Genomic DNA, 56,392 nt, shown 5'->3' with positions numbered 1-56,392 from the left:
GGCAAGGGCGTCCTGACGGTGATGTACGACCGCCGGCGTGGCAGGCTGGTTGGTGCGTTGATTGTCGATGAGGACAGCGAGCTGTACGCGATCACCTCGGGAGGCGGCGTCATCCGCACCGCAGCGGGCCAGGTCCGCAAGGCGGGACGGCAGACCAAGGGCGTGCGCCTGATGAACCTCGGTGAAGAGAACACGCTGCTGGCCATCGCCCGCAACGCCGAGGCGAACGCGGACGAAGTCGTCGAGGAAATCGACGGTGCCACGGAGTCGGACAGCTAGTCGGTAGCGAGCCACTAGACTCAGCCCGATGACGGTCGGGCCGCGTGGCGGGCCGAGTAGGAGACCTAAGGAGTCGGGGTGACCTCACCGAACGAGCCGGGCGCCCCCAAAAAGGGGGATGCCCCCAACGGGGATGGTTCGGTTGAGCGAGCCGGTGTGCGCCGCGCGGCGCCACCGGCACCGGGTGGCCGCGCCCAAGACGGTGGGGACGGGCCACCGTGGCAGCGCGGCGGCACCCGACCCCAGCAGCCGGGGCCTCGGCATAACGAACCGCCCACCGAGAAGCGGCCCTCGGGCCAGGCCGGCGGCGTCGAGGCCCGGCTGAACCGCTTCATCTCCGGCACCGCGGCGCCCGGCGCCGGCGCTCCGGCGCACGCCAAGGAGCCTGAGCCCGCGCCCGCCCGCGCCGAGACCTCTGCGACCGAGGCCTACGCGAGCGAGTTGCCGGACCTGTCCGGTGGAGTGCCGCGCGGCCCGCACCGCAAACCCGCGCCCGAGCGCCCCGCCGAGTCGCCGAGCGCGTCGGGGTCCGGACGGTCGGCCACCGCCGAAAGCCGGGAAGGCCGGGATAACCGGGACAACCGGGTGCAGGTGTCACGGCGAACGCGGGGCCCGGTGCGGGCCAGCATGCAGATCCGCCGCATCGATCCGTGGAGCACCCTGAAGGTGTCGCTGCTGCTCTCGGTGGCGCTGTTCTTCGTCTGGATGATCGCCGTCGCGTTCCTCTACCTGGTGCTCGGCGGCATGGGCGTGTGGTCGAAGTTGAACAGCAACGTCGGTGACCTGCTCAACAACACCAGCGGCAGCAGCGGCGAACTGGTGTCCAGCGGCACGATTTTCGGCGGCGCGGTCCTGATCGGGCTGGTCAACATCGTGTTGCTGACCGCGATGGCCACCATCGCTGCGTTCGTCTACAACCTGACCACCGATCTGATCGGCGGTGTCGAGGTGACGTTGGCGGATCGGGACTAGCAGTGGACGCTGCGTTTTTGGGAGTCGGGCGGGGAGTGCGGTAATCTCGTCGCTCGGCCGTACGCGAGTACGGGCCTATAGCTCAGGCGGTTAGAGCGCTTCGCTGATAACGAAGAGGTCGGAGGTTCGAGTCCTCCTAGGCCCACAACCATGTGCCCGTCAAGACGTTGCGTAAGACTCGCACTGCCGCTGGGACTCATCGCCGTATTGGCAGCGGTGGCGTGGTCCCGACGCGGAGTCGAGGTCTGGCACGTGGCTGTGGATGACCAAGGTCAACCACCCAGTCACGATGAGGGGCCTTAGCTCAGTTGGTAGAGCACCGCCTTTGCAAGGCGGGTGTCAGGGGTTCGATTCCCCTAGGCTCCACAAGTCACAGCCCTTCCCCGGCTCCCCCGTAGGACGAGCCGAGAAAGCGTTCCACCAGGGCCCGCTCGGCGGCGGCGTCTTTGAGCGGCCAGCCCCACAGCGCCAGGAAGACGCGGATCAGCCACTGCGCCGCCAGCGGATCGTCATGCCCGGGCCCCAGCATCTCGGCGGCAAGGGCCGTCACGATCGGTGAGTTGATGACCCAGTCGCTGACCGGGGCGGCGTGGATCGAGCGCATGAGCTGGGCCAGCGGATCGGAGCGCAGCCGTTCGAGCGCCATGATGGTGGCGGTCACGACCCGCTGGGGGCCTCGAAGGTCCTCGATGGCGTCACGGGTGGTGTCCACGATGCGGGCGGCCTGGATGCGGATCACGGCGTCGCGGATCGTCGCCTTGCCGCCGGCATGGCGATAGATCGTCGCCGGTGAGCAATGCACCCGGGCGGCCAGGGCTTCGATCGAGAAATCCTCGTATCCCCGGCGGGCGATGAGGTCGGCCGCCGCGGTATAGATCCGTTCGGCGGCTTCGCTACCGCGGTCGCGGCCCACCAACCAATCACTCCCAGTCATCCGTCCATGCTGCACCGTCTGCGGGCTACGGAAACGCTTTTCTCAGGCCGAGAATTCACTCCGCAGATTTCTCAGCCGAAGTTGCTGCTGGCGACTGGTGGGCGCCGCCAGCGGCGTTCGGCCGCGAGCCGCGAACGTTCCTCAACTTTCCCGCATGCCATTGACCCGCCGGTGAGCTGCATCGAGCCTGAAACGCATGGCCGTGTTGGACAAGGCGATCCGATTCTTCGGCAGCGAGGCGATCCAGGACCCGTACCCGCTGTATGACCGGATGCGCGCCGAGGCGCCGGTGCACCGCATCGGCGACTCCGTCTTCTACGCGGTATGCGGTTGGGACGCGGTTCTTGAGGCCGTCGATCGGGTAGGAGACTTTTCGTCGAACCTCACGGCGACCATGGTGTTTCACGAGGACGGCAGCGTTACACCGTTCGATATGGGACCGCCGGGAGCCTCGATGCATACATTGGCCACCGCGGACGACCCGATTCATGCGATGCACCGGAAGATCCTGCTACCCCATTTGTCGGCCAAACGCGTTCGGATCATTGAAGAATTCGCCGCACAGACCGCGGACCTTCTCTGGGAGGAGAACCTGCGCGATGGTCAGATCGAGTGGATGAGCGCGGTCGCCAACCGGTTGCCGATGATGGTGGTCTGCAAGCTGTTGGGTCTGCCCGACGATGATGTCGACAGGCTCATTCGGCTCGGCTACGCCACCACCACGTTGCTCGACGGGATCGTCACACCCGACCAGCTCACAGCGGCCGGAGTCGCCGCAATGGAACTCTCCGGCTATGTCCTCGAGCACTTCGAAAAGTCAAGCGACAACAGTGAAGACGGTCTGATCGCCGATCTGGCAGCGCGCTGCACATCGGGTGAACTTGAACAGCTGCCAGCGCTCGGCATCATGCTCACCCTCTTCAGTGCTGCGGGAGAATCGACGGCGTCGCTGCTCGGCAGCGCGGCCTGGATCCTTGCCGATCGCCCCGGGATCCAGCAGCAACTTCGCGAAAACCCGCAATTGCTAAGTAGTTTCATCGAAGAGACGCTGCGCTTTGAGTCGCCGTTTCGCGGCCATTACCGCCACGTGTGGCGCGACACCACGCTGGGTGGGGTCGAGGTGCCGGCCGGCGCGCACTTGTTACTGATGTGGGGAGCGGCGAACCGCGACCCGACCCACTTCGTGGATCCGAACGAGTTTCGGCTCGATCGCGCGTCCGCCAAGGGCCACGTGAGTTTCGGTAAGGGCGTGCATTTCTGCGTGGGTGCCGCGCTGGCCCGCTTGGAGGCCCACATCGTGCTGCGGATGCTGCTCGAGCGCACTTCATGGATCGATGCGACCGACGTCGGCGAATGGCTGCCGAGCGTCCTGGTCCGTCGCCGCGAACGGCTTCAGCTGGCTGTGCGGTGATCTAGGGCCGCGGCTGCACCTCGACGCTGGGCGGCCGCGACTGGGGATCCTGGGGCTTCGCCCGCACCGAGCGCCGGATGATGCTGAACGCCGCGGCGCCGCCGGCGAGGACGGCGACGGCGACGCCCGCCAAGACCAAGGGGCGCTTGCCACGACGCTGCGCGCGCCGTGCGTCCTGCAGGGCCTGGGGCAGGCTCGTCACCACTTCCTGTGCGGCGGCCAGCTCCTGGGCAAGGGTCTCCTGGGCCGCGGCGAGGTCCCGGGCCAGCCGCCCCTCTTGATACCGGCGGCGCAGCTGCGCCGCGGTCGACTGCGCGGACTGGACACTCAGGCCGACCACCCCACGGGTGAGGTCTACCGGTCCCTGCGCCGAATAGCTCAGGCCGCGGGCCAATCGCTGCCGCGGCGTCAGCCGGGAATCCGCCTTCGCGCTCATCTGTCGCCTTTCTGTCCCGTGGAACGAGCCGGCCGTGACACCGACCGGGTAACTGAACAGACTGCCAGCATAGGGACGTCGTCGTCGGTCGTGCGTGCGCGCGGCGATTTCGATGACGGTCCGCGTTGGGTGACACCGCGTGCGGCAACGCCCACCCGTAGTGGCAGACTCTCATGCCGTGACCAACAGCCCCTTTCAGACTGCTACCGCGACGCTCCACACCAACCGCGGCGACATCAAGGTCGCCCTCTTCGGAAACCACGCGCCCAAGACCGTCGCCAACTTCGTTGGCCTGGCGCAGGGCACCAAGGAGTACTCGACGCAGAACGCATCGGGAGGCTCTTCGGGCCCCTTCTATGACGGCGCGGTCTTCCACCGGGTGATCCGGGGCTTCATGATTCAGGGTGGCGACCCGACCGGAACCGGTCGCGGCGGCCCGGGTTACAAGTTCGCCGACGAGTTCCACCCCGAACTGCAATTCGACAAGCCCTACCTGCTGGCGATGGCCAACGCGGGCCCCGGCACCAACGGCTCGCAGTTCTTCATCACCGTCGGGCAGACCCCGCACCTGAACCGGCGCCACACGATCTTCGGCGAAGTGACCGATCCGGAGTCGCAAAAGGTCGTCGACGCCATCTCCACGACGAGCACCGACGGCAACGACCGTCCGACCGAGCCGGTCGTCATCGAGTCGATCACCATCTCCTGAACCCGGCACCAGCCGCGGGCCGCTCAGGGCTGCTGGCGGCCCGCGTAGCCGGCTTCGGTGAGCGCGTCGAGCACCTCCACCGGGTCCGTCCCGAGGTCCCATCGGGAGAACAGCACCAGGTCGCCGTCGGCGGTCTCGACCTCGACTAACCGCACCTTGCGCCCGTAGCGGCGGAACTCCATGATGCGGATGATCTTGATGTCGGAATGCTGCAATACCTGCGTTCGGAACCAGCCGCGCAGCATCAGCCCGCCGGTTGTGATTGCCAGCTTGGGACGCGCGTGCCACGACACGCCGGCAAACAAGAGCAGACCCGCCGCGGCAACGCCCGCCAGAATCCGCCCGGGCGGGTCTGTGACCACGGTCACAGCCGCGATAGCCATCAAAACGCCCGCGGCTCCACAACCAGCGATTCCCGCCGTGTGCGGCTGCCATTGTGTTTGCTGCATGCGGTCCTTAACCCCTCCCACCACCGGCTATGCAGTTATCCACATCAGCTATCAACAGTGGGGATAAATCACACGCGTGTGATTGGGTGGCCGGAAAGTTGCTGACGCCGTACCAAATCAACCCGGAAATGAATTCAATACACCGACCGTCCCGCTCAGTGCCAGCGCATCGTGAGCAACAAACCGGTGATCATGAAAGCGAACGCGATCGCGTAGTTCCACGGACCCAGCTGCGCCATCCAGTTCAGGGCGGCCGGGGCCTGGCTCCCGACGGCGGCCAGCTGGAACACCATCAGCCAGACGAGGCCGATCAGCATGAGACCGATGAACAGCGCGACGAACCACACGCTCGACGGCCCGACCTTGACTTTCACCGGCGTGCGGCTGACCGCGCCGACGGTGAAGTCGTTCTTCTTGCGGACCTTGGACTTGGGCATGATTACCTCGCGGATTACCTCAACGACACGGTGAGCGGGACGGGGTGCAACGATAAACAGTGCAGTCGCACCCATAGCTTGGCTACGAGACTAACTCACCTGGGACGGTGACCAGGAAATGGAGACTCGATGATCCAGACGCGCCCGTCGCCATGGCGCTTCGGCGTCCCGGTGGTGTGTCTGCTGGCCGGCCTGTTGCTCGCCGCAACCCACGGAGTCTCCGGCGGCGCCGAAATCCGCCGCAGCGACGCCCCGCGCCTGGTGGACCTGGTCCGTGAGACGCAGTCGTCGGTGAACCGTCTCAGCGCCCAACGCGAGCAACTGACCGCCAAGATCGATGCCGCGCACGGCCGCTCCTCGGACGCCGCACTGTCGGCCATGCTGCGGCGTTCCACGCAACTCGCGGGCGAGGCGGGGATGAGCCCGGTGCACGGGCCGGGCCTGGTGGTCACGCTGGCCGACGCCCAGCGCGACGCCAACGGTCGCTTCCCGCGCGACGCCTCCCCCGACGACTTGGTGGTGCATCAGCAAGACATCGAGGCCGTGCTCAACGCGCTGTGGAGCGCCGGCGCCGAGGCGATCCAGATGCAAGACCAGCGGATCATCGCCACGTCGGTGCCGCGCTGCGTCGGCAACACGCTGCTGCTCAACGGGCGGACCTACAGCCCGCCGTACACGATCACGGCGATCGGCAACGCGGCGGCCATGCAAGCCGCCCTGGCAGCCGCTCCCCTGGTGCTCCTGTACAAGCAATACGTAGTCCGCTTCGGCCTCGGCTACGACGAACAGGTGAAGTCCGACGTGCAGGTCGTCGGTCATACCGAGCCCGACCGGCTGCATTTCGCGCAGCCCAACGGCCCCATCGGCTACTGACGTCCACTGGCCAGTCACACCGGCGGCCGCGGACGGTAACCTGACACGATGCGGATCCTGGTTGTCGACAACTACGACAGCTTCGTGTTCAACCTGGTGCAGTACCTCGGTCAGCTGGGTGTGGACGCCGAAGTCTGGCGCAACGACGACACCCGGCTCGCCGATCAGGCCGCCGTCGCCCGGCAGTTCGACGGGGTGCTGCTCAGTCCGGGGCCGGGCACCCCGGAACGCGCGGGCGCCTCGATTCCGATGGTTCGTGCCTGCGCCGCCGAGCGGACGCCGCTGCTCGGGGTCTGCCTGGGGCACCAGGCCATCGGCGTCGCATTCGGCGCCACCGTCGACCGCGCCCCCGAACTGCTGCACGGTAAGACCAGCAGCGTCCATCACACCAACGCCGGTGTGCTGCAAGGGCTTCCGGATCCGTTCACTGCAACCCGCTACCACTCGCTGACCATCCTGCCCGAGTCGCTGCCGCCGGTGCTGCAGGTTACGGCCCACACCCCGAGCGGCGTGATCATGGGCGTGCGGCACACCGATCTACCGATCCACGGCGTCCAGTTCCACCCGGAGTCGATCCTCACCGAGGGCGGCCACCGCATGCTGGCGAACTGGCTCGCCGATTGCGGGTGGGAGCGCGACGACACGTTGGTGCGCCGGCTCGAGAATGACGTGCACGCCGCGGTGCGACCGTATTTCCCGGCCGATCCGACGGCTACTGACCGAACTTCAGCGTGATGATGCCGTCGCGGTTGACCCCGGCGCCCGCCGGCGGGTTCTGATACACCACCCGATGCGATTGGGAGCTGCCGGCGTCGACGTCGGCGCCCTTGTCCAGGATGCCCGTCCAGCCCAGCGCCCGTAGCCGCGGTTCGGCGTCCGTCCAGAACATGCCGGACAGGTCGGGCATGACGAACTGGTTGCCCTTGGACACCTGCAGCTCGATCACCGAGTCCACCGGAATCATCTGGCCCTTGGGCGGATTGGTGCCGATCACCTCGCCGGCCGGGCGGGTACTGTCCACCTGCACCTGGGTGACCTTGCTGAAGCCGTAGACGGTCAGGTTCTTCTGCGCGATGTCCACGGTCTGGCCGGCGATGTCGGGGACCTGCTTTGTCTCGGGCCCGGAGCCGACGATGAGGGTGACGACATTGGTGATCGCCGACGTCTGGTTGGCCGGCGGGTTGGTCCCGATCACCTTGCCAAGCAATTCCGGGGTCGACGGCGAGTTGGCCTGCTTGAACTTGCTGAAGCCCGCGGCCTTCAGCTTGGCGACCGCGTCGGCGTAGCTCAGCGACGACACGTCGGGCACCTCGCGCTGTTCGGGGCCGGTGGAGACATTGATGGTGATCTCGTCGCCCGCATTGACCGACGCGTTGGCGCCCGGGTCGGTACCGATGACGTGATCGGGCGGGATCGTCGAATCCGGCTTCTGCAATGTGCGGGTCTTGAACCCCCGGTTCTGCAGCGCCGCGATGGCATCGGCGGACACCTGCCCACGCACGTCGGGCACCTGCACGTCCCGGGCGCTGCCCCCAAAGGTGTTGAAAGCAATGACGACGACGATCGTCAGGACGGCCAACGCCGCCACCGCGACAATCCAGCGGCCGACCGAACCGACGCTGCGGTCCTCGCCCGCGTCGGCGAGAACCTGACGCGGCAGCGGGTCGGTACGCGTCGGGCCGCCGCCGGCGGGCCCCGAGGACAGCAGCGAGCTGCGGTCGGCGTCGGTGAGCACCTTGGGAGCTTCGGGCCTCTCGCCGTTGTGCACCCGGATCAGATCGGCCCGCATCTCCGCCGCCGTCTGATAGCGGTTGTCGGGATTCTTGGCCAGCGCCTTGAGCACCACGGCGTCGAGGTCGGCGGAGATGCCGTCGTGCCGCTGCGAGGGGGGGACCGGGTCTTCCCGAACATGTTGGTACGCAACGGCAACGGGCGAGTCCCCGGTGAAAGGCGGTTCACCCGTGAGGATTTCGTAGAGCACGCAGCCCAGGGAGTACACGTCGGAACGCGCGTCGACCGTATCGCCGCGGGCCTGTTCGGGGGACAGGTACTGCGCGGTTCCGATCACCGCGGCGGTCTGGGTGACGCTGTTGCCGCTGTCGGCGATCGCGCGGGCAATGCCGAAGTCCATCACCTTGACCGCGTTGGTGGTGCTGATCATGATGTTGGCCGGCTTGACGTCGCGGTGGATGATGCCGTTCTGGTGGCTGAAGTTCAGCGCCTGGCACGCGTCGGCGATGATCTCGATGGCCCGCCGCGGCGGCAGCGGCCCATCGGTGTGCACGATGTCGCGCAGGGTGACGCCGTCGACGTACTCCATCACGATGTAGGGCAGCGGCCCGGTGGGCGTCTCGGCCTCGCCGGTGTCGTAGACGGCGACGATCGACGGGTGATTCAACGCGGCGGCGTTTTGCGCCTCGCGCCGGAAGCGAAGGTAGAAGCTGGGGTCGCGGGCCAGATCCGCGCGCAGCACCTTGACCGCGACATCGCGATGCAAGCGGACGTCGCGGGCCAGGTGAACCTCGGACATACCCCCGAAGCCGAGGATTTCGCCCAGTTCATAGCGGTCGGACAGGTGCTGCGGCGTGGTCATTGCGGTGTTCCGTGTCGGGCCGGCGCGTGGTGGAAGCCGGAAGTCCCTATTGTCCCGTTATCCGGCCAATTGAGCCGCATGCCGGGCTGTGCCCCCGAACCGCTCGGCGTCTTGCTCACCGGCGGCGCGGACGCGGGCGGGGTTCCGGTATCGGTCACGGTCGGCGGCTGTTGCTGCTGGTCCGCCCGCGAGTTGATGACGATGAGCACCGCGATGATGATCGCGAGCGCGCCGAGCACCCCGGCGGCCCACAGCAGGGCCCGCTGGCCCGACGAGAAGGTCCGCCGGGCCGGCGGCGGGCGATGGCCGCCCGTGGTCGGCCGCGACCGGCGGGGTGCGGCACTGCGGCCCGGCGACACCGCGGCGGCGCGGGTGGTGGGGCTGGACGGAATGGCCGCCGGCGATGCGCGGCCCGGAGGCGGTGACTGGCTGGGCCGCGGCGGCCGACGGCCGGCGCGCACCGCGGCCACGGCGTCGGCGAACGGCCCCCCGCTGCGATAGCGCATCGCGGGGTTCTTCACCAGCGTGATCTCGATCAGTTCGCGCACGTTGGGCGGCAGCTCCGCGGGCAGTGGCGGCGGCGGTTCCTTGATGTGCTTCATCGCCACGGTCAGGGCGCCGTCGCCGGTGAACGGCCGCTTGCCCGAAACAACCTCGTAGCCAACGACTCCCAGCGAGTACACGTCGCTGGACGGGGTGGCGTCGTGACCCAGGGCCTGTTCGGGCGCGATGTACTGGGCGGTCCCCATCACCATCCCGGTCTGGGTCACCGGTGCGGCGTCGACGGCCTTGGCGATACCGAAGTCGGTGATCTTCACCTGGCCGGTGGGGGTGATCAGGATGTTTCCGGGTTTGACGTCGCGGTGCACCAGGCCGGCCGCGTGCGCAACCTGCAGGGCCCGACCGGTCTGCTCGAGCATGTCCAGCGCGTGCCGCAGCGACAGTCGGCCGGTGCGCTTGAGCACCGAGTTCAGCGGCTCACCGTTGACCAGCTCCATCACCAGGTAGGCGGTCCGGCCCTCCCCGTCGAGCTGGCTCTCGCCGTAGTCGTGGACGGCGGCGATGCCGGGGTGGTTGAGCATGGCGGTGGTGCGCGCTTCGGCGCGGAACCGCTCGATGAACTCCGGGTCCTGGGAGAACTCCTGCTTGAGGACCTTGACCGCGACGCGCCGGCCCAGCCGGCTGTCCACCGCCTCCCACACCTGACCCATGCCGCCGGTGGCGATCAGGCGCTGAAGGCGGTATCTGCCAGACAGCGTCACACCAACTCGCGGGCTCATGGTCCTCCCTGTAGCGCAGCCTGGATCACAGCCCGTCCGATCGGCGCGGCGAGTGCACCCCCCGTCGCGGACAGGCGGTCGGCGCCATTCTCCACCAACACCGCCACGGCGACCTTCGGGGTCTGCGCGGGCGCGAACGCGATGTACCACGCGTGCGGCGGGGTGTGCCGCGGATCGCTGCCATGCTCTGCGGTACCAGTCTTCGATGCGATCTGCACGCCGGGAATGGCCCCTTTCTGCTGTGCGACCTTCTCGGCGCCGACCATCAGCTCTGTTAGCTTAGCGGCGACCTGCGGCGACACGGCGCGCCGCTGCTCATAGGGTGCTGTGGTGCTGATGGTGGTCAGGTCGGGCCCCTTGAGGCTGTCGATCAGGTAGGGCTGCATCGTCACCCCATCGTTCGCGATGGTCGCGGCGATCTCGGCGTTTTGCAGGGGTGTCATAGCGACATCCTTCTGCCCGATGCTCGTCATGCCCAGCGCCGCGGCGTCCGGAATGATCCCGATGGTCGACTCCGCAACCTGCAGCGGGATGACGCTGGGCGTGCTGTCCAGCCCGAACGAGTGCGCCATGTTGCGCAGCGCGTCGGATCCGGTGAGTAGCCCGAGCTGGACAAAGGCGGTGTTGCAGGACAGGGCGAACGCCTGCTGCAGCGACACCGTCGGCTCGTTTCCGCACGACTCCCCACCGTAGTTCTCCAGAGTGGCGGTGCTGTTGGGTAGAGGAATCGAACGGGCGGCGGTCAGCTGCTCGGTGTCGGAGGCACCGGCCTGCAGCGCGGCCGCGGTGGTGATCACTTTGAAGGTGGACCCGGGCGGGTAGGTCTCCGAGATGGCCCGGTTGGCCAGCGGATTGTCCGGGTCGTCCCGCAACTTCTGCCAGGCCTGCGCCTGCACCTCGGGATCGTGCGACGACAGCAGGTTGGGGTCGTACGACGGCGACGACACCATCGCCAAGATCCGGCCGGTCGACGGCTCGAGGGCGACCACGGCGCCCTTGCAGGGCGGACCGCCGCAGCCCTGTTGCATCGCGTCCCAGGCGGTCTGCTGGACCCGCGGCTTGATCGTGGTGTCGACGTTTGCGCCGCGTGGATCGCGCCCGGTGAAGAAATCGGCCAGCCTGCGCCCGAACAGCCGCTCGTCGGAGCCGTTCAGCAGCGGATCCTCGGCGCGTTCCAGACCGGTGCTGGAATAGCGCAGCGAGTAGAAACCGGTGACCGGCGCGTACACCGCGGGGTTGGGGTAGACGCGCAGGAAGCGGTAGCGGTTGTCGGTGGCGGCCGAGTAGGCCAACAGCTGGCCGCCGGCCACGATCTGGCCGCGCTGGCGTGAATACTCGTCGAGTAGGACCCGCTGGTTGCGCGGGTCGGCACGCAGCGAATCGGCGGCGAAGACCTGCGTCATCGTGGCGTTGATCAGAAGCAACACGATCAACGCCATCACGGTCACCGAGATCCGGCGCAGGGAGGCGTTCATACTTTCTCGATCACCTCGGTGCCGGCCGCCGCGATCGACGGCTGGTTGCGTGCGCGGGTGCGCAAGGGACGACGGGCGCTGTGCGAGATGCGCACCAGGATTGCCAGCAGCACGTAGTTCGCCAGTAAGGACGAGCCGCCGTAGGACATCCACGGCGTGGTCAACCCGGTCAGCGGAATGAGCTGGGTTACGCCGCCGACGACGATGAACAGCTGAAGCGCCAGCGTCGACGCCAGACCTGCGGCCAACAGCTTGCCGAAGCTGTCGCGGGTGGCGATGGCCGTGCGCAGCCCGCGCACGATGACGATGGTGTAGAGCATCAGAATGCTGGCCAGGCCCACCAGCCCGAGCTCTTCGCCGAACGCGGCGATGATGAAGTCGGTCGAGGCGGCGGGGACGGTGTCCGGCTGGCCGTTACCGAGGCCGGTGCCGAAGATGCCGCCGGTGGCAAAACTGAACAGCGACTGGACGATCTGGTAGCCGCTGCCGTCGGGGTCGGAGAACGGGTCCCACCACATCTGCACCCGCACCCGAACGTGGGCGAAAATGTAATACGCGACAACGCTTCCCGCGACGAACAGGACCAGGCCGATGCCCACCCAACTGAAGCGCTGGGTGGCCAGGTACACCACCACCAGAAACGACGTGTACAGCAATAGCGAAGTGCCGAGGTCCTTTTCGAAGGCCATCACGCCGACGGAGATCACCCACGCCGCCAGCAGGGGCGCGAGGTCGCGGGGGCGGGGCAGCGTCAAACCCATGAAATGCTTACCGACGCTGGTGAACAGGCCGCGCTTGGCGATCAGCACTGCGGAGAAGAAGATGAGCAGCAGAATCTTGGAGAACTCGGCGGGCTGAATTGAGAAGCCGGGCAAGCGAATCCAGATCTTGGCGCCGTTCTGTTCGGACAGCGATGCCGGCAACAGGGCGGGGATCACCAAAAAGATCAGGCCGACCAGTCCGCAGATGTAGCCGTAGCGCGCCAGTTGCCGATGGTCCTTCAAGAACGTGACCACCAGGGAGAAGGTCACCACGCCGATCAGGGTCCACAGCATCTGCTGGGTCGCGCTGGGGTGGTGCCGGCCGCTGAGCTGATTGGTGACCAGATCGAGGCGGTGAATCATCACTAGGCCAAGACCGTTGAGTAACGCCACAATTGGCAACAGCAGCGGGTCGGTGTAGGGCGCGAAGCGCCGGATGGCCATGTGTGCGGACCCGAAGACGACAAGGAACACCAGCCCGTAGCTGATGGCGGTCCAGTGCAGGTCGCGCTCTTGGTTGGCTTCGACTATCAGCAGCGCGGCGACGGTGATCAGTGCGGCGAAGCCCAGCAGCAGCAACTCGGCGTTGCGCCGGGTGGGCAACGGGGGGGTGACCGCGACCGGCGGCTGAAGCTGTGTCGTCATGCCACCGTCCGGCAATCGATGCCTGGTTGAAGTGGCGGCCCGGGAAGCGCGGTGACTGTCTGCGACGTGGTCGTCGGACCTGCCGGCGCAGAGTTCGCGGGGCCGTTGGCGCTCGTGCTCGGTGGGGGGCTGGCGCTCGAAGAGCTGGAGGTCGGCGGTGCTGGTGATGCGGTGGTGCCGGATTCTGGTGTTCCGCTGCGGGGGGCCGGCGATCCGGGCGGCGACGTGGCGCGCGGGGGCGGACAGATCGGCAGCAGATATTCCGCCAGCAGTTGCCGCAGTTGCGATTCGGCCTGGTCCAGGCTGCCGCCCGGCAGCCCGGTTTGCACCTGCACCTGTCCCGGGCGGCGCAGGTCTTGCAGCGTCATCAGCTGGCAGTTGGAGTGGCCGGATTGGCCGTAGCTGACCAGGGACAGCTCGTTGCGGGTGTTGAGGCAGCCCACCAGGTAGGGCTGCTGCAACGGGACGCCCAACAGGGTGCCCTGGATCCCGCGGACGATGGAGATTTTGCCGCTGTATTCCGCGACGTAGTAGTTGCGCTGGATGACCCACCATCCAACGGTGAGGCCGGCGAATACCAACAGCACCGCCAGCCCGACCGCCAGGAACATCTTCCGGCGCGACCAACGCGGCCGATTCGGTGTTTCCGGTTGCGGCGCAACGCGTTTGGCAGACTCGTCGCGCGGCCGGATCGCCGAGGCGCGTCCGGCGGAGGTGTTGGGCAGGGTCATCTGATCCTCGTCGCCCGACACCGCCCCGGCGAGGATCGGCTGGGTCTGCCCGTAGTCGTAGTCGACCACGTCGGCGACCACCACCGTCACGTTGTCCGGGCCGCCGCCGCGCAACGCCAACTCGATGAGGCGGTAGGCGGCCTCGGCGACGTCGGGGATCTGCAGCGCCTCGAGGATGGTCTCGTCGCTGACTGGATCCGATAACCCGTCGGAGCACAACAGATAACGGTCGCCGGCGCGCGCCTCGCGCATGGTCAACGTCGGCTCCACCTCGTGACCGGTCAGCGCCCGCATGATCAACGACCGCTGCGGGTGGCTGTGGGCCTCTTCCCGGGTGATCCGGCCTTCGTCGACCAAGGTCTGGACGAACGTGTCGTCCTTGGTGATCTGGGTGAGCTCACCGTCGCGCAGCAGGTAGCCACGCGAGTCGCCGATGTGCACCAACCCGATGCGGTCGCCGGCGAACAGGATGGCGGTGAGGGTGGTGCCCATCCCCTCCAGCTCTGGTTCGGCTTCGACCTGCGCGGCGATGGCCGCGTTGCCGGAGCGGACCGCATGGTCGAGCTTGGCCAGCAGGTCGCCGCCCGGCTCGTCGTCGTCGAGGTGGGCCAGCGCGGCGATGACCAGCTGGGACGCCACCTCCCCGGCGGCGTGACCACCCATGCCGTCGGCCAGCGCGAGCAGTCGCGCGCCGGCATAGACCGAGTCTTCGTTGTTGGCGCGGACCAGGCCGCGATCACTGCGCGCGGCGTATCGCAGAACCAGTGTCACGGGCGCAACTCGATCGCCGTTTTGCCGATCCGAATCGGCGTTCCGATTGGAACTCGTACCGCAGTCGTCACCTTCGCCCTGTCAAGGTAAGTACCGTTGGTCGATCCTAGATCCTCGACGTACCACTCCGAGCCGCGCTGAGACAGCCGGGCGTGCCGCGTCGAGGCGTAGTCGTCGGTGAGCACCAGCGTGGAGTCGTCGGCCCGTCCGATCAGTACCGGCTGTCCGCTCAGTGTGATGCGTCCGCCTGCCAGCGCCCCTTCGGTGACCACCAGATAACGGGCCGCATGCCGGCGCTGACGAGAAGGTAGCAGCGTGCTGCGCAAAGCCAATCCCCGTCGCACCATGACAGCACCGGTGGGCGCGTAGATGTCTGTCCGAAGGATCCGCAGCACGGACCAGATGAATACCCACAGCAGCATCAAAAATCCGGCGCGCGTCAGCTGCAGTACCAGTCCCTGCATCTGGCGTCCTTTCCGTCCTAACGTCGCATCCCTGGTGCCCGTGACTCCGAGCACATCGGCTACGTCACGATACTTGGACGGCGGTCGACACGGGGCGAAGCACGGCAGCGTTAAGCCCAGTGGCTTAGTGGATCCGGACGATGATCTCCGAATGGCCCAAGCGGATCACGTCGCCATCGGCGAGCTGCCACTCCTGGATCGGTGCGTTGTTCACCGTGGTGCCGTTGGTCGAATTCAGATCCGAGAGCAGCGCGACCTGTCCGTCCCAGCGGATCTCGAGGTGACGGCGTGACACGCCGGTGTCGGGCAACCGGAACTGAGCGTCCTGGCCGCGGCCCACGATGTTGGAGCCCTCGCGAAGCTGATAGGTGCGACCGCTGCCGTCGTCGAGCTGCAGGGTGATCGTGGTCCCGCCGGCGCCGTAGCCGCCCTGGCCGTAGCCGCCGTAACCGCCCGCGGCTTGGCCGTAGTCGGCGGGCTGGCCGTAGTCGGCCTGCTGCCCATAGTCGGCCTGCTGGCCGTATTCCGCCGGCTGGCCGTACTCCGCCTGTTGGCCGTACTCGTACTCGGGGCTGGCCGCCTCGGGGTAGCCGCCGCCCTGACCGCCGTACGTGCCGCCCTGCACGGGTTCGGAGTACTGGGTGTACTCGCTCGAGCCGTAGTCCTGGCGGCCGTATCCGCCGCCCTGCTGGTAGCCCTGGTCGTAGCCACCGCCCTGCTCGGGGTAGGCCGGGCGCTGCTCCGGCGGGGCGTAGCCGCCCTCGTCCTGGCGGGCCGGACCCCGACCGTAATCGCCGTATCCGCCGTAGCCCTGCTGACCGCCGCCCTGCGGACCGCCGGGCGGGCCGTAGCCGCCGCCCTGCCGATACCCCTGGTCGTAGCCTTGGCCGCCGTAGCCGCCGGGGGCGGGCGGACGCTGCTCATAGGACTGCGGGTAACCGCCCTGTCCCTGTTCGGCGTAGCCGCGCTGGTCTGGGTAACCCTGCTGAGGGGGATAGCCGCCCTGACCCTGGTGGTCGGGGTAGCCGCGCTGGTCTGGGTAACCCTGCTGAGGCGGGTAGCCACCATGCCCCTGATCGGGGTAGCCGCCCTGGTCCGGGTAGCCGCCCTGCTCGGGATGCCGGGGCGGCGGGTAGCCCTGCTGGGGTGGATAGCCGCCCCCCTGCTCGGGCGGGTATCCACCCCGCTGGTCGGGTGCGCCCTGCTGGTCCGGGCCACCGCGCGCCTCGTCCTGGGGACGCCCGTAGCGGTCGTCGTAGTACTCGTCGCCGGGCCGCCCCGGCCCCTGAGCCCCGCGGTAGCCAGAATTGTCAGTCATTGCTGCTACTCCTCGTTCTTCGCCGAACGCGTTATTTGATTGTGGCCGGACGGGGTCGTCGACCGTCGGGCGGGGCTGAACATCAGGGTTGACAGCACCACGGGCGCGGTACTGGCCGGTGTGCAGGTTCGTCGACTGCTCGAACCGGACGACCACCTCACCATACGTTTGCCACCCCTGTTCGTGGATGTAGTCAGCCAAGTACCTCGCGAAAGCGCTCGACGTGAGATCCGAATCGGCGCTCACCTTCTCGAAGTCGTGCATACCGAGGGTAATGATGTATTCGTTGGGGGCCAAAAGGCGATTTCCGTGGAGCTTCTGCACCCCATCGCGCGCTTCGCGGCATAACAGGGCTTCGACCTCTTGCGGAACGATCGATCCACCGAATACCCGGGCGAAGGCATTGTCTACCGTCGCCTCGAGTTTGCGCTCGATCCGCGCAACCAGCCCCCGTTGGCTACTCATGTCCTACCGTTCGCGTGCACTTGCCATGAGGTATTGCCGGTGGACGGCAAACGAATCACCCCGGTGCTGGATCACTCCCGCATGGTATCGGGACATCGTGCCGCCGCGGCACTTTCGAAATCGTGAGAACTGCATCGGCCCAGCTCAGCGCATTCCCGGCGAACGGGTGCGCGCGCGGGACGTTGTGCGGGCCCGCTGCGGCGGTTCGGGGATCGGGCCATTAGAGTGATATGGTCCATCGGTTGTTTTTCCGGGCGAGTGGCGGAATGGCAGACGCGCTGGCTTCAGGTGCCAGTGTCCTTCGGGACGTGGGGGTTCAAGTCCCCCTTCGCCCACAGAGCGGTTCGACGAAAAGTCACGGCCTCGCAAGAGGTCGTGACTTTTTTTCGTGCGTGGGGGGTGGATGTGCCGGCGCGACGTAAAGTCGGGCGCCATGGGCGATGGCAGGATTGCCCGATTGCAGGCCGAGGTCAATCGCCTCGCAGCGATGCTGAACGCTCCAGCAATCGAGGTCGGCATCGTGTTGAAGAACGACGACCGCAACATCTACATCGATGACGACGGCCGGTATCACTACGACTACTGGGAGCGCGGTAGGCAAAAATTCGACCGTGTCGGTGACATCGACGAGGCGCTCTATTGGTTCGCCAAAGATGCCGCCTTCGATGTCGGCGGATTCTTCGCCGCCCGGCACAGCGCCCCTCAGCAGGACTCCCGCAGATTGCTGTGGGCAAAGCAGTTTGAGCTGCTGAACCGACTCAACCCACGCTGGGCCAAGCGCTGCGTGCGGGAAACCGCGGCAGAACTCCGGGGTTGGGGACTATATGCAGATGTCGAGCTGTTGCCCGACATCCCGAACGAAACGGTTGATGAAGCCGCTAGATCGTGACCGGTCCGCCTCGGCCCAGTACCGCCGCAACGCGTCCTTACTGCACCGTAGAACCGGGCGATTGGGCGGCCCAGCGGGTTTCCCGCCCGCCGGGGCTCAGAATTGGCGCCGGATGTCGAGGAGGTGGTGCTGCAGTTCGTGCACGGTGTGCACGGCGACCCAGCGCAACGACCGCTCACTGGTCTCGGGATAGTGATAGACGACCGTGCGATCCCAGTCCGCGGCGGAGAGCCGCGTCAGCACAATGCCGAATAGCGCTGCGGCGTCGGTGAGTTGGCGGGCGACCGCGGTGGGGTCCTGCTCGTTGTACCCCTCGTGCTCCGCGCGCTCCTCGCGACCCATGGGCGCGCAGTCGGCGCCGTTGACGCGCCGGGCTGCAAGCACCCGTTCGCGCTGCACGAGCAGCACATCTCGCAGATGACACGCGTACTCCAGCGGAGACCATACGTCCGGCCGCGGACGCCGCCGCACGTCGACGCCGTTATTACACAGAAGCGCAACAACTTCGGCCGCGCGGGCGCGCGTGTCGTCGGCGGCGGTTACGGCGCACCGCAGGTCGTAGGTGAATCCACAGAGGGCGCAGGGGTCTGCCACAACACCATCATTTCAGACCGGCTCCGGGGCATCCGGGCAAAATAGCCACCCCGGCAGGAGCTGCGCGACCGGGCGTAAAAGCGTTGTCGCCGTGAGTAATAGGAAGCGCGCGACCGGGGTCGCAGCTCATTCTGGCGGGGCGCCGGCGACGGCGGTGACACAACCCACACTTTGCGATGAGGGTAGCCTTACCTAAATCAGAGCGGTATGGTCCCCGCATATGACCTTCTCCAATCCCCCTGTGCCCCGCGCCGTCGAAGATCAGTTGGTCAGTATCCGCCATGATGACCACCGCCCCGGGAATCGCGAATCCGTCACGGTCACAAACGATTTGACTGGCGCGGGGCCCCGCGCATGAACGTCCTTGCCGCCGCGATGCGTGAGGCGATGACCCGGTCACCGCACGACTTGGTGGTCCTGGACAAAGAGGCCGACCAATGGACCGCGTACCCGTGGCCCGAAGTCCACGGCATGGCCGAACGCATTGCTACGCGGCTGCTGCAGCAGGATCACGTCGGGGCCGTGGGGCTGGTCGGTGAGCCGACCGTCGAGCTGGTCGCCGCCATTCAGGGCGCGTGGCTGGCGGGCGCGGCGGTATCGATCCTCCCGCGCCCCCGACGTGGCGCCGACCCGGCTGACTGGGCGCACAGCACGATGACTCGGTTCAGCGGAGTCGGGGTCAGCATGGTCCTCAGCCACGGGTCCACGTTGCGCCTTCTCGGCGATGCCGAGTCCGCCTTGACCGTCTGCGACCTCCGCGAGGCCGCCCGCGCCCGAACATCGAACAGCCCTCACGGACAGGCGGATTCGAATCACGCGATCCTCCAGGGGACGGCCGGCTCGACCGGCGATCCGCGCACGGCCGTCTTATCGCCTGCCGCCGTGTTGAACAACATGCGCGGCATCGCCGACCGGCTCCAGCTCGACGGCTCGTCGGATCGCGGCTGTTCGTGGCTGCCGATCTATCACGACATGGGCTTGGCCTTCCTCCTCAGCTGCGCGCTGAGGGGGATGCCGTTATGGCAGGCGCCGACGGGCGCGTTCTCCGCCGCACCGCTGCGCTGGGCGGAATGGCTTTCGGCCAGCGCGGCGACGTTCACCGCCGGACCGAACTTCGGGTATGCCACGCTCGGCCGCTTCTCGGGCCGGGTGTCGGACGTCGACCTGGGACCGCTTCGGATTGCGATCAACGGCGGAGAACCCGTCGACTGCGCGGGATTCGACCAGTTCGCAACGGCCATGGCGCCCTTCGGTTTCCGGGCGTCGGCGGCCACCCCGGCCTACGGGATGGCCGAGTCGACCTGCGCCGTCACGATGCCCGAACCCGCAACGGGATTGCGCATCGACGAGCGCACCGAGTCCGGGACCCGCCAGAAATATGCCCTGCTGGGCCGGCCGATCCCTGGCATGGAGCTACGGATACGCCCAGCCGAGAACACGCCGGACGATCGGATCGGAGAAGTCGAGATCCGTGGAACCTCCATGATGGACGGCTATTTCGGCGACGCCGGCTCCGCCGCGGGTCTCGACACGCAGTGGTTTCGCACGGGAGACATCGGCTATCTGGTGGACGGCGAGCTGACGATCTGTGGTCGTTCCAAGGAGGTCATCACCATCGCCGGCCGCAATATCTTTCCCACCGAAATCGAACAGGTCGCCGGACAAGTCGAGGGCGTGCGGCAAGGCGCGGTGGTGGCGGTCGGGTCCGAGTCCGGGGCCGCCCAGTCCCGGTTGCTCATCGCTGCGGAGTTCCTGGGTTCAGACCATGATGTGACCCGCAGCGCCGTTATCAAGCGGGTCATCTCGGTGTGCGGTGTGACCCCGGCCGACGTCGTTTTGATGCCGCCAGGCTCGCTGCCGCGTACCTCCTCGGGCAAGCTCCGGCGACTCGAGGTGGGCCGGCAGCTTGCCACCTGAGGCCGGCGGTTTCATGACGACCGGCCTCCCAGGGGCTGTGCTCCCGCGGGAGCTCACGGACATCAGCGAGGCGGTCCGCAAGGCTCCTCCCCCGCCGATACCGGAATTGGCGTGGCCCAACACGATTCGCGTTGCCGACCCCGACGGTCCGGACGCGGAAATGGTGGCGGAGTGGATGAACCGGCCGCATCTGGCCACCACCTGGGAGTACGACTGGCCGGTGGCCCGTTGGCGTACCCATCTGCGCGCCCAGGTCGAGGGCGCATACTCGCGGCCGCTCATCCTCAGCATCAAGGGTGTGGATCGCGCATACCTGGAGATCTACCGGGCCGCCAAGGACTCCATCGCCCGGTGTTACCCCAGCCAGCCACATGATCTGGGGCTGCACGGGGCGATCGCGGACGAGGAGATGGTGAACCGCGGCCTGGGCCCTCTGATACTTCGCAGGGTGATCGCCAGCATCATCGTCAATGACCCTGCGTGCCAACGGATTATGTTCGACCCGGACCATCGCAACACGACGGTGCGTCGGCTCTGCGAGTTTCTGGGTTGCGAATTCCTCGGTGAACACGACATGCCGAACCGGCGCATGGCGCTGTACGCGCTGGAGCGGACAACGGCTCATTAGATCTCGGCTTCCACCGTCACGAAAAGAACGTACGGACGGAACGCTTATCGGCACATTCCCTGGTATCGCGCCCCGGCGGCGCGTAGTGAATTGACCTCGGTGTCCGCATTAGTACGCTTATTCACAGCTCAGTACGGGGTGGAAATTCTGTCCGCGATGAGCTGCCTAAAGCAAGCGAGTCATCGACGGTGTCATGGGACTTCCCTATATAGATGAGAAGGCGCTTGTCGCCGAAGCTGGCGGCGACCCCTGGGCGATTAATGCAAGCCTGCAGGCGGGCAGCCCGTTGCACATCTCGAATCTAGCCGCTGCCTTTCATCGCGCGGGCCGATGCACCGCGGAGTCTGACAACGCCTTCCAGCAAGCCCGCAGCCGCTTCGAAGCCGCCTGGAACCACCAGGACGGCGGTCATCCGATCAACGACTCCGAAGAAGTCCAGCGGGTGGTGAAATCTCTTGGAGCGCAGTCGTTGCAGCTACCCAAGATCGGAGCGGACCTAGAGAACATCGCCGCGGCGTTGGCCGACGCACAGAAGGCCGGCGCGGCGCGGATCGCTGCTCTGGACGCGCAGTTGAAGAGCATCTCGGACTCGGTTGTGCAGGCCGTCAACCTGTTGAACAACGACAAAAGCCTCACCGCCGCCGACAAGGACGCAGTGCATGCGTTCATCAACACGTGTGAAGACGACGCCGTCCGGGACACCAAGGCGGCGCTCGCCGCACTGCAGTCAATTCGCAACGGCTACTCCGACGGCCTTAAGAAGTCGCTGGATAGCCTTCACGCCGAAGGGTATGACGGCGCGCCCCTCCACGGCGCCGACGCTGACGGTGTCGCCCCGCCGTCTCCCGCCCAACAAGCCGCGCTGGCGGAGATCCGCCAAGTCACCAAACAGGCGGTGGCGGACCAGCTGGCCAAGGTACGTGCTGCGCGGGACGCTCTCAATAAGGCCGCGGCCGACGCGTACACCCACGGCCCAGGGTCGCCGGAAGCCGAGGCCGCCAATGCCAAGCTGCCCAAGCTCAAGGACGATCTTGCGAAGGCTCTCGACGACCTGCGCAAGATACCCGACTACACCGGCATCGATCCCGCGTCGGTGAGCATCACCCCCGACGGGCATTTCATGTTCACCTACAACGACAAGGGACAGCCCGTACAGGTAATCGGCCAGCTCAAGAACGGATCGGGCGAGTTCTTCGACCAGGCCACCGGCACCTACTACAGCTTCAACGGCGGCAAGTTGACCGGCATGCGCACACCGGATCCCGGGCAAGTGGAAGCCACCCCCGAACCGCTATGGACCGCCATCACCCTGGCGGTCGGGGGGCCGGGGCTGAAGGCCGGCGGGGAGGCGCTTTTACAAGGCGCGAAGGCGCTATTCGGTCGAGAAGCGTTTGAGGGCCTGACGTCCGAAAGTCTGACGGCCAGTGGCATGACCGGGCCAGAATTGCGTGGCGCCCTGGCCGAGGCGGATCTCCCCCCGCACGGTGCACCTGGGGTCGGAGGTGAACCCGTCCCCGGCACGCATCCTCTTGAGCCGCCTCCGGTCGAGCACGCTCCGCCGGCCGCTGACGCACCGGTCGAACATGCGCCAGCTGGGCCTCACGCACCTGTATTGCCCGACAGCCCACCGCCCGTTGCGATTGACCCAGCGCATCCGGAATTCATCCTCGACGACCCCCTGCGCTACATGCCTCCCGAGTTGCGAGCGCTATCTGAACAGCATCTGACCGGCAGTGGCGAAACCGTCCTCGGACCGTATAACAATCCGGTGCAGGGCGGACCTTCGTACATCGACGTCGCTCAACAGCGGGGCGCAAGCTACTTCGACATCGGGGATGCATGGAACTCCGCCACACCAGTTGAGCGACTTGCGGCAAACCAGCATGTCCTCGACATTGCAATCGCGAATCGGGACACCATTAGACTATCGACTCCTATCGATAGGGTTTTGGACAAGACATATACGGCTGCCGAGCTCGACTACCTCAAGGCGCACGGATATCAAGTAACCGACGGCTATACGCTCATACCCCCCAAGATTGGAGGTTAGCGATGAAGACGCTTTTAGAATTCATCGTTCGCTATGCCAGCGTTCTTTATCTGAACCCCAAATATAGGATCACGGATTCGTCTAACCGAGGTCTTGCGGAGATCGACGCATCAATTATGTTCTCGAGTGAAGTGCTCAAATGGAATATCGTTAATGACCGCGGCATTATTTATTTCGTTGCAGTACCAGTATTGCAAGCCGACCCCGACGGGTTCGCGCTTTCACTCATCCGTCAGTACTTAGGGCGGGGCGACGACGCAGGACAGATCCAGCCAGTGGACCAGGCCCATTGGTTGTCGCAAAACCTGAGCGATGTCGAAGAGCTATTCGCGGATAAGCCAACCACGGCGCGCGTCTGCGACGAGCTGGCCGCTCTACGCCGCTCGAACTCGTGGAAACGGTGGGGGTGGCCAAAACCTGACGAAGCCAACTAGTTGCAATCCGCATATGATAATCTGAGTGCTCTCGAAGAGATAGCCGCTTGCCTTTCTTTACGCACCTGCCAGCATTGTGTAAGAGTGTGGTTCGGGGACGGGCCGCAGTAAGTGCCCGCTTCAACCACGTGCAAAGATGGTGCAACCAACCACGATTATCACCTGCCCCTTACGAGCGCACCCACCGGGAGATCTCCGGAGTGACGGGATCGGTGATGTCATTGAATTCGGGATGCTTCTTGAGCACCGTGCCGATCATCGAGCACACCGGAACAATGCGCTTACCCTCGTCGCGCGCCTCGTTGAGCGCCTCCTCGACCAGGATGGTCGCCAGCCCACGTCCGCCGTACGCCGGGTCGATTTCGGTGTGGTAGAAGACGCGCTGATCGCCACGGTCGGCGAAATCGGCCAGCCCGACCGTCTTACCGTCGACGGCGATCGTGTACTTCCCGTCCTCGAGGCGCACCGTGGCTTCGGCGCCGGTCTTATCGGTTGTCATCTGTATTTCCCTTCCTTTGCGGTACTGGCCGTGGCCGGAGCCGAACGGTCGGCAGCGGTGGCGCGGGCAGCCGGGCGACGTTTCCCCGGTAGCCCTGGACGGCGCCGAATCGATCGTCGGCGTCCTCCCACAATCTGCGGTACTCGGCGATGTCCTGGTGGCTTCGCCCGACGAAGTTCCACCACATCACCAGCTCTTCGGTGAAGGGCGCGCCGCCGAGCAGCAGCACTCGTGCCGGGCCCACCCCCGCGTTGTGCATCTGCAGCTGCGCCGGCCCGGGGCTTCGATACGCCAGCTCGGCGATCGTCAGGGCCGTCCCGTCCACGCGCACGGTCCCTAAGTCACAGAGCACCCCGTGCTCGAAGGTCGGGTCGACGTCAACGTCCAGCGTGGTCCCGGGGTCGAGTTCGATCTGGGCGCCCAATAGCGGTGTGAATGTTGGTACCGGCGAACGGCTTCCGGCCAGCTCACCGAGAAAGACGTGCGCCCGCGCGCCCGGCAATGCCACGGGCGGCGGTGTGTAATGGGCGAAGTCTCGCCCGGTGTCGCGGTCGGAGGCGGGCAGCGCGACCCAGAGCTGGACACCGTGCAAGGGGGCGCCGGAATCCACCGACACTTCCGAATGACAAATGCCGGCCCCGGCGGTCATCAGGTTCAGCTCGCCGGGCCGAACGGCCGCGAGTACGCCGGCGCTGTCGCGGTGCTCCACTTCCCCACTGAACAACCAGCTGACGGTTTGTAGTCCCGTGTGCGGGTGCGGCGGCACATCCATCCGCGCGGCCACCGGCCCGTAATGGTCGACGAAACACCACGCGCCGACGAGTGAGCGCTGCCGTTGCGGAAGCGTGCGTTGCACCCGAATCGCCCTCGGGCCGCCCAACGGCACTTCGCGCGGATGCAGCACTTCCACCATCGTGGGGGTGTCCGAGTGTTGTGCAGCGGCACAGGAGAGTTCGGCCGGGGCGACCTCTAGGTTGCTCATCGTCCATCCTCCGTCGCGGGGCCCGCACGCAGCGCCGTCATCCGCGACCGTACCCGGCGTCCCTACTTGCGCGGGGGCCGCAGCACCTTCATGGCGAGCCGCATGACAGGCTCGGGCACCCGATCCTTCATCGACAGCGCGCTATCGGCGGCCCGTGACCGCAACGGGGTGCCGCGCCCGAAGACCCGGTTCAGCGCTCCCCCGGACGGCTCGAGGACCACATGCAGCGGCGGGGTCCCGACGGCGGCGCCCAGCGCGTTGGAGATGACCATCCGCTGGATCTCGCTGGTGCCTTCAAAGATGGTGTACAGCTTGGCATCCCGATACCACTTCTCGACGGGATGGTCGGTGATGTAGCCCCAGCCGCCCATGGTCTGGATGGCACGTTCGGTGGCCTTCACCGCGACTTCGCTGGCGGCCATCTTCGACATCGAACCTTCTCCCCGCTCGAAGGGAACGTTGTTGGCCGCCATCCACGACGCACGCCAGGTCAGCAGCCGCGCGGCGTCGATCTGGGTGGCCAGCTCCGCCAGCGGGAAGGCGATGCCCTGGTTGTCGATGATCGGCCCGCCGAAGGCCTCGCGCTCGGTGGCGTACGTGGTGGCGTATTCGAGTGCCGCACGCGCGATGCCGATGGCCTGGGCGGCGACCATGGGCCGGGTCTGCTCGAAGGTGCCCAGCGTCGCCGAACCGGACCGCTTGCCGCCAGCCACCACCTCCCTGGCCTTGGCAAGCTTGTGTTCTAGCTTCTCTTGTCCGCCAAGCAGATTCGCTCCGGGAACGCGCACACCTTCGAAGAGCAACTCGGCGGTATGGGAGGCCCGGCAACCCAGCTTGTCCAGCTTTCGCACCAGCTTCAGGCCCGGTGTGCCACCGGGCACGACGAACAAGGCCTGACCGCGGTGGCCGAGCTCCTCGTCGACCACGGCGTTGACCACGTGCACGTTGGCGATGCCGCCATTGCCGATCCACATCTTATGGCCGTCGATGATCCAGTCGTCACCGTCGCGACGCGCGTGGGTACGCAGGTTGCGCACATCGCTGCCGCCCTCGGGCTCCGAGATCGCCAGTGCCGCGAGCTTGAGATCGCCTGGGGTGCCGAAACATTCGGGCGCCCACTCCAGCATCTGCTCGGGAGACGCGGCCTGCCCGATCGCCGACAGTGCCAGCGCCGGCATGACAATCGCCAAACCGATCCCGGCACAACCCCAAAACAGCTCCTCCATGAACATCGGTAGGGAGATGCCGGTCGGATCACCGATCAGATCGCGGTAAAACAGCGGGCTGTAAAAGCCGCGCCGAGCCGCCTCCTCGAGCACCGGCCACGGGAACTCCTGGCGCTGGTCATACTCAAGCGCTACCGGACGGATGCATTCTTCGGCGAACTCGTGTGTGCGCCTGGCAAGGTCGTGCTGTGCTGCCGTCGGGGTCAGGTCGAACGTCATGGGTGCGCCTCTGGGTCGACAGACTGGTTCTGCCGACCCCGACTACCCCATTGACCGGCTCAGCAAACTGCTGCCCCGGGTGTCGCCGAATTGTCAGGCGGCCGAACGGGGTTTGATTTGCGCCAACGGCAGGTGCAGCACGACCGCGGGCACCGCGACGGCTTCGTGTTCGTGGCGTGCCAGCAGCGCCGCGTTCTCGGGCAGCTGTCGGGCATTGATCTCGCCGGAGGCGATGCGTCGCAGGACCTCGTGGGCGTGCGCGAGCTGTTCCCGCTTGCGGTACTGGCCGCCCGGTAGCTTCACGCCCGCCCACACGCCGTACTCCTCGCGGTGCGCGATGGCGTGTGCGGCGCACCGACGCTGCTGCGCCAGCGGGCAGCGGCGCAGGCACTGGATTCGCGCCTCGGTGGCCGACCGCTCGTACGCGCGCGCCTTCGCGGCGCCGTCACCACCGTCGTCGTCGGGGTAGCCGAACCAAAGTTCCGGGTTGGCTGCGCAGGGGTGTCCCATGTCGGTCTCCTTGTCGAGCGTGAAACGTAGACAGAAGCGTATACAGATGGTGGCGCGCGGCGCAAGAGAAACGTGACAGAAACGTATAAACCGATAACCACGACCGCCTCTGTGTAATATCCGGCCCATGGCCGGAGCGTGCGGTGACCCGTGAATCCGCTGGTGCGGCTATCCGCGCGTTGCGTGAATCGCGCGATTGGTCACTAGCCGATCTCGCCGCCGCGACCGGGGTCAGCATCATGGGACTGAGCTTTTTGGAGCGCGGCGCCCGCAAGCCGCACAAAAGCACAGTTCAAAAGATCGAGAACGGCCTTGGCCTGCCACCGGGCACCTATTCGCGGCTCCTGGTGGCCGCCGATCCGGAGGCCGAGCTGGCGCGTTTGATGGCCGCCCAGCCGCCCGCCCCGGTGCCCGCGCGGCGCAGCGGGCCGGTCGTGGTCGACCGCCACAGCGACACGGAAGTGCTGGAAGGCTATGCCGAGGCACAGCTCGACGCCCTCAAATCCGTCATCGATCGACTGCCTGCGACAACATCAAACGAATATGAGACGTATATTCTGTCTGTGATCGCGCAATGCGTGAAGGCCGAGATGCTGGCCGCCAGCTCCTGGCGGGTGGCGGTGGGTGCCGGGGCCGACTCGACCGGCCGGTTGATGGAGCATTTGCAGGCCTTGGAGGCGACCCGCGCAGCGCTGTTGAAGCGGATGCCGAACAGCCTGGGCGCCCGCTTCGACCGGGCGTGCACGCAGTCGTCATTGCCGGAGACCGTCATCGCCGCACTCGTCGGCGTCGATGTCGACGAGATGTGGGACATCCGCAACCGGGGAGCGATCCCGCCGGGCGCCCTCCCCCGCGTGCGCGCCTTCACCGACGCCGTCGAGTCGCAACCAGAAGGTGCGAGCCAGGACGACGACGGGGGGACATCATGAATGACGCCGACGTCGAGGCGCTGAGCCGGGCCCATCAACTGTTCGCCGGCCGCGCCGAGCCGTCATCCCTGGATACGGCGACCGGGCATCACCTCAACGTGTTGCAGCGCGCCGCCCGGTTGGGTAACACGATGGCGCACGGCGGTTACCAACTCGCGGTCGACCACAGCCGGCAACGCCTCACGGCGGCAGCCGGCACCGACGCCGCGGCCGGTGACATCATCGCCGGCGCGCACCGCGACCGGGCGCAGGCCCGCGAGCTGACCAGGGCGGTCCTGGACGCGGCCCTCGCCGATGCCGCCACGACGCCGTCGACGCCGCTGGCCCAGCGAGAGGCGCTGCGGCGGCGCGCGACTCGGCTACGGGCGCAGCGGGCCCACGTCGTGTCGGCCCGCCTGCGCGCGCGACGGCGCCATGCGGAACTGCTCGCCTTGCGCTATCGGCTGCGGCGGCTGGGCATCTCGGGGCTGCGGGGCGTGCCGGCCGACCGAGCGGCGGTGGCGGTGCGTGCGGCATTGTCCCGACTGGGCCGACCGTACGTGTGGGGCGCGACCGGACCCGACCAGTTCGACTGTTCGGGCCTGGTCCAGTGGAGCTACGCCCAGGCCGGTATTCACCTGGATCGCACCACCTATCAACAGATCAACGACGGTATCCCGGTGGCCCGCACGCAAGTGCGGCCCGGGGATCTGGTGTTTCCGCACGCCGGTCACGTGCAGCTGGCCATCGGGAACAACCTCGTTGTGGAGGCGCCCTATTCGGGTGCCTCGGTGCGAATCAGCCGACTGGGCAACAACGTTGCGATCCGCCGACCGATATGACAGAACACGAGCGCCCGGTGACGCGGGCACGACGAGAAGGGTGAGCCGATGCCGGAACAACCCGGACCTTCGTTAGAGGCCGTCGAGGCGCGGCGCTCGGCACTGGCGAGTCAGCATGGCGCCGCGTCCGAAGCCGACCGTTTGCTGAACGAGGTGCTTTCCAGCGCTCACGATGCGGCGCGCGAGAGCGTCAGGCGGCTGGACTCCATCGCCGAACAGATCGACCACGCGACCGTGCACCAGGCGGACCTCGCCCTCGATACGCCCATGGGGGCGCGTGAGTTTCAGAAGTTCCTGCTGGCCAAGCAACGCGAGATCGCGTCGGTCGTGGCCGAGGCGCGCGAATTCGGGCAGGCCAAAAAGGCTGTGCTGCAGAGTCTTCGGGACCAGTACGCCGCCGAAAGCGGCTAACCGGAACTAGTCCACACCGCCCAACGCACTGAATTGTCACCGACCATGCCCGTGAGTACCGTCGCCCGACATGGAGGGGTCGCGTGTTTTCCGGCAGCAGCGTTCGAGCGGGCTGCGCCGCCGCCCGCCCGGCTGATGTCCGCGTATGACGACCTGCTCGCCGCGGTCAAATACGTGCGAGACCGCACCGGCGATCCGAACGCATGGCAGACGGGCTTGGCGCCTGCTGAAGTGACCGCCGTGATCACCCCGACCACCCGGCCCGACCAGGTTGAGGCGATCTTGCACAAGATCCGCCAACAGCACCCAGGCGTCTTCGGCGCGGGAGCAACCCCCGAGCCGCCCGTGGGCAGGCCGCCCGCCGAAACCACGCCGCCCCCGGATCGCGAATCGGGCGAGGCGGCCGATGCCATCGCACACGCCGAAGCCGCTCTGGCACAGCAGAACTCGGCCAGCTCCCAACTGGACATGCAGGTGGTCTCGGCCATCCTGAACGCGCACCTGCGGGCGGTGGACGGCAGAGACGCGCTCACCAGGTTGCAACACGAGACCGAAGCGGCCGTACGGACCAGGTCAGACCTGGACACACCGGCGGGAGCGCGCGACTTCCAGCGGTTCCTTATCGGCAAGCTCCGCGATATCCGCGAGGTCGTCCTGAACGCCAGCCTGGACGACACGTCGAAGTCAGCGCTGATGGCCGCCTGGACGTCGCTGTACGACGCCTCCAAGGGCGACCCGAAGCCTGCCGGCGAACAACCGCGGGCGGCGGTGGCCGTTGGCGATGCGCCGGCGGCGGGAGCGCCCGACGATCCCGACGCCGAGTGGGATCCGCTGCTGGACTCCTTATTCGGCGACGATGACGGTCTGCTGCCCGGCGATGTTCCCGGCCTGGATCCAACCGCCGGCGCCGCGATCCCGCCCGCGTCGCAACAGCCGTTCGCACCGGCCATGCCCACCTTTGGTGGCGGGTCCCTGCCGGGGCTGGGCTCGGTGCCCGGATCCATGGCCGGTTGGGACGGGGCCGGCGGCCTTTCCGGCTTACGCGGTGCCGACGGGACCGACCCGGCTCTGGAAGAACCGGCCGACGACGAACTGCCCGACGCCCAAGACCAGGATCCGGGCGCGCAGGACGCCTCGAACGAGGCCGGCGACGGGACCGACGATCAGCCGGGCTCGTCGGATGAGCCGACGGCCGGCCCCACACCGGTGACCCTGCCGGACGGTGAAACGGTCACCGCTGCGAGCCCGCAGTTGGCCGCCGCGATCAAGGCCGCCGTCGCCGGCACCCCGATAGCGGAGGCCTTCCAACAGCAGGGAATGACCATCCCCCCACCGGGAACCGCGGTGCCCAGCCCCATCGATTCCCTGCAGGTGACGCCGGGCGATATCGGGATGTTCACCGATCGTCACGCGCTGGCCCTCAGCCCCGGCAAGGCGCTGCTCGACGGCCAAATTCAACGCATCGCCACCGTGAGCGGGCCGAGCTTCCTAGGCTGGGAGCATCCGCCGGCGGCGACCGCGGCACCAGCGACGCCGGCCAAGCCTGACCCACCGACACCTACCCGGCCGGCGACCTCGTCGACCACCTGACAAAAATGAACTCGTCGGCAGTGCCGGCGGTCGTCAACAGGAGACAGCGGATGGCAGATTCGATTCATGTAGTGCCTGCGCACCTACGTCAGGCTGCCGCGCACCACCAGGACACCTCGGAGTACCTGCGTACCGTCCCGTCGTCGCACCCCGCGATCCAAGAGAGCCTGGATTCGCTCGGGCCGATCTTCAGCGAGCTGCGTGACGCGGGCCGTGAGCTGCTGGAACTTCGACGCCAGTGCTACGAGCAGCAAGCTGCCGACCACGCCGATTTGGCCGACAAGCTGACCGATTCGGCGGCGATGTGGGAACAGCACGAGCAGGAGGCGGCCGGGAAGTTCGGCGACATCGTCGACCGCGGTCGATGACCGACGCGAATCCCGCTTTCGACACTGTTCACCCGAGTGGACACATCCTTGTCCGCTCCTGCCGCGGCGGCTACATGCACAGCGTCGCGCTGAGCGAAGAGGCGATGGAAACCGATGCCGAGACGCTGGCGCAGGGCATTCTGCTGACCGCCGACGTCTCATGCCTCAAAGCGTTGCTGGAAATTCGCGACGAGATCGTCGCCGCCGGGCATACGCCCTCCGCGGAGGTTCCGACCCCGCGTGACCTCGACGCGGCCATCGAAAAGTTGCTGGCGCACAAACTGCGTCGCCGCAACGGCGCGATCTAGCGGGCCGTCATGCGCGCCGCCGGCCTAGCGGAGCCACGGCTTGGCGACGCTGGGATCGGGCGCGATACCGGTCGGCGGCTCTACCGGGTTGGGGCCGAACAACTCTCGTGCGCGAGCCAGCAAGGTGCGGACCTCGTCGAGTTGCTGCTGCAGTGCAGAATCAGCCATGTCCTCACGCTACCCAGGGCCCTGCGAACACACAATTCACTGACCGCACAAGTCGTCGGCTGGGTCCCGGTACGCTTAGCCGGTGGCGGTCTTCGGTCGGATGTCGGCGCGCCAGCGCCTCCGGAGAGCTACCCGGGAATCACTGGCGACGCCGGCTTTCAGCTCTCCTATCGACTGCACCCCTTGGGTGACAGGCGGGCTGTGGCCTGCCGAGTTGTCGACGGTGACGGCCGAAACGGCAACTCTCGCTGAACATCTCAAGGCCGACCTGCAACGAATTGCGCACGCCGCCAACGACGAACTGAAGTTACTCAAGCGGGCGGGCATGACCGACCCGTCGCGCCAGGCGGCCGAGGCGCGGGTCATCGAGGAGGCCCGGGCTCGCGCCGTGCGCCGAGTCGAATCGACGACCCGCTACCTGCATGCCGTGAAGAGCGGAGCCCGACCCCCCGCTCCTCCCCCACCGCGGCCGGAGCCGCCCCGCGCGGACCTGGACAAGACGCAGGTGCTGCCCACAATCCGTGAGGTCAGGGCCGTCCCCGAAGCGCCCGCGCCGGGTCGACTAGATCCGACACCACCAAGGCGTCGTCGTCGCCAGTCCGCGCCCGACCCGGTCGCCGAAAGTGCATCGCCGCAGGCGGCTCGGCGGGAACCCGCCGACGCGTCCCACCTCGACGACACACAAGTCATCCCGGTGATCAGGTCCGAGCCGGTTCTGCCAGCGCCACCGGGGTCTGCACCCGAGCCGCCTTCGGACGAGGCCGACTCCGGCCGCCATCACGCGGTGGTCGAGCCGCCCGCCGTTCGCGGCGAACCGGAGGGGGCCAGCGAGCCGGCCACTTCCGACGACGAGCCCGTCGGGACCACCGACGCAGCCCACCTCGAACAGACGCAGGTCATTCCGGTGATCACGCAGGCGGAGCCGGCGCCCGGGGCGCCGGTGCAGCGTGCACCCGAACGGGCACCCGAGCCGGCCGACTCCGGCCGCCACCACGCGATCGTCGACGAGCCGGTCACCGCCAGCGCGGAGCCCGAGGCGCCGCGGGAGGCCGCCGCCGAAGCCATCCCGGCAACCGCCGATGCCACCCCGGCAACCGCCGATGCCACCCCGGCCGAGGTCGAGCCCGAGACGGCCGCCTTCGGCGCGGCCCGGCCACACATCGAAAAGCCTTCACCACCAAAGGGATTCGACGACCAGCGGCTGAACCGGCTGCTCGAATTCGTGGTGCGGCAGGAGCCACGCCTGAATTGGGCGATCGGAGATCGCGCCGACGGCACGACGGTGTTGGTCACCGATCTCGCTCACGGATGGATACCCTCAGGCATCAGCCTTCCCGCCGGAGTTCGGCTGCTGGAACCCGAGCGCCGCAGCGGCAGGGTCGCCGCGCTGATCGGCGAAACGGTCCGCGTCGTCACTTACACTCCCGGTGATTCATTGCGCCGCTCGGTCGATTTCGCCGCCACCCGATCGTCGGGGGAGCCGCGGGCACTGCCCGTCATCGATGATCTGGCGAGCGTGCTGAGTGCGACTACGCGCGGGCGTGACGACCTGCCCAAGATCGTGCCCCGGTTGGCGGAAGCCGCTGCCGCGGGAACCGTCGTCGTCGACCAGGAGGTCGACGTGCTGCGGGTCCATCTCGATACCGCCCGCTACCAGCTCCTCGTTCAGTATCCGAACGTCAATCCCGCGCTTCTGCTCAAGTGCCTCCTGATGGCCGCCACCGAGGGCATTGCCAGCGGCGACTCGGTGTCGGCGAATTACCACCTCGCGTGGTACCAAAAGCTCGCCGCGTGACCGCCCGGCAGGTCGGCTGCACAGCTGTCCGCGTCTGAATTGACGCTGGTCGGAGGGCTCGACGATACTGTCAGGGTGGCGGGTTCGGGCAGTCGCGCGAATCTCAGCGAGAAGGATCTCGTCGAATCGGTTCTTCGGGAACTGAGCGAGGCGGCCGACAAGTGGGAAGCCCTTGTGGCGCAGGCCGAAGCCGTCACCTACAGCGTCGACCTGGGCGACGTCTATGCGGTCGCGAATTCCGACGGCCGGCTGCTCGAGCTGACTCTGCATCCCGGGGTGATGACCGGGTACGGCCACGGAGAGCTGGCTGAACGCCTGAACCTCGCGATCACCGCACTGCGCGAGGAAGCCGAGGCGGAGAACCAGGCGAGTTACGGCGGTCCCCTGCACTGACGCGTTTCACGCGCTCATCGGCCAGTTCACGCGCTCATCGCCCGGCGCTTGGGTTGATGGGCGCCGGCTCTCTTCGCGCGTTTCACGCGCTCATCGCCCGGCGCCGGGAGGACCCGCGAAGGCCTGAGCTATTCGCAACCAGCGCTGAGCGTCGTCGCCCTCGGCGGTGATGTCGAGCGCGCTCAGCGGGCGTCGTTGGGTGACCAGGTAGCAGAAATCCTCAGCGGACCCGCGGACACTCTGCTCGGCATCGGGCGGCCCCCACGACCAGGTGTCGCCGCCGGGTCCGCGCAGCTCGACCAGGAACGGCTCGGGCGGCGGCGCCAAGTTGTTGACGGCGAAGGCGAAATCGCGGGTGCGGACCCCCAGGTGAGCGATCGACCGCAGGCGTTCAGTCGCCGTCCTCGTCACGCTCAGCGCGTCGGCGACATCGAGGCCGTGCGCCCAGGTCTCCATCAGCCGCGCAGTGGCCATCGATGCCGCACTCATCGGTGGGCCGAACCACGGAAGTTTGCGGCCCGCTTCGACCGTGAGCAGCGCCTCGTGCAGCCGTCCCCGGGTGACCCGCCAGTCGGCGAGCAGTTCGGCGGGCGTCAGGGCCGCCAGTTCTTCGGCGCCTTTGTCGACGAAGCCCGTCGGATCCGCGGCCGCGCCCGCCAACACCTCCGTGAAGCCGGGCTCGTCGGTGACCGCGATCAGCGCGACTCGATCGGTCCACAGCAGGTGGCCGACCTGATGCGCGATGGTCCAGCCGGGCGCTGGAGTCGGATCGGCCCAGCGTTCGGGCGGCAACGGCGCCACCAGCTCGTCGAGCGCGTCGCTTTCGGCACGCAGGTCGTCGACCATGGGCGCGGGGCCGGTCATCGGAGCCGCAGACTGTCGGGTACGGCCGTCGGACAAAGCACGTCTGTACCTTAGCGATCGTTCGCTTGCTCGCCGCGGCGCCCGATGACGCCGTGCACGGCCAGCCCGACCAGGTACAGCACCGAGCCGAACAGCGCGAACGCGGGCGCGTGCCCGTCATCGGGAATCAAGATGCCGGCCACCGTGATCGAAACGATGAACGCGACCCAGAACAGCGCGTCCTGCACGGCGAACACGTGCCCGCGAAGGGCGTCGTCGACGTCTATCTGGATCGCGGTGTCGGCGCAGAGCTTGACCATCTGCCCGGTGACGCCGAGCAAGAAGCCGCACGCGACCATCACCGGAACCAATAGCTCGGCGCCGGCGACCTCGATGATCGCCGACGCCGCCAACGCGCCGTTGGCCGTCGCGTAGCGCCCCCACCGGCGTATCGCCGGCGGCGTCAGGACGTTGGCCAGAAAGGCGCCCAGCCCCGCGGCGCCGAAGAACAGTAAGGCCGTGCCGAATCCCCCGCCCTTGAGGTTTGGCATGTGATGGACCAGCAACAACACCAGCAGCGAGTTGATGCCGACGACCATCCGGTGGGCGGCCAGGCCGGACAGGGTGGCGGCGACCGTAGGGCGCTGTGCCACCGTGCGCGCACCGTGCAGCCAACCGGTGGTCACCGCATAAATGACCGGCCCGTGGATCGCCCGCCAGGTGTCGTCGGGGCCCAGCACCCGGGCACCGAACCGCCACGACAGCAGCAGCGCGATCGACACCGGAACCGCGGTGATGAACACGATCGCCGACGCGCCCTTGTCGCTGGCGCCGAAGATGAAGCGGGGCACCAGCATGAAGTTCGCGCCGAAGAAGGCCGCGATGGCCCCGGACGCGGTGGCGACCGAATTCATGGTCACCACCTGCTCGCGCGGCACCACATGCGGCAACGACGCCGACAGGCCCGACCCGACGAACCGGGCCAAACCGTTGGCGAACAGCGCACCCAGCAACAGCGGCAGGTCACCGGCGCGCACCGCCAGGATGGTGCCGATCGCGGCGATCAGGATCAGCCGGCCGATGTTGGCGCCGACCAGCACCAGCCGCCGGTCCCAACGGTCCATCAGCGCGCCGGCGAACGGGCCCAGCAGCGAATACGGCAGAAACAGAACCGTGAAGGCGCGCGCGATGGAAAGCGGATCCGCGGCCCGGTCCGGGTTGAACAGCAGCGCCCCGGCCAGCGCCGCCTGAAACAAGCCGTCGCCGAACTGGCTCGCCACGCGCACCTGCAACAGCCGCCAGAAATCGGGCAAACCGCGCACCGACCGCCAAATCTCGACGGGTGCGCTGGACTGCATCCGGGTGGGGATCACCGAAACCGACTTCCAGGATTGGGGTTGGCAAAGCTCGCGCGATCAGAGCGGTCCCAACCACAGTACAAATCTCCAGGGCCTACCCCCGCGATTGCCCTGGGCCACGATGCACCGGATGCGATGATGGTGTGGTGCCCCCGCAGGAGGATCCAGAGGACTACGTAGCACCCGCCGCGCAACGGGTGCGCGCGGGCACTTTGCTGCTCGCCAACACCGATCTTCTCGAGCCGACGTTTCGGCGCAGCGTGATCTACATCGTCGAGCACAACGACGGAGGCACGCTGGGTGTCGTGCTCAACCGCTCCAGCGAAACCGCGGTCTACAACGTGTTGCCGCAATGGACGAAGCTCTCGGCCAAGCCGAAGACGATGTTCATCGGCGGACCGGTGAAGCGCGACGCAGCGCTGTGCCTGGCGACGCTGCGCGTCGGCGCCGATCCCGGGGACGTGCCGGGCTTGCGGCACGTGGACGGCCGGGTGGTCATGGTTGATCTGGACGCCGACCCCGAGCTGATCGCGCCGCTGGTCGAAGGGGTGCGGATCTTCGCGGGCTACTCGGGCTGGACTATCGGTCAGCTCGAAGGCGAGATCGAACGCGACGACTGGATTGTGTTGTCCGCCTTGCCATCCGACGTACTGGTCGGACCGAGGTCCGACCTGTGGGGCCAGGTGTTGCGGCGCCAGCCGCTGCCGCTGTCACTGTTGGCTACCCACCCCATCGACATCAGCCGCAACTAGGGCCGCTCCCCCGGTTTCCGTTCAGGGGCACGACTGCGTGCAGCCGACGCAGCTGCCGGCGCAGGCGGGCGCCGCCGCTTCCTGACGCAGCGCGAAGCGGGCGCTCTGCCACGAGCCCGCGGCCAGCGTTCCCAGCGCGCCCACCACGCACACGATGAGTACCACCAGTGCGGTGTCCGGGACGGCGGCCATGGCGACCGCGCCGCCGGCGGCCAACATCACCGCGGCCGCCAACTGGGTCGGCGCCATCGCGCGCAGCGCCAACGCAGTGGCACCGACGTTTTGGTTGTGCGCCAGCGACCAGGTGCCGAACCCCGCCGAGGCCACCGCCGCACACATGCACAGCACGCCCGCAATCAGCATGGGGTCACAATACGAGCCGGGTGACCGACCCGCGAATCCGGCTCGGCGAGGCGTCCTCAGTGCTGCAGGAACGAGAAGTTCGGCAGCGGGGGCAGGCCCGGCACCATGGCCAGCAGGCTGGGAGCGTGCTGCTGGGTCAACGTCGGCGTTTGCGCGGGCAGTCCGACGGGAGCCGCCGGCGCGGTCTGGGCGAGCGGTACCAGCGGCGCCGCGCCGGGCGCCGGAGCGACCGGAGCCACGGGAGCCGTAACCGGTGCCGGGGCGACCGGGGCCACGGGAGCCGTAACCGGTGCCGGGGCGACCGGAGCGGCGGCGGGCGCCTGAGCCGGCAACCCCACCGGCGACGCGGCGGGTGCCTGGGCCGGGGCCGGCGCGGTCGCGCCGGGTGCGCTCACCCGGAATCCGTTGACGATGGCGTCGGTGGCCGGTGCGTCGGCGACACTCACCGCGCGATCGGTGGTCACCGCCAGCGACACGAGGTAGTTGTCGTGCCCCGACGTGGCGATGACGTGGCGCCGCGACGTGTTGAGCGTGAGGTCACCGTCGCGGTACGTGCCCTCGACGATCGACGACGGGAAGCCGCCGAAGTCGGTCATCGCCGCGTTGGTGGGCTGCCACGCCGGAAGCTTCTGGCTGTCGACGTAACCGTGGGTGATGGCCTCCCTCGGATCGAAGGCGCCGACCAGTTTGTACACCACGACCTGCGCGTTCGAGGAATAGATACTGCTGCCCTGCCGGTCGGCGATCACCGCGAACGCATCGGGCACGTTGGGATCGGGCACCTGGGTCCAGCGGGCGGGCACCGGCAGGGTGATGTCGAGCGCCTTGAAGCCCTGCGGCTTCTGCGGCTCGAACTTCACGCCCTTGGACTGCAGGAATTCGCGGATCGTTCCCGATGTCGCGGGAGCCGGAGCCGGCGCCGCCGGTGTGACGGCCGGGGCCGTCGTTCCGGGGGCCGTGGCGGTAGCCGGCGGGACGATCTGGTTGCCGGCGGGCGGGGCCGCGAGATATCTGCTCGGCGGCACCAGCTCGGGCCCGAGGTTCTGCGGTGCCGGCGCGGGAACCGCGGGGACGGGCGCAGGCGCTGGGGGCAACGGGTCTGCCGATGCCGTGCCGCCCGCAACAACCGCCAGGCCCATCAGGCCAGCGACCATACCGCCGAGGAGTGCCCGGTGGACGGGGACGATCTCAATCATCTGCGTCGGTCCTTCCAATGGCTGCCTACCAGAAGCCGTCGATAGGGGCTGACTGTAACTAGAGGTCAGAGGCGGTGAATAGGCTCGAAACACACCTGGGATGAACCTCTGATCGGCGCGCAACGGAACCGAGACCAACCTGTGGCCGGCGTACTCGCCGTGTCGGCCCTTATACCCTGTTCAGGTGACCGACTCCCCGACCACCTCGGCGGCAAGCAACTCCGGCGCCGCCACGCCCGACTCCGACGCGCCGCCATATCGCTACACGGCGGCGCTGGCGGGTCGCATCGAGGGCGTGTGGCAGGAGAACTGGGCGAAGCTCGGCACCTTCAACGTGCCCAACCCGGTCGGTTCGCTGGCGCCGGAAGACGGATCCCCGGTGCCGGACGACAAGTTGTTCGTGCAGGACATGTTCCCGTACCCGTCGGGGGAGGGCCTGCACGTCGGGCACCCCCTCGGTTACATCGCGACGGACGTGTACGCCCGCTATTTCCGGATGACCGGCCGTAACGTGTTGCATGCGTTGGGGTTCGACGCCTTCGGGCTGCCGGCAGAGCAGTACGCGGTGCAGACCGGCACCCATCCGCGCACCCGGACCGAAGCCAACGTCGTCAACTTCAAGCGCCAGCTGGGACGCCTGGGTCTCGCTCACGACAGCAGGCGCAGCTTCTCCACCACAGACGTCGAGTTCTACAAGTGGACCCAGTGGATCTTTTTGCAGATCTACAACGCCTGGTTCGACACCGCCGCCAACAAGGCCCGTCCCATCGCGGAGCTGGTCGCCGAGTTCGATTCCGGGGCCCGCCCCCTCGAGGACGGCCGGGACTGGGCCGCGCTCTCGACGGGGGAGCGGGCCGACGTGATCGACGGCCACCGGCTGGTCTACCGGGCCGACTCGATGGTGAACTGGTGCCCCGGTCTGGGCACCGTGCTGGCCAACGAAGAGGTCACCGCCGACGGCCGCAGCGACCGCGGCAACTTCCCGGTGTTCCGGAAACGGTTGCGGCAGTGGATGATGCGAATCACCGCCTACTCCGATCGGCTGCTCGACGACCTGGAAGTGCTGGACTGGCCGGAGCCGGTCAAGACCATGCAGCGCAACTGGATCGGCCGGTCCACCGGTGCTAAGGCGCTGTTCGCGGCGACCAAGGCCGATGGTGAGACGGTCGACATCGAGGTGTTCACCACCCGGCCCGACACGTTGTTCGGCGCCACCTACTTGGTGCTGGCCCCCGAACACGACCTGGTCGACGAGTTGCTCGCCGCCGCCTGGCCGGACGGCACCGACCCCCGCTGGACATATGGCGCTGAGACGCCCGGTGCGGCCGTCGCCGCCTACCGGCAGGCGATCGGGTCGAAGTCAGACCTCGAACGCCAGGAGAGCAAGGCCAAGACCGGTGTCTTCCTGGGCGGTTACGCCGCCAACCCCACCAACGGCAAACCGGTGCCGATCTTCATCGCCGACTACGTGCTGGCCGGGTACGGCACCGGGGCCATCATGGCGGTCCCGGGCCACGACCAGCGCGACTGGGACTTCGCCCACGAGTTCGGCCTGCCCATCGTGGAAGTCATTGCGGGCGGCGACATTTCGGAGGCGGCCTACGCCGGTGACGGGGTGCTGGTCAACTCCGGCTACCTCGACGGTCTGGATGTGGCCGCGGCCAAGGAAAAGATCACCGCACGCCTGGAGGCCGAAGGCCGCGGCTGGGCGCGCGTCGAATTCAAGCTGCGCGACTGGCTTTTCGCGCGCCAGCGGTACTGGGGTGAACCGTTCCCCATCGTCTACGACGCCGACGGGCGTGCGCACGCACTCGACGAGGCCGCACTGCCGGTCGAACTGCCCGACGTGCCGGATTACTCACCCGTGCTGTTCGATCCCGATGACGCCGACAGCGAGCCCTCACCGCCGCTGGCCAAGGCCACCGAATGGGTGCACGTCGAGCTGGATCTGGGCGACGGCCTGAAGCCCTACACCCGGGACACCAACGTGATGCCGCAGTGGGCCGGCAGCTCCTGGTACGAACTGCGCTACACCGATCCACACAACTCGGAGCGGTTCGCCGCCTTGGAAAACGAGGCCTACTGGATGGGTCCGCGCCCGGCCGAGCACGGGCCGCAGGATCCCGGTGGCGTCGACCTGTACGTCGGCGGCGCCGAACACGCGGTGTTGCACCTGCTGTATGCGCGGTTCTGGCACAAAGTCCTGTACGACCTGGGCCACGTAAGCTCTCGCGAGCCCTATCGCCGGCTGGTCAACCAGGGTTACATCCAGGCCTTCGCCTACACCGACGCGCGAGGGTCGTACGTGCCGGCCGAAGAGGTGGTCGAGCGGGACGGCCGTTTCGTCTATCCGGGGCCCGGGGGAGAGGTCGAAGTCTTCCAAGAGTTCGGCAAAATCGGTAAGAGCCTGAAGAATTCGATCTCACCCGACGAGATCTGCGACGACTACGGCGCCGACACCCTGCGGGTCTACGAGATGTCGATGGGCCCGCTGGAGGCGTCCCGGCCCTGGGCCACCAAGGACGTCGTCGGAGCCCACCGTTTCCTGCAGCGCGTGTGGCGTCTGGTCGTCGACGAGCAGACCGGCGACACCCGCGTGGTAGACGGGCCCGCCCGGGACTTGGCGACCGGGACGCTGCGAGTGCTGCATCGGACCATCGCCGGCGTCGCGGAAGACTATGCGGCACTGCGGAATAACACCGCTGCGGCCAAACTGATCGAATACACCAACCATCTCACCAAGGAGCACCGCGACGCGGTGCCACGCGCGGCGGTCGAGCCGCTGGTGTTGATGTTGGCGCCCTTGGCCCCGCATATGGCCGAGGAGCTGTGGCTGCGCCTGGGTCACGAGACCCCGCTGGCGCACGGTCCGTTCCCGATCGCCGATCCCGCTTTTCTGGTCGACGACACCGTGGAGTACCCGGTCCAGGTCAACGGCAAGGTCCGCGGCCGAGTCGTGGTGGCCGCCGATGCCGATCAGGACACGCTGAAGGCCGCCGCGCTCGCCGATGAAAAGGTCCAGGCGTTCCTGGCGGGCGCCACCCCGCGCAAGGTGATCGTGGTCGCCGGCCGGCTGGTCAACCTGGTCGTCTAGCGCCGACTAGCGCCCGGTGGGTCGCAGCATCAGTTCGTGGACGTGGCCGTCGGGCGGGGTGTTCACCGCATGGACGACCGCGGCCGCGACCGTTTCGGGTTTCAAGAAGTTGGCCGGGTCGTAGCTGCCGCCCTCGAACTCGACGAGTTCGCGCTGCATATCGCTGTCGGTCCGGCCCGGATAGATCGTCGTCACCCGCAACTCCGGTTCGTCGCTGCGCAGCGAATCCGCGAAGGCGCGCAGCGCGAACTTGCTGGCCGAATAGGAAGCCATGCCCCGCGAGGCGGTGCGCCCGGCGCCGGAGTTGATGAACACCACCTGGCCGCGCGCCCGTCGCAGCGCCGGCAGCAGCGCGAGCGTAAGTTCTACCGGCCCAAAGACGTTCACGGCGAAGGTGGCACGCCACTCGTCGATATGCGAGTCCGAAACGCTGCCGGGTATGGCCAATCCGGCGTTGTGCACCAGCACGTCGAGTTCGTCCACGATTTCGCAGGCGGCTTCGATGTCGCCGGAGTCGGTGAGGTCCAGCGGAAAGGTGGTGGCGCCGAGCCGCTCGGCGACCCCGTCGAGCCGATCGGAGGGTCGGCCGGCCAGCAGCAGGGTGTGGGTGGGGGCCAGCGCCGCGGCGATGGCCGAACCGATACCGCCGCCGGCGCCGGTGATGAGTGCATTGGGCATGCCCGGCAGTTTACCGACAGCCGCGATCGCAGGCGAAAACCATTGAGAGGAAGAGGTTTTCAGGCTTCCTTGCGCGCGGGCGGCACGCCGGCGGGCCCGGACGTCGGATCGCCGGAGGCCAGCCGTTCCAGCGGCGCCAGCGCCTGCATCAGGGTGTTGAGGTCGGAGGTCGGGAGCTGGCTCAGCATCGCGGCCAGGCTGGCGCGCCGATTGGCCAGCGACTCACCGTGAACGGCCCGCCCCCGTGGCGTGATGTCCACGAGCACCGCTCGCAGGTCGGACGGGTCGCGGGAACGCTTGACCAGCCCGATCTTTTCCAGGCGCCGGATCGCCACGGTCGTGGTGGGGGTTCGCACCCGTTCGTGTGCGGCGAGATCGGTCATTCGAATCGGGCCCTGGTCGAGCAGGGTTACCAGGATCGACAATTGCGCCAGGGTCAGCTCCCCGGCGGCCGCGCCGCTGGGGTCGCCGCGGCGGAGAATCGCAAATAATTTGGACAGCGCCCGGTGCAAACCTTCGGCGAGCTCGGCTACCTCGGCCGGGTTCGTTTCGCTGTCTGCCATAAATCGGGAGTCTATCCCGATATGAGGTGCTTACGAGGGAGCTATTGCCCACCAGTTAGTGGGATCAAAGCACTTGGGACAAAAACCGCTGCAGCCGTTGGGTCTCGGCCGCTTCGAATATCTGCTCGGGCGGTCCAGATTCCACAACCTTGCCGTGATCCATAAACACCACGGCGTCGGACGCCGACCGCGCGAAACCCATTTCGTGGGTTACCACAACCATTGTCATGCCATCGGCGCCGAGGTCGGCAATGAGTTGCAGTATTCCTTTGACCATTTCCGGATCCAGCGCCGAGGTCGCCTCGTCGAAAAACATCACCTGGGGAGCCATCGCCAACGCGCGCGCGATCGCCACCCGCTGTTGTTGGCCGCCGGACAGCATGCTGGGGCGTGCAGCGGCCTTGTGCTTCAGGCCAACTCGGTCCAGTTGTGCCATCGCCAGGTCGCGCGCCTCGTCGGCGGGCAGGCGGCGCAACTTCCGCGGCGCCATCGCCACGTTGTCCAGCACGCTGCGGTGCGGGAACAGGTTGAAATGCTGGAACACCATGCCGATCCGCTGGCGGAGCTCGTTGGGATCGTCGCGCAGCACCGACCTGCCGTCCAGCAGAATGTCGCCGCTGTCCGGCTCATACAGGCGGTTGAGCGTGCGCAGCAGTGTCGACTTGCCCGAGCCGGATGGCCCGATGATCGCCACGGTGCTGCCGGCGGGTGCCTCGATGTCGACGCCGCGCAGCACCTTGCTCCCGCCCAGAGTTTGGTGAACGTCGTTGGCCGCCAGCGACACTGACGCACGCCCGTGGATGCCGGAGGTCACGTGATCTCCTGGCCGAACGTCGTCACGAGCATGTCGGCATCGTCTGCTGGCGCGGCGGCCCGTCGTCCGCGGCGAAGCCGGTTGTCGATGTAGTTGACCAAATGCGTTAGCGGAATGGTCAATAGCAGGTAGAAGAGGCCGGCGGCCACCAACGGTGACAGGCTGCCGGTTTGGGCGTTGAGATCCCGTCCCACCTGGAACAGCTCTCGCTGATCGGCGATCAGGCCGAGGAAGTACACCAGCGCGGAGGCCTTCAGCAACCCGATGGCCTGATTGACCAGGGCGGGCAGGACGCGCCGGATTCCCTGCGGTACCACCACCAGCCGCATCGCGGTGACGTAGCTGAAGCCAAGGGCCCGGGACGCTTCCAGTTGTCCCGGGTCGACGCTTTGGATCCCGGAGCGCAGGATCTCGCCGATGTAGGCGGCGGCCATCAGTCCCAGTGCGGCGATGCCGAGCGGGTACGGGTTTTTGTTGGTCAGGCCGCTGACCAATGGGCCGATGCCCATCCCGATGAGCAGGATGATCACCACTTCGGGCAGGCCGCGGAAGATGTCGGTGTACACCCGCGCCGGCCAGCGCAGCCAGCGCCGGTGTGAGATTCCGGCCATCGCGAGCACCATGCCGAACACCAGACCGATCGCGAGGGCGCTGTTGGTCAGGATCAGGGTGTTGGGCAACCCGGTGGTGAACAACATCGGGATCGCTTGCCGGTACATGTCCCAGTCGAAGAACGAATCACCCAGCTGGGCCAGTGGTGATTTCGGGGCGGGCGGCCCCGCCGATGAGCGGTGTTGTTTGGCGATCGCGGCGAAGTCCGGCAACTGGGGGAGGGGCGCGGCTTTGGAGCCGGGTTTCCAGCCGGGCGGCAGCGACCGCGGCACCCACTGGCTGTACAGGTGCGCCCAGGTGCCGTCGGCGATGACGGCGTCCAGCCCGGAATTGAGCGCGTCGATCAATGGCTTGTTGCCCTGAGCGACCGCGTAAGCCACGAAATTGCCTGGGCTGTAGGTGTTTGCGGTGACCACCGCCGGATCGCCCGGGCGAATGACGGTCGCCGCGAGGGTTCCCGGCGCCACCCACGCATCGATCTGGCGGCTCTTGAGGCTGGCGTACAAGGTGGCGAAGCCGGGGTACTTCACCGGTTGCAGGTGCAGGACGTCGACGACGTACGACTCCTCGACGGTGCCCTGCACGACGCCGATGCGTTGGCCAGCCGCGAGGTCGCTGAATTTATGGATGGCGGACCCGGGCGGCACCACCAGCGAATAGAAGCCGAAGTCGTAGCCGTTGGTGAACGAAACCGTGCGCCGCCGGGCGTCGGTGGCTTTCACCGCTGCCGAACCGACGTCGAAGCGCCGCGACGCCACCTGGGCCAGCAGCGCGGAGAAGTCGGTGCTGACGAAGCGGACCTGCAGACCCAGCTTGTCGGCGATGGCGCGCAGCAGTTGGTTGTCGAAGCCGCTGAACTCGCCGGTGGGGTTGATGCAGATGTTGGGTGGGGCGTCCGACAGCGTGCCGACCGTCAGTACTCCCGGCACCCCGAGGCCCAAGGCGCCGGCGTCGACCGCGCCGAGTGGCTCGACCGACGCCGTCGTGTCGCGGTCGTCCTCACCGGTGGTCGGGTTGTCGGTCACGTCCTTGGGCAGGGCCCGGGCGCTCTCCACCCCGGCCGGCGCGCATTGATTCCAGTCCGCGGCAGCGGGCGTCATCGGTCCGGCCAGCGCGAGCCCGCAAACCATGAGAATTGTCGCGGCCAGGGCGAAGGCCCTTCCGCGGCGCTTGGTGTGCCGGACCACGCGCAAACTCATCAGTGTCACCGTAACGATTGAACGGCGACGCGGCCCGGTCAGCGTCGGTTCTACAGCGCCAGCGACGCTTCGCCGCAGATCGTGTCGGCGTCGGCGATTACCTGCAGTGGCCCGGCGACGACCCGGCTGACATCGTCGGGTGGTGTGAAGACCCGCCGCCGGTACAGTTCGGCGAGCATGGTCTGGGCCATCAGGTAGGAACGGTCGACGCACGCCGCCCGCGCGGCTTCGGGGTCACGCCGGTGTATTGCCGAGGTCTCATCCTCGTAGAACGGCAGCATCTCGTCGCGCCCGCCCTGATAGGTGGTCCAAAAGAGGCGGGGGATGAGGTTCTGTGAGGCGCGGATGGTGGCGTGCAGACGCGGTCCGGCGTACTCGTCGTTGACGGTGCGCCGATACTCGGCCGCGATGTCGGTGAAGGCGCGCGAATCCTTGGCGGTGCGCAGCGAGCGCATGAGCGAATCCAGCTGTCCGATGATCCGCGGCGTGGGATTGGTGGCCGCGCGTGCGGAGGCAATCCCATTGAGCAGCCCGTCGAGCTCGTGATGCTCGAGGACGGTGGCTTCATCGAACCTCTCGACGAAGGCGCCTCGGTGGTAACGCGTGGACACAATGCCGTCGTGTTCGAGTTGGACCAACGCCTCTTGAATGGGCACCCGGCTCACTCCGAGGCCCAGTGCAATTTCGTTGCGGTCGACGCGGTCCCCGCTGCGCAGCTTTCCGGTCAACAACAGGTGGAGAATGTGCGAAACAACCAGGTCCTTTTCTTTGACCCCGTATTTCTTCGGCATCGTTTTGTTGCGTCTCTTTCCCACCGGGTTTGACCATCTGGCGGTGAGAGTTTCTCATGAATTGCCGCGCGTGTTTCGGTGTTTGGCCAATGAACCTGGGGCGAACGCGGCGCGGCCGGTTTAACGACTATTGCGCCACTTGCATAGCGCTTCGGCGGCGGTCAGGTCGTAGTCCGGGCCGTTGACGCCCACGGTCAGCAGCGTGACCCCCAGCGCGGTGAGGCCTTCGGCGTTGGCGATCAACCCGTCGAGGCCCTCGCCGCGACGAACTCCGCTGTTGTCCTCGACGCCGGCCGACCTCTCGATGGTGGACGGGTCGCGCCCGACGGCCGCGCAATGCTCTTCCAGCACGGCGGCCGCCGCCGGGTAGGTGTCGACGGTGGTGAAGCCGTGCCAGATGTCGCCGTACTCCGCGACCATCCGCAGGGTCTTCCGCGGGCCCTTACCGCCGATGAGGATCGGGATGTCGCGGGTGGGAGCCGGGTTCAGTTTGGTCAGCCGACTTTGGATCCGGGGCAGTGCGGTCGCCAGGTCGTCCAGGCGGCTGCCCGCGGTGCCGAATTCGTAGCCGTACTCGTCGTAGTCCCTTTGTTTCCAACCCGAACCGATACCCAGGATGAGCCGGCCGTCGGAAATGTGGTCGACGGTGCGGGCCATATCGGCGAGCAGCTCCGGATTCCGATAGGAGTTGCAGGTCACCAGCGCGCCGATCTGAATGCGCGAGGTCTGCTCGGCCCAGGCGCCGAGCATCGTCCAGCATTCGAAGTGTGCGCCGTCGGGGTCGCCGTAGAGCGGAAAAAAGTGGTCCCAGTTGAAGGCGATGTCGACGCCGATGTCCTCGCAGCGGCGCACCGCGTCGCGGATCTGGCCGTACTGGGGAGCGTGTTGCGGCTGTAGCTGGACACCGATGCGGATTCCGAACTCAGAGGTCATGGGACCACCGTATGCTCAGCGCGCGTCGAGCACCCCACGCAGGATGTCGATCAGCGCGCGCGGCTGGTCACTCTGCACGGAGTGGCCCGAATTCTCCACGACGTGCGTCGAGCGGAAATGCCTTGCGCGACGGGCAAGCTCGGCCGCGTCCTCGTCGCTGACGAATCCCGATGAGCCACCGCGCACCAACGTCACGGGCGCGGACAAGGCGTCGACATCGTCCCACAGCCCGGCGAAGTCGGGGAAGGTGCGGATGGCGTCGTAGCGCCACGTCCAGTTGCCGTTGTCCAGCTTGCGCGAGTTGTGAAAGACGCCGCGGCGCAGCGCCTTCACCTCGCGGTGCGGCGCGGCGGCGACCGTCAAGTCGAGCATGGCCTGGAAGCTGGAGAACTCGCGTTCCCCGTGCATCAGCGCCACGGTGCCCTGCTGCTCCTTGGTCATCTCGGAATGCCGTTGCAGCGCCGACGGAGTGACGTCGATCAGCACAAGCTCATCGACCAGCTCGGGCGCCACCGCGCCCACCCGGATCGCCGTCAGCCCGCCCAGCGACATGCCGACGACGAGGTCGGCGGAGGCCGCATGCTCGTGCAGGATCGGCAGCAGGGCGTCGGCGTTGCGCTGCGGGGAGTAGTCGGCGTCCTCGCGCCAGGCGGAGTGGCCGTGGCCGGGCAGGTCGACCGCCAGGGCGGGCTCGCCGAGGCCGACGATGATGGTGTCCCAGGTGTGCGCGTTCTGCCCGCCGCCGTGCAGGAACACGATCCGCGGGGCGGTGCTGCCCCAGCGCAGCGCGCTGATCCTGGCTTCGCCCGTGCCGGACTCGACCCGCTCGCCGTCGGGCAGCGGGCCGGAGATCCCGGCCTGCTCGGCGTTTTCGGACAGCAGCGAGAATTCGGAAAGCCCGGCCAGTTCGTCTTCGGAGATCTCGGTCACGATCTTTGACCCTAGACCCGGCGTCTAGTGGCGGGCCGCCACCACCGGACTAGAGGACATAACGGCGGCGAATGCCATGAAAGCGTTCCCACATCGCGGCGGCGCGCTGCGATGCGTCCACCATGGCGGTGTCCACGGGCAGGGCGCCGAGCAGGTCGGCGTGCTTGACCACCCGGGTGTCCAGCACGGCGGGCTCGCCCTCGAGCATGTGCCGGTAGGTCAGGTTGCCGCGCTCGAAGCCCTGGGTGTCCAGCCAGTTGTGCACGCCGGGATCACGGTGAGCCATAACCAGCCGGATCCGGCCGTCGTGGTCGATCTTGGTGCGGCTCGGCGTATAGCTCACCGGCCGGTACAGGTAATCCATGCTGTTGAAGAAGACGCCCATGTTGGTGAACATCCACAGCCCGTCGTGCGCAGCAAATTCGACGATCAGCGCCTCGTCGGGCGCCAGCTCCCAATACATGTTGGCGGCGGCGCGCCCGCGCTTGCTGTCGGCGTCGGTCGCTCCGACACGCGGGAACGCGTTCGGGTGCTCGGCATCGACACCCCCGTATTTGAACGGGAATTCGGGCCAATCGGACATCAGGCCGGTGACGAAATCACCGGCCCAGCTCATCGCCTCGACCATGTCGGCGGGCGTGGGCAACGGCTTAGGGGAGTCCATGTCGACGCGTTCGATGCGAAGCTGCGCCGGCGACTCATCCCAGCGGTCAAAACCCTGCCGGATGAATACCTTTCGTGACTCCGGCGTGGTCGGCAGCCAGTTCGGCCCGCGCTCCGGGCCGCCGATGTACAGCTCGAATCGCCCGTCGGCGCCGACGTCGAGTTGATGGCCGAGCAGGTTGGCCTGTGGGGTGTCGCCGAACGGTTCGTGCAAGACGCCGGGGCCGGGTGTGCGCCGCCCTTGGACGGTGACGTTGAAAAACCGCGAGGTGCCGCGGGTGCCGGTCAGCCGATAGGTCGACTGCCCGTCGATCCAGGCTTGTTGATAGGTGAAGTCGGCGCAGTCGCCGCCGAGCTTGCGGGTCGGGCCGCAGAAGGTGTGCAGCACCGGGTAACCGGTGTCGCGGGTTTCGAGGGCCAGATCGAAGGCCTGGCCGAGGTTCTGCGTGAGGAACCGGTAGGCGTCAACGCGCTGCAGCGCGGCGGCGGGGTTGGCGTCTTTGAAGACCTGTTCGCCCGCGCGTTGCAGCCGGGCGCAGAAATCGGTCCACGCCGATTGCAGCGCCGCGTCGTCGGAGCCGTCGCCGAAACCCATTGTCACGCACCCAATCTCTGCAGCATCGCCCCGATGACGTCGCACGCTCGTCGCGCGGACTGCAGGCGGCCCTGCGCTTCGATGCGGGGACCGATCAGTTCCAGGTCGAATCCATGTGCATAGCCGCCGGCCAGCGCCTGGGCAACGAACGCTTCGATTGGAATCGCGCCGTCGCCCGGCACCGCGCGACCCGGCAGCGCGCGGTCGCCCAGCACGTAGTCGCTGAGCTGGATGAGCTCGGTTCGTGGCAATGCCCGCTGCACCATTGCCTCGAAATCGCCCTCCGCCCAGCAGTGGAACAGCTCGATGCAGACGCCGAGCCCGCTCATCTCGGCCAGGGCGACGGTATCGCGCAGGGTGTGGGCGAGATGAATGTCGGCGTAGAGGCTCGACGCGTTCTCGATCGCCAGCGCCACGCCCGCCTGCTTCGCGTGCTCCACGCAGGGTGCGATCATGGCGCAGAAGCGATCGGCGGCGTGCTGCCAGGCCAGTGCGCCCCGACCCCCGGTCAACATGTAGATCACGCGCGCCCCTACCGCGGCCGCGGCGTCGATCACCGTCAGCAGCGCGTCGCGCGCCACCTCTGCGCGGGTGTCCAGCCGGCCATCACCGAAGATGTGGCAGACCGCCTCAACCGTATAGTCGTTGCGCTGCAGAAGCTTTGGAAGTTGCGGATCAAGGACCTGGCTGTCCAGGATGCTCAGCCGCGACACTCCCAGCGCCGCCCAGTGGGCCTCCAGCGTGGTCAGCGGCTCGCCGTAGAAGGTGACGCTGTGCACCGAAAGCCGTTTGTGCGTCGCCGCCATGTCAGCCGCGGTTCTCGATCTGGACGCCGAATCGCTCACGGAAGGGCCGGAATTCGGCGTGCAGCGCATCGAGGTCTTCGCCGATGTCGGTCAGCAGTTGCGTGGAGTAGCGGAATTTGCCGTATCGGTCGCCGCGGTTGTGGGCCAGGTAGTCGCGCATGGCGGATTCGGCTTCGGGTGTGACCCGACGTCCGGCGAATGCGTAGTAGCGCTGCACCGTCGCAATCTGATCGGCAATGAAATCGGTGTACCGGATGTGCAGGATGCGCGGGTCGTCGACCCAGGGGTTGCTCATCGTGTTGGCGACGCTGGCGCGGGTCAGCTCCAGGTGCATCTTGGCCAAGGCGTGCAGGTCGACGGGACCGACCATGCCCTCGGCGATGTCGGCCATCATCATGGTGCGCGATGCGGCGACTTGAACCGGGTCGCGGTGCAGCCAGACCAGGGTGGCGTCGGGGTAGGTGTCGAACATCTCCTTGAGGCGGAATCCGTGGAAACCCTTCAGCACCCAGTACTTTCGCGGGCGGGCGTACTGCAGTTGTTGCAGCATGGCCTTGTGTAACCGGTATTGTGCGGCCGGGTCGGTGGCCAGTCCGCCGACCAGCGACTGCATGGGCACCCGCCACCACGCGGTGGGGGTCATCACCCGAAAGTCGAACGCCCAGGTTCGTTCGTCTTCGGGCAGCCCGTCGCCCAGCATGTCGTTGTAAGGGTGACTGTGCAGCCATTTCGGCATCTTGGCGTTGATCTCACGCCAGTCGGCGTCGGCCCGCGCCCGGCGGTCGTCATCGGGCGCGGCCAGGCCCGGCGGCGGTGACGGGTACATCACCTCCCAGAAGCGCAGTGCGCGGGCGTTCGGGTCCACCGACATCAGGGCGTGCATAAGCGTTGTCCCCGAGCGTGGTTCGCCGGTGACGAACATCGGCGACTCGATCACTTCGGCGCCGATCGGGTAGCGGTTGCGGTCCTCGATGAGCTCCAGGCGCGACGTCAGCAGCCAGCGACACACCTGCGCGGCCTCGAAACGGCCGTCGGCATCCATGCCCAGGCCGTTGAGGTGGTCGACGGCCACGGCGAAGCGTTGCGGCAGGGTGGGGTCGCCGTAGTCGCGCAACCCGGTTTCGGCCTCGGCGGCGGCGAGCATCTCTGCGGCGTCCAGACGTGCTGTCACGACGGGCCTCCGCAGAGGCGCACCAGCTCATCCTCGGCCGCAAGGACATTCGCGGCCGAAGCCTGTGCGTATTTCAACCCGGCCATGGCGCCGTAGTCGAGTATTTTCGGCACGCGCAGGCCCGCGTCCACGTAGGTCTTGACGATCTTGGCGACCTCTTTCGGTGTGCCATGCGGCACGACGGCCAGCACCATCTCGGGCCGCGCGTTGTCCAGAAATTCCAGGATTCGCTCCCGGGTGAGTACGGCCGGGTCGATGTCTTGGAATCCCCGCCAGCCCTCGCCCATGGGGTGTTCGAAGCCGAAGTCGTGCAACGTTTTTGCCGAGACCTGTAGCAGGAAGGCCTTGACCAGGGGAGCCTGCAGGATCTCGGCGAGGGCCTCGTCGTCCGCCCCGATCAGGCAGACCTGGATGAAGCAGGGCGTGATCGCCAGGGGGTCGCGGCCGGCGCGTTCGGCGGAGCTTCGCACCGCGGCGAGCATCTGGGCGTAGTGGTCGGGAGTCCAGGCACCCGCCGGCCACCAGCCATCGGCGTACCGGCCCGCGATGTCGAGCATCCGCGGGCCGCTGGCGCCGATCCAGATCGGCGGTACCCGGCCCCCATAGGGTTCGGTGTCCAATCGGGCGTGGTGGAGCTGGTAGAACTGGCCGTCGAAGTCGACCGGCCCGTCACTGCGCCACAGCAGCTGGATCACCGCCAGCGCTTCCTCGAACCGGCTGACCGAACGCGAGAAGTCGAAGCCGTAGGGCAGCGTGTTCTCGCTCTCGCCGCTGCCCAACCCGAGGATGAAGCGCCCCTTGGCCAGGTGATCGATGGTCAGCGCGGTTTGGGCGAGCAGCGCGGGATGGCGGCGCACGGTATCGACGACCGCGCTGACCAGAGGGACCCGTTCGGTCAGCACGGCCGCCGCGGCCGCCACCGCGAGTCCGTCCAGGTGGCGGTGCGGTGACGGGGAAGCCGTGGCCAGGTCGGTGAACTCGGGCGTCCAGATCGAGTCGGGCCAGAAGCTGACCATGTGATCGGGCAGCCAGATGGAGTGATACCGGCCGCTGTCGAGTTCCGCGAGCCGGGACAGGTCGAGGGGAAGCGTCGTGCGGAGGAACGCCGCGGGTTGAACGGTCATCGAGACATGATGCTAAGCACCTGCACAGCATCGTGTCGATGATTTGGTCCCAACGGCCGTGAGCGTAACGCTGTGGCGGATTCTCGAGGTGAAAATCGCCGTGGCGTTACGCTCGCGACACGGTGGTGCGTGGAGGGGCTCAGCCCTCGATGATGAATTCTTCGAGCTGGGCGCGCGCGATGTCGTCGGGCAGCTGCTGCGGCGGGCTCTTCATCAGGTACGCCGACGCCGGGATCACCGGGCCGCCGATGCCGCGGTCCTTGGCGATCTTGGCGGCACGCACCGCATCGATGATGACGCCCGCGGAGTTCGGCGAGTCCCAGACCTCGAGCTTGTACTCGAGGTTCAGCGGCACGTCGCCGAAGGCGCGGCCCTCCAGCCGCACGTAGGCCCACTTGCGGTCGTCGAGCCAGCCGACGTGATCGGAGGGGCCGATGTGCACGTCCTTGGTCTTGAACTCGCGCTGCAGGTTGGATGTCACGGCCTGCGTCTTGGAGATCTTCTTGGACTCCAGCCGCTCGCGTTCGAGCATGTTGAGGAAGTCCATGTTGCCGCCGACGTTGAGCTGCATGGTGCGGTCCAGCTGCACGCCGCGGTCTTCGAACAGCTTGGCCATCACGCGGTGGGTGATGGTCGCGCCGACCTGGCTCTTGATGTCGTCACCGACGATGGGCACGCCGGCGTCGGCGAACTTCTTGGCCCACACCGGGTCCGAGGCGATGAACACCGGCAGGGCGTTGACGAACGCCACGCCCGCGTCGATGGCGCACTGGGCGTAGAACTTGTCGGCCTCTTCGGAGCCGACCGGCAGGTAGGAGACCAAAACGTCGACGTTGGCCTCGCGCAGCGCCTGGACCACATCGACTGCCTCGACGTCGGAGACCTCGATGGTGTCGGCGTAGTACTTGCCGATGCCGTCCAGCGTCGGGCCGCGCTGCACCGTCACGTTGAGGGGCGGCACGTCGGCGATCTTGATGGTGTTGTTCTCCGACGCGAAGATCGCCTCGGACAGGTCGAAGCCGACCTTCTTGGCGTCCACGTCGAACGCGGCGACGAACTTCACGTCGCGGACGTGGTACTGGCCGAACTTCACGTGCATCAAGCCGGGCACGGTGCTGTTCGGGTCGGCGTCGTAGTAGTACTGCACGCCCTGAACCAGCGAAGACGCGCAGTTACCGACGCCGACAATGGCGACTCGTACCTCCGACTGCGCTTCTGCCGCCTTCGGCGGTTGGTTCTCACTCATAAGGGCGTTCTCCTAACCTCTGACCTCTGACTGGGATGCTGGGTTCGTGCAGGGGGTTACGTTTGCTCGGAGAGGCCGGGCATAGCCCGCTCCGCAGCGATGAGCTCGTTGAGCCATTTGACTTCGCGCTCACTGGACTCGAGCCCCAATTGATGAAGCTGACGGGTGTAGCGGTCGAACGAGCTACTGGCCCGCGCAACTGCTTCGCGCAGACCTTCCCGCCGTTCCTCGACCTGACGGCGGCGGCCTTCCAGAATGCGCATGCGCGCCTCTGCCGGAGTCCGGTTGAAGAACGCCAGGTGTACCCCGAAGCCGTCGTCGGTGTAGTTGTGGGGACCGGTGTCGGCCACCAGCTCACCGAAGCGCCGGCGGCCTTCGTCGGTCAGCTGGTAGACGCGCCGGGCCCGCCGGACCGGCGTCCCGGCCGGGGCGGCGTCCTCGGCGATCAACCCGTCGGCCTGCATGCGGCGCAGGGCCGGGTAGAGCGAACCGTACGAAAACGCCCGGAACGCGCCGAGTAGACCGGTCAGCCGTTTGCGCAACTCGTAGCCGTGCATGGGCGATTCGATCAGGAGGCCGAGGATGGCAAGCTCCAGCAATCGAATCACCTCCCTGAGAGTTTTGCGTGGCTGGTTACGACGGTCCGACGCCTCGCGCAATCGTATCGTCTCGATATATTAGCCACAACACCACCGGCTGTTGGTTTGCAGTTCGTCACAGTGCAGGGGTGTGAAATGTGCGCCGGGGGGACCGGTCTTTACGTCGGCAGGCTCATCTGCTTGACGGTGCCGTCGCCGGTGAAGGAGATGTAGCCGCCGCCGTAATCGCTGGAGACATACAGCGACAGCGTGAGGGCCCCGGGCGTGGTCGGGTCGGTTGCCGGCTCGACGATCAAGTACGTGGTCTTCACGTCGGAGGGCTTCATGCGCAGCGTCTGCGGGGCGCCGCGCATGATGCCGACGGTCTTCGTGACGTCGAACTTGCTCAGGTCGACCGGGACGGGGCCGTCCGAAGAACTCTTGGCCGAGCTGGTCGGATCGCCCCAGCCGCCGCGGTAGGTATAGGCCAGCACCCGGCGGTCGTCCGAAGGGTCCGGCCGGTCCAGCGACGCGTAGGTCGGGTAGATCACCAACCGGTAGCCCATGGTGTCGCCGAATCGTTTGCGCATCTGTTCGAGCAGTCCGGTGAGCCCGCCGACCGAGTGCAGCTGGGTGGGCGGCGTCAACACCACGGCGCTGACTCCGTCGGGCTTGGCTCCCGGGTCGGCGGTGAAGTCCAGCGGCGAGCGGGTGTTGCCGTACAGGCCCCACCCGATCCCCATGCCCAACAGCACGGACACGACGAATGCGGCGGCCAGCACTCCCCACCCGCCGACTTGGGGCACCTTGTGGCGCGAGTCAAGCGCCGGCAACTGCCGCCCGGAGTTGGTTTGCAGGTCGCTCACCAGGGCACGCAAGTCGCCCAACGTCACCGCCTTGGTGGCCGCGCTGACCCTCTCCCGGTGCTCCTCGGCGGAGAGCTCACCGTCGGCCAGCGCGTCATCGAGGACCGTGCAGGTGTCTTGGCGATCGGTGTCCTTGGCGCGGGTAGTCGTGGTCACCCCCCCGGCCAGCGGTGCCCCGAGCCATTTCGCCACGGGGATGATCGTAGAAGTCCGGTGTCGGTTTGGCGCAGAAATCACCGTCGAGTGCCCGGGCCCGACCGCCACGGTTTCGGTTGCGTATCACTGCTCGGGATGGCGACGTACTCTGGTGGGCGTGCGACTGCAGCGACAAGTGGTGGATTACGCGCTCCGGCGGCGCTCACTGCTGGCCCAGGTGTACTCGGGCCGGACAGGTGTCTCCGAGGTCTGCGACGCGAACCCGTATCTGCTGCGCGCCGCCAAGTTTCACGGGAAACCGAGCCAGGTCATGTGCCCGATCTGCCGCAAGGAGCAGCTGACGCTGGTGTCGTGGGTGTTCGGCGAACACCTGGGTGCGGTGTCGGGTTCGGCGCGCACGGCCGAGGAATTGGTGATGCTGGCAACCCGGTTCGAGGAATTCGCGGTCCACGTGGTGGAGGTGTGCCGGACCTGCAGCTGGAACCATCTCGTCAAGTCCTACGTGCTCGGCGCTGCGCGCACGGCACCTCCGCCCAGGGGTACCGGCCGCACGCGGACGGCGCGCAACAACGCCCGCACGGCCATTGAATAACGAAGGACGCCACAGCCAGTCCTCCGGTGACCAACGTGGGCCATCGACTGAGCATGTAGGCAATCAGAATTCTGACAAGCGTCCGGGCCCCAGCCGTCCGGACGCCCCTCGGGATCGTGAGCGTCGGGAGGGGCCGCCGACGATCAGCCGCCGTCGGCAGGCTCCGCCGGACGATCGACTCACCACGATCCTGCCGCCCGTGCAAGACGACCGGGCGCCCCGACGCTCCGATCCGATAGACGAAGTCAAAGCCGCACTGGCCGGCCCGCCGTCCACGCCCTTGCGCCGCGACGCGCTCGACGAGGTCAAGGCGGCGCTGGACAGTCGGGGGCCGACGTCCGGCCAGCAAGACCGGGCAGGCCTCGGCGGCGATCACCGCCTGGCGCACATGCACCGGAACTTGGCTGATGTTGACGTCGACCCGATTGCCTTCGGGCGGAATGATCTTGGCGATCTCCGAGCCGTCGCTGGCCAGGATGGTCGAAACCTGGTTGGTACGAAGGTCACCCGGCTTGGGAATGTCGACGATGAAGTACGCCATCGCGAACGTGACGATCGGCAAGAGCACCAGTACCGCCGCGCACAGGTAGGCCCCGCGCCGCACCCACAGCCAGTTGATCTGCTCGGTCCAGGCCCAGTCGCGCCACGGCGGGAGGGGTCGGCCGCCGGGACCGCCGGGTCCACCCAGCTCGGCGACACCAGCTCCAACAAGGACGCCTGGATGGTCGGCTACAC

At 67.3% G+C, this 56,392-nt stretch carries 56 protein-coding genes, 3 tRNA genes and 2 pseudogenes (1 of these 61 cut by a window edge); 26 read left to right on the top strand and 35 right to left on the bottom strand.

Annotated features, from left to right (window positions below; genetic code table 11):
• The 4 genes from gyrA to A9W96_RS12000 all read left to right on the top strand — a co-directional run.
• Positions 1-279 carry the final stretch of a DNA gyrase subunit A gene (gene gyrA / locus A9W96_RS12015; RefSeq protein ID WP_066861826.1) on the top strand. The gene continues 2,241 nt to the left of window position 1, outside the view, so only the last 279 of its 2,520 coding nucleotides appear in the window; its start codon lies off the left edge, out of view; its stop codon occupies positions 277-279.
• A gap of 78 nt (positions 280-357) precedes the next feature.
• The gene (locus tag A9W96_RS12010) at positions 358-1,251 is read left to right on the top strand and encodes a DUF3566 domain-containing protein (protein ID WP_066878909.1); all 894 of its coding nucleotides are present in this window, start codon (positions 358-360) and stop codon (positions 1,249-1,251) included.
• A gap of 71 nt (positions 1,252-1,322) precedes the next feature.
• A tRNA-Ile gene (locus A9W96_RS12005) sits at positions 1,323-1,396 on the top strand.
• Between the two features lie 148 nt (positions 1,397-1,544).
• Positions 1,545-1,617, top strand: a tRNA-Ala gene (locus tag A9W96_RS12000).
• Between the two features lie 4 nt (positions 1,618-1,621).
• On the opposite strand, the gene A9W96_RS11995 is transcribed toward A9W96_RS12000, so the two are convergent.
• Entirely contained in the window at positions 1,622-2,185 is a 564-nt protein-coding gene (locus tag A9W96_RS11995; RefSeq protein WP_067139998.1) for a TetR/AcrR family transcriptional regulator, read from the bottom strand.
• Positions 2,186-2,381: 196 nt separating this feature from the next.
• Between A9W96_RS11995 and A9W96_RS11990 the strand changes: the two genes are divergently transcribed.
• Positions 2,382-3,596, top strand: a complete 1,215-nt coding sequence (locus A9W96_RS11990) for a cytochrome P450 (protein ID WP_066878907.1) — start codon at positions 2,382-2,384, stop codon at positions 3,594-3,596.
• A 1-nt stretch (position 3,597) separates the two neighbouring features.
• Here A9W96_RS11990 and cwsA read toward each other — a convergent pair whose 3' ends face one another.
• Complete coding sequence (gene cwsA, locus A9W96_RS11985; protein ID WP_066861813.1) at positions 3,598-4,032, bottom strand: cell wall synthesis protein CwsA; 435 nt, start codon at positions 4,030-4,032, stop codon at positions 3,598-3,600.
• A 160-nt stretch (positions 4,033-4,192) separates the two neighbouring features.
• Between cwsA and A9W96_RS11980 the strand changes: the two genes are divergently transcribed.
• On the top strand, positions 4,193-4,741 hold the full coding sequence (locus A9W96_RS11980) for a peptidylprolyl isomerase (RefSeq protein ID WP_066861810.1): 549 nt from the start codon (positions 4,193-4,195) through the stop codon (positions 4,739-4,741).
• Between the two features lie 23 nt (positions 4,742-4,764).
• On the opposite strand, the gene A9W96_RS11975 is transcribed toward A9W96_RS11980, so the two are convergent.
• The gene (locus tag A9W96_RS11975; protein WP_067139995.1) at positions 4,765-5,190 is read right to left on the bottom strand and encodes a PH domain-containing protein; all 426 of its coding nucleotides are present in this window, start codon (positions 5,188-5,190) and stop codon (positions 4,765-4,767) included.
• Between the two features lie 155 nt (positions 5,191-5,345).
• Positions 5,346-5,627 carry a cell division protein CrgA gene (crgA, locus tag A9W96_RS11970; protein ID WP_066861804.1) on the bottom strand — a complete coding sequence of 94 codons (282 nt, stop codon included), beginning with the start codon at positions 5,625-5,627 and terminating at the stop codon, positions 5,346-5,348.
• Positions 5,628-5,756: 129 nt separating this feature from the next.
• Between crgA and A9W96_RS11965 the strand changes: the two genes are divergently transcribed.
• Positions 5,757-6,500, top strand: a complete 744-nt coding sequence (locus A9W96_RS11965; protein WP_067139992.1) for a DUF881 domain-containing protein — start codon at positions 5,757-5,759, stop codon at positions 6,498-6,500.
• A gap of 48 nt (positions 6,501-6,548) precedes the next feature.
• A complete protein-coding gene (locus tag A9W96_RS11960; RefSeq protein WP_066861798.1) occupies positions 6,549-7,235 on the top strand; it encodes an aminodeoxychorismate/anthranilate synthase component II in 687 nt (228 codons plus the stop codon).
• Here A9W96_RS11960 and pknB read toward each other — a convergent pair.
• From pknB to A9W96_RS11925, 7 genes are all read right to left on the bottom strand, one after another.
• Entirely contained in the window at positions 7,213-9,093 is a 1,881-nt protein-coding gene (gene pknB / locus A9W96_RS11955) for a Stk1 family PASTA domain-containing Ser/Thr kinase (RefSeq protein WP_066861795.1), read from the bottom strand. The two genes, A9W96_RS11960 and pknB, sit on opposite strands and share 23 nt — an antisense overlap.
• Positions 9,090-10,373, bottom strand: a complete 1,284-nt coding sequence (locus A9W96_RS11950; protein ID WP_067139989.1) for a serine/threonine-protein kinase — start codon at positions 10,371-10,373, stop codon at positions 9,090-9,092. The genes pknB and A9W96_RS11950 overlap by 4 nt, the downstream gene beginning before the upstream one ends.
• Positions 10,370-11,848, bottom strand: a complete 1,479-nt coding sequence (gene pbpA / locus A9W96_RS11945) for a D,D-transpeptidase PbpA (protein ID WP_066861789.1) — start codon at positions 11,846-11,848, stop codon at positions 10,370-10,372. Before pbpA ends, A9W96_RS11950 begins: the two co-directional genes overlap by 4 nt.
• The gene (locus A9W96_RS11940) at positions 11,845-13,254 is read right to left on the bottom strand and encodes an FtsW/RodA/SpoVE family cell cycle protein (RefSeq protein WP_066861786.1); all 1,410 of its coding nucleotides are present in this window, start codon (positions 13,252-13,254) and stop codon (positions 11,845-11,847) included. Before A9W96_RS11940 ends, pbpA begins: the two co-directional genes overlap by 4 nt.
• Positions 13,251-14,756: a PP2C family serine/threonine-protein phosphatase gene (locus A9W96_RS11935; protein ID WP_066861784.1), complete on the bottom strand. Its 1,506-nt coding sequence runs from the start codon at positions 14,754-14,756 to the stop codon at positions 13,251-13,253. Before A9W96_RS11935 ends, A9W96_RS11940 begins: the two co-directional genes overlap by 4 nt.
• A complete protein-coding gene (locus A9W96_RS11930; RefSeq protein WP_007771646.1) occupies positions 14,753-15,220 on the bottom strand; it encodes an FHA domain-containing protein in 468 nt (155 codons plus the stop codon). Before A9W96_RS11930 ends, A9W96_RS11935 begins: the two co-directional genes overlap by 4 nt.
• A gap of 124 nt (positions 15,221-15,344) precedes the next feature.
• A complete protein-coding gene (locus A9W96_RS11925; RefSeq protein WP_067139986.1) occupies positions 15,345-17,003 on the bottom strand; it encodes a DUF3662 and FHA domain-containing protein in 1,659 nt (552 codons plus the stop codon).
• A gap of 252 nt (positions 17,004-17,255) precedes the next feature.
• Between A9W96_RS11925 and A9W96_RS11920 the strand changes: the two genes are divergently transcribed.
• A tRNA-Leu gene (locus tag A9W96_RS11920) sits at positions 17,256-17,338 on the top strand.
• A 98-nt stretch (positions 17,339-17,436) separates the two neighbouring features.
• On the top strand, positions 17,437-17,892 hold the full coding sequence (locus A9W96_RS11915; RefSeq protein WP_067139983.1) for an Imm63 family immunity protein: 456 nt from the start codon (positions 17,437-17,439) through the stop codon (positions 17,890-17,892).
• A gap of 96 nt (positions 17,893-17,988) precedes the next feature.
• Here A9W96_RS11915 and A9W96_RS11910 read toward each other — a convergent pair whose 3' ends face one another.
• Entirely contained in the window at positions 17,989-18,447 is a 459-nt protein-coding gene (locus A9W96_RS11910; protein ID WP_067140005.1) for a DinB family protein, read from the bottom strand.
• A 393-nt stretch (positions 18,448-18,840) separates the two neighbouring features.
• Between A9W96_RS11910 and mbtM the strand changes: the two genes are divergently transcribed.
• The 4 genes from mbtM (at position 18,841) to A9W96_RS11890 (ending at position 23,515) form a co-directional block, all read left to right on the top strand.
• Complete coding sequence (mbtM, locus tag A9W96_RS11905; RefSeq protein WP_067139980.1) at positions 18,841-20,403, top strand: long-chain-fatty acid--ACP ligase MbtM; 1,563 nt, start codon at positions 18,841-18,843, stop codon at positions 20,401-20,403.
• Positions 20,404-20,440: 37 nt separating this feature from the next.
• The gene (locus A9W96_RS11900; protein WP_067139977.1) at positions 20,441-21,031 is read left to right on the top strand and encodes a GNAT family N-acetyltransferase; all 591 of its coding nucleotides are present in this window, start codon (positions 20,441-20,443) and stop codon (positions 21,029-21,031) included.
• A 193-nt stretch (positions 21,032-21,224) separates the two neighbouring features.
• The gene (locus tag A9W96_RS11895; protein WP_067139974.1) at positions 21,225-23,081 is read left to right on the top strand and encodes a hypothetical protein; all 1,857 of its coding nucleotides are present in this window, start codon (positions 21,225-21,227) and stop codon (positions 23,079-23,081) included.
• A gap of 2 nt (positions 23,082-23,083) precedes the next feature.
• Positions 23,084-23,515: a hypothetical protein gene (locus A9W96_RS11890; RefSeq protein ID WP_066878889.1), complete on the top strand. Its 432-nt coding sequence runs from the start codon at positions 23,084-23,086 to the stop codon at positions 23,513-23,515.
• A 169-nt stretch (positions 23,516-23,684) separates the two neighbouring features.
• Here the strand turns inward: A9W96_RS11890 and A9W96_RS11885 are convergent, their stop codons facing one another.
• The 4 genes from A9W96_RS11885 to A9W96_RS11870 all read right to left on the bottom strand — a co-directional run bounded on the left by A9W96_RS11885 (position 23,685) and on the right by A9W96_RS11870 (position 26,951).
• Positions 23,685-24,014 carry a GNAT family N-acetyltransferase gene (locus tag A9W96_RS11885; protein ID WP_066861766.1) on the bottom strand — a complete coding sequence of 110 codons (330 nt, stop codon included), beginning with the start codon at positions 24,012-24,014 and terminating at the stop codon, positions 23,685-23,687.
• Positions 24,001-24,996, bottom strand: coding sequence for a pirin family protein (locus tag A9W96_RS11880; RefSeq protein WP_067139971.1), 996 nt, complete (start codon positions 24,994-24,996; stop codon positions 24,001-24,003). Before A9W96_RS11880 ends, A9W96_RS11885 begins: the two co-directional genes overlap by 14 nt.
• 62 nt (positions 24,997-25,058) lie before the next feature.
• A complete protein-coding gene (locus A9W96_RS11875; protein WP_066861762.1) occupies positions 25,059-26,441 on the bottom strand; it encodes an acyl-CoA dehydrogenase family protein in 1,383 nt (460 codons plus the stop codon).
• 93 nt (positions 26,442-26,534) lie between these two features.
• Positions 26,535-26,951, bottom strand: a complete 417-nt coding sequence (locus A9W96_RS11870) for a WhiB family transcriptional regulator (protein WP_066861759.1) — start codon at positions 26,949-26,951, stop codon at positions 26,535-26,537.
• 143 nt (positions 26,952-27,094) lie between these two features.
• On the opposite strand from A9W96_RS11870, the gene A9W96_RS11865 reads away from it, so the two are divergent.
• From A9W96_RS11865 to A9W96_RS11840, 6 genes are all read left to right on the top strand, one after another.
• On the top strand, positions 27,095-27,880 hold the full coding sequence (locus A9W96_RS11865; protein ID WP_067023796.1) for a helix-turn-helix domain-containing protein: 786 nt from the start codon (positions 27,095-27,097) through the stop codon (positions 27,878-27,880).
• Positions 27,877-28,701: a C40 family peptidase gene (locus A9W96_RS11860; protein ID WP_066878882.1), complete on the top strand. Its 825-nt coding sequence runs from the start codon at positions 27,877-27,879 to the stop codon at positions 28,699-28,701. Before A9W96_RS11865 ends, A9W96_RS11860 begins: the two co-directional genes overlap by 4 nt.
• A 48-nt stretch (positions 28,702-28,749) precedes the next feature.
• Positions 28,750-29,112 carry a DUF4226 domain-containing protein gene (locus A9W96_RS11855; RefSeq protein WP_066878880.1) on the top strand — a complete coding sequence of 121 codons (363 nt, stop codon included), beginning with the start codon at positions 28,750-28,752 and terminating at the stop codon, positions 29,110-29,112.
• A gap of 135 nt (positions 29,113-29,247) precedes the next feature.
• Positions 29,248-30,702 carry a DUF4226 domain-containing protein gene (locus tag A9W96_RS11850; protein WP_067139968.1) on the top strand — a complete coding sequence of 485 codons (1,455 nt, stop codon included), beginning with the start codon at positions 29,248-29,250 and terminating at the stop codon, positions 30,700-30,702.
• 50 nt (positions 30,703-30,752) lie between these two features.
• Positions 30,753-31,070, top strand: a complete 318-nt coding sequence (locus tag A9W96_RS11845; protein ID WP_066861971.1) for an ESX-1 secretion-associated protein — start codon at positions 30,753-30,755, stop codon at positions 31,068-31,070.
• Positions 31,067-31,378: a DUF2694 family protein gene (locus A9W96_RS11840; RefSeq protein WP_066861738.1), complete on the top strand. Its 312-nt coding sequence runs from the start codon at positions 31,067-31,069 to the stop codon at positions 31,376-31,378. The genes A9W96_RS11845 and A9W96_RS11840 overlap by 4 nt, the downstream gene beginning before the upstream one ends.
• Positions 31,379-31,402: 24 nt before the next feature.
• Here A9W96_RS11840 and A9W96_RS32170 read toward each other — a convergent pair whose 3' ends face one another.
• Positions 31,403-31,546 (bottom strand): hypothetical protein, encoded by a 144-nt coding sequence (locus A9W96_RS32170; protein ID WP_170880091.1) that lies wholly within the window; start codon positions 31,544-31,546, stop codon positions 31,403-31,405.
• Positions 31,547-31,628: 82 nt separating this feature from the next.
• On the opposite strand from A9W96_RS32170, the gene A9W96_RS11835 reads away from it, so the two are divergent.
• The gene (locus A9W96_RS11835) at positions 31,629-33,341 is read left to right on the top strand and encodes a DUF5632 domain-containing protein (protein ID WP_067139965.1); all 1,713 of its coding nucleotides are present in this window, start codon (positions 31,629-31,631) and stop codon (positions 33,339-33,341) included.
• Between the two features lie 75 nt (positions 33,342-33,416).
• Positions 33,417-33,734, top strand: coding sequence for a DUF2710 family protein (locus tag A9W96_RS11830; RefSeq protein WP_066861731.1), 318 nt, complete (start codon positions 33,417-33,419; stop codon positions 33,732-33,734).
• Positions 33,735-33,824: 90 nt separating this feature from the next.
• Here the strand turns inward: A9W96_RS11830 and A9W96_RS11825 are convergent, their stop codons facing one another.
• Both A9W96_RS11825 and A9W96_RS11820 read right to left on the bottom strand, forming a co-directional pair.
• Positions 33,825-34,598: a TIGR03084 family metal-binding protein gene (locus A9W96_RS11825; RefSeq protein ID WP_067139962.1), complete on the bottom strand. Its 774-nt coding sequence runs from the start codon at positions 34,596-34,598 to the stop codon at positions 33,825-33,827.
• A gap of 50 nt (positions 34,599-34,648) precedes the next feature.
• Positions 34,649-35,981 (bottom strand): annotated as a pseudogene (locus A9W96_RS11820) (MFS transporter).
• Positions 35,982-36,078: 97 nt separating this feature from the next.
• On the opposite strand from A9W96_RS11820, the gene A9W96_RS11815 reads away from it, so the two are divergent.
• A complete protein-coding gene (locus tag A9W96_RS11815) occupies positions 36,079-36,687 on the top strand; it encodes a YqgE/AlgH family protein (RefSeq protein ID WP_156748789.1) in 609 nt (202 codons plus the stop codon).
• 21 nt (positions 36,688-36,708) lie between these two features.
• On the opposite strand, the gene A9W96_RS11810 is transcribed toward A9W96_RS11815, so the two are convergent.
• On the bottom strand, positions 36,709-37,050 hold the full coding sequence (locus tag A9W96_RS11810) for a hypothetical protein (RefSeq protein ID WP_066861720.1): 342 nt from the start codon (positions 37,048-37,050) through the stop codon (positions 36,709-36,711).
• A gap of 56 nt (positions 37,051-37,106) precedes the next feature.
• Positions 37,107-38,246 carry an LpqN/LpqT family lipoprotein gene (locus tag A9W96_RS11805; protein WP_067140001.1) on the bottom strand — a complete coding sequence of 380 codons (1,140 nt, stop codon included), beginning with the start codon at positions 38,244-38,246 and terminating at the stop codon, positions 37,107-37,109.
• A gap of 184 nt (positions 38,247-38,430) precedes the next feature.
• On the opposite strand from A9W96_RS11805, the gene leuS reads away from it, so the two are divergent.
• Complete coding sequence (gene leuS / locus A9W96_RS11800; protein ID WP_067139956.1) at positions 38,431-41,340, top strand: leucine--tRNA ligase; 2,910 nt, start codon at positions 38,431-38,433, stop codon at positions 41,338-41,340.
• Positions 41,341-41,346: 6 nt separating this feature from the next.
• Here the strand turns inward: leuS and A9W96_RS11795 are convergent, their stop codons facing one another.
• From A9W96_RS11795 to A9W96_RS11730, 14 genes are all read right to left on the bottom strand, one after another.
• The gene (locus A9W96_RS11795; RefSeq protein WP_066861714.1) at positions 41,347-42,018 is read right to left on the bottom strand and encodes an SDR family oxidoreductase; all 672 of its coding nucleotides are present in this window, start codon (positions 42,016-42,018) and stop codon (positions 41,347-41,349) included.
• A gap of 59 nt (positions 42,019-42,077) precedes the next feature.
• Entirely contained in the window at positions 42,078-42,581 is a 504-nt protein-coding gene (locus A9W96_RS11790; RefSeq protein ID WP_066861711.1) for a MarR family winged helix-turn-helix transcriptional regulator, read from the bottom strand.
• A 64-nt stretch (positions 42,582-42,645) separates the two neighbouring features.
• On the bottom strand, positions 42,646-43,395 hold the full coding sequence (locus tag A9W96_RS11785; RefSeq protein ID WP_066861708.1) for an amino acid ABC transporter ATP-binding protein: 750 nt from the start codon (positions 43,393-43,395) through the stop codon (positions 42,646-42,648).
• Complete coding sequence (locus A9W96_RS11780) at positions 43,392-45,206, bottom strand: ABC transporter substrate-binding protein/permease (protein ID WP_067139953.1); 1,815 nt, start codon at positions 45,204-45,206, stop codon at positions 43,392-43,394. Before A9W96_RS11780 ends, A9W96_RS11785 begins: the two co-directional genes overlap by 4 nt.
• A gap of 50 nt (positions 45,207-45,256) precedes the next feature.
• Entirely contained in the window at positions 45,257-45,997 is a 741-nt protein-coding gene (locus tag A9W96_RS11775; RefSeq protein WP_066861701.1) for a GntR family transcriptional regulator, read from the bottom strand.
• A 120-nt stretch (positions 45,998-46,117) separates the two neighbouring features.
• Entirely contained in the window at positions 46,118-46,930 is an 813-nt protein-coding gene (locus tag A9W96_RS11770) for an LLM class F420-dependent oxidoreductase (RefSeq protein ID WP_066861697.1), read from the bottom strand.
• A 15-nt stretch (positions 46,931-46,945) separates the two neighbouring features.
• Positions 46,946-47,860: an alpha/beta fold hydrolase gene (locus A9W96_RS11765; RefSeq protein ID WP_067139951.1), complete on the bottom strand. Its 915-nt coding sequence runs from the start codon at positions 47,858-47,860 to the stop codon at positions 46,946-46,948.
• A gap of 49 nt (positions 47,861-47,909) precedes the next feature.
• Positions 47,910-49,118 carry a DUF1214 domain-containing protein gene (locus A9W96_RS11760; RefSeq protein WP_067139948.1) on the bottom strand — a complete coding sequence of 403 codons (1,209 nt, stop codon included), beginning with the start codon at positions 49,116-49,118 and terminating at the stop codon, positions 47,910-47,912.
• A 2-nt stretch (positions 49,119-49,120) separates the two neighbouring features.
• Positions 49,121-49,924 carry a sugar phosphate isomerase/epimerase gene (locus tag A9W96_RS11755; protein ID WP_066861687.1) on the bottom strand — a complete coding sequence of 268 codons (804 nt, stop codon included), beginning with the start codon at positions 49,922-49,924 and terminating at the stop codon, positions 49,121-49,123.
• A 1-nt stretch (position 49,925) separates the two neighbouring features.
• Complete coding sequence (locus A9W96_RS11750) at positions 49,926-51,095, bottom strand: sulfotransferase (RefSeq protein ID WP_067139946.1); 1,170 nt, start codon at positions 51,093-51,095, stop codon at positions 49,926-49,928.
• Positions 51,092-52,219: an LLM class flavin-dependent oxidoreductase gene (locus A9W96_RS11745; RefSeq protein ID WP_066861681.1), complete on the bottom strand. Its 1,128-nt coding sequence runs from the start codon at positions 52,217-52,219 to the stop codon at positions 51,092-51,094. The genes A9W96_RS11750 and A9W96_RS11745 overlap by 4 nt, the downstream gene beginning before the upstream one ends.
• Before the next feature lie 139 nt (positions 52,220-52,358).
• Positions 52,359-53,465, bottom strand: coding sequence for an inositol-3-phosphate synthase (locus tag A9W96_RS11740; protein ID WP_066861679.1), 1,107 nt, complete (start codon positions 53,463-53,465; stop codon positions 52,359-52,361).
• Between the two features lie 56 nt (positions 53,466-53,521).
• Positions 53,522-54,064, bottom strand: a complete 543-nt coding sequence (locus A9W96_RS11735; protein WP_066861963.1) for a PadR family transcriptional regulator — start codon at positions 54,062-54,064, stop codon at positions 53,522-53,524.
• A 158-nt stretch (positions 54,065-54,222) separates the two neighbouring features.
• Positions 54,223-55,101: a DUF1707 domain-containing protein gene (locus A9W96_RS11730; protein WP_066861674.1), complete on the bottom strand. Its 879-nt coding sequence runs from the start codon at positions 55,099-55,101 to the stop codon at positions 54,223-54,225.
• A 121-nt stretch (positions 55,102-55,222) separates the two neighbouring features.
• On the opposite strand from A9W96_RS11730, the gene A9W96_RS11725 reads away from it, so the two are divergent.
• Both A9W96_RS11725 and A9W96_RS33300 read left to right on the top strand, forming a co-directional pair.
• Positions 55,223-55,657: a DUF5318 family protein gene (locus tag A9W96_RS11725; RefSeq protein WP_064883320.1), complete on the top strand. Its 435-nt coding sequence runs from the start codon at positions 55,223-55,225 to the stop codon at positions 55,655-55,657.
• Positions 55,650-56,392, top strand: a pseudogene (locus A9W96_RS33300) (hypothetical protein); the annotation flags it as partial. The gene A9W96_RS11725 and the pseudogene A9W96_RS33300, both read left to right, overlap by 8 nt.

Source organism: Mycobacterium sp. 1245852.3 (genome assembly GCF_001669335.1).
Taxonomy (GTDB): Bacteria; Actinomycetota; Actinomycetes; order Mycobacteriales; family Mycobacteriaceae; genus Mycobacterium; species Mycobacterium europaeum_A.
The sequence above is the reverse complement of the archived record's forward strand: the minus strand, read 5'-3'. Positions and strand labels throughout refer to the sequence as shown.

Coding starts and splice junctions, on each gene's coding strand:
- A9W96_RS11965 (WP_067139992.1), top strand. CDS start 5,757: ATGATCCAGACGCGCCCGTCGCCATGGCGCTTCGGCGTCCCGGTGGTG.
- A9W96_RS11825 (WP_067139962.1), bottom strand. CDS start 34,598: ATGACCGGCCCCGCGCCCATGGTCGACGACCTGCGTGCCGAAAGCGAC.
- A9W96_RS11860 (WP_066878882.1), top strand. CDS start 27,877: ATGAATGACGCCGACGTCGAGGCGCTGAGCCGGGCCCATCAACTGTTC.
- A9W96_RS11780 (WP_067139953.1), bottom strand. CDS start 45,206: ATGAGTTTGCGCGTGGTCCGGCACACCAAGCGCCGCGGAAGGGCCTTC.
- A9W96_RS11810 (WP_066861720.1), bottom strand. CDS start 37,050: ATGCTGATTGCGGGCGTGCTGTGCATGTGTGCGGCGGTGGCCTCGGCG.
- crgA (WP_066861804.1), bottom strand. CDS start 5,627: ATGCCCAAGTCCAAGGTCCGCAAGAAGAACGACTTCACCGTCGGCGCG.
- A9W96_RS11895 (WP_067139974.1), top strand. CDS start 21,225: ATGGGACTTCCCTATATAGATGAGAAGGCGCTTGTCGCCGAAGCTGGC.
- A9W96_RS11745 (WP_066861681.1), bottom strand. CDS start 52,219: ATGACCGTTCAACCCGCGGCGTTCCTCCGCACGACGCTTCCCCTCGAC.
- pbpA (WP_066861789.1), bottom strand. CDS start 11,848: ATGAACGCCTCCCTGCGCCGGATCTCGGTGACCGTGATGGCGTTGATC.
- pknB (WP_066861795.1), bottom strand. CDS start 9,093: ATGACCACGCCGCAGCACCTGTCCGACCGCTATGAACTGGGCGAAATC.
- A9W96_RS11975 (WP_067139995.1), bottom strand. CDS start 5,190: ATGCAGCAAACACAATGGCAGCCGCACACGGCGGGAATCGCTGGTTGT.
- A9W96_RS11845 (WP_066861971.1), top strand. CDS start 30,753: ATGGCAGATTCGATTCATGTAGTGCCTGCGCACCTACGTCAGGCTGCC.
- A9W96_RS32170 (WP_170880091.1), bottom strand. CDS start 31,546: ATGGCTGATTCTGCACTGCAGCAGCAACTCGACGAGGTCCGCACCTTG.
- A9W96_RS11875 (WP_066861762.1), bottom strand. CDS start 26,441: ATGACGTTCGACCTGACCCCGACGGCAGCACAGCACGACCTTGCCAGG.
- A9W96_RS11850 (WP_067139968.1), top strand. CDS start 29,248: ATGTCCGCGTATGACGACCTGCTCGCCGCGGTCAAATACGTGCGAGAC.
- A9W96_RS11960 (WP_066861798.1), top strand. CDS start 6,549: ATGCGGATCCTGGTTGTCGACAACTACGACAGCTTCGTGTTCAACCTG.
- A9W96_RS11795 (WP_066861714.1), bottom strand. CDS start 42,018: ATGCCCAATGCACTCATCACCGGCGCCGGCGGCGGTATCGGTTCGGCC.
- A9W96_RS11740 (WP_066861679.1), bottom strand. CDS start 53,465: ATGAGTGAGAACCAACCGCCGAAGGCGGCAGAAGCGCAGTCGGAGGTA.
- A9W96_RS11940 (WP_066861786.1), bottom strand. CDS start 13,254: ATGACGACACAGCTTCAGCCGCCGGTCGCGGTCACCCCCCCGTTGCCC.
- A9W96_RS11890 (WP_066878889.1), top strand. CDS start 23,084: ATGAAGACGCTTTTAGAATTCATCGTTCGCTATGCCAGCGTTCTTTAT.
- A9W96_RS11790 (WP_066861711.1), bottom strand. CDS start 42,581: ATGGCAGACAGCGAAACGAACCCGGCCGAGGTAGCCGAGCTCGCCGAA.
- A9W96_RS11930 (WP_007771646.1), bottom strand. CDS start 15,220: ATGCAGGGACTGGTACTGCAGCTGACGCGCGCCGGATTTTTGATGCTG.
- A9W96_RS11770 (WP_066861697.1), bottom strand. CDS start 46,930: ATGACCTCTGAGTTCGGAATCCGCATCGGTGTCCAGCTACAGCCGCAA.
- A9W96_RS11755 (WP_066861687.1), bottom strand. CDS start 49,924: ATGGCGGCGACGCACAAACGGCTTTCGGTGCACAGCGTCACCTTCTAC.
- A9W96_RS11775 (WP_066861701.1), bottom strand. CDS start 45,997: ATGCCGAAGAAATACGGGGTCAAAGAAAAGGACCTGGTTGTTTCGCAC.
- A9W96_RS11880 (WP_067139971.1), bottom strand. CDS start 24,996: ATGAGCAACCTAGAGGTCGCCCCGGCCGAACTCTCCTGTGCCGCTGCA.
- A9W96_RS11855 (WP_066878880.1), top strand. CDS start 28,750: ATGCCGGAACAACCCGGACCTTCGTTAGAGGCCGTCGAGGCGCGGCGC.
- mbtM (WP_067139980.1), top strand. CDS start 18,841: ATGAACGTCCTTGCCGCCGCGATGCGTGAGGCGATGACCCGGTCACCG.
- cwsA (WP_066861813.1), bottom strand. CDS start 4,032: ATGAGCGCGAAGGCGGATTCCCGGCTGACGCCGCGGCAGCGATTGGCC.
- A9W96_RS11805 (WP_067140001.1), bottom strand. CDS start 38,246: ATGATTGAGATCGTCCCCGTCCACCGGGCACTCCTCGGCGGTATGGTC.
- A9W96_RS11870 (WP_066861759.1), bottom strand. CDS start 26,951: ATGGGACACCCCTGCGCAGCCAACCCGGAACTTTGGTTCGGCTACCCC.
- A9W96_RS11990 (WP_066878907.1), top strand. CDS start 2,382: ATGGCCGTGTTGGACAAGGCGATCCGATTCTTCGGCAGCGAGGCGATC.
- A9W96_RS11915 (WP_067139983.1), top strand. CDS start 17,437: ATGGGCGATGGCAGGATTGCCCGATTGCAGGCCGAGGTCAATCGCCTC.
- A9W96_RS11950 (WP_067139989.1), bottom strand. CDS start 10,373: ATGAGCCCGCGAGTTGGTGTGACGCTGTCTGGCAGATACCGCCTTCAG.
- A9W96_RS11995 (WP_067139998.1), bottom strand. CDS start 2,185: ATGACTGGGAGTGATTGGTTGGTGGGCCGCGACCGCGGTAGCGAAGCC.
- A9W96_RS11925 (WP_067139986.1), bottom strand. CDS start 17,003: ATGAGTAGCCAACGGGGGCTGGTTGCGCGGATCGAGCGCAAACTCGAG.
- A9W96_RS11840 (WP_066861738.1), top strand. CDS start 31,067: ATGACCGACGCGAATCCCGCTTTCGACACTGTTCACCCGAGTGGACAC.
- A9W96_RS11885 (WP_066861766.1), bottom strand. CDS start 24,014: ATGACAACCGATAAGACCGGCGCCGAAGCCACGGTGCGCCTCGAGGAC.
- A9W96_RS11760 (WP_067139948.1), bottom strand. CDS start 49,118: ATGGGTTTCGGCGACGGCTCCGACGACGCGGCGCTGCAATCGGCGTGG.